Origin of the sequence: Leptolyngbya sp. BC1307 (assembly GCF_002286735.1) — a bacterium.
Taxonomy (GTDB): Bacteria; Cyanobacteriota; Cyanobacteriia; order Phormidesmidales; family Phormidesmidaceae; genus Phormidesmis.
Map to the genome: position 1 here is coordinate 1 of NZ_NRTA01000012.1, position 56,352 is coordinate 56,352.

At 53.7% G+C, this 56,352-nt stretch carries 54 protein-coding genes and 1 pseudogene (1 of these 55 only partly in view); 32 read left to right on the forward strand and 23 right to left on the reverse strand.

Annotated features, from left to right (window positions below):
• Positions 1–397: pseudogene (locus tag CKL79_RS08965) on the forward strand (hypothetical protein); the annotation flags it as partial.
• On the opposite strand, the gene CKL79_RS23815 reads toward CKL79_RS08965, so the two are convergent.
• Together CKL79_RS23815 and CKL79_RS08975 are read right to left on the reverse strand one after the other, a co-directional pair.
• Positions 398–793 (reverse strand): alpha-amylase family glycosyl hydrolase, encoded by a 396-nt coding sequence (locus CKL79_RS23815; protein WP_121969251.1) that lies wholly within the window; start codon positions 791–793, stop codon positions 398–400.
• Positions 794–1,042: 249 nt separating this feature from the next.
• Entirely contained in the window at positions 1,043–1,879 is an 837-nt protein-coding gene (locus CKL79_RS08975) for an SDR family oxidoreductase (protein ID WP_121969252.1), read from the reverse strand.
• 334 nt (positions 1,880–2,213) lie between these two features.
• Between CKL79_RS08975 and CKL79_RS08980 the strand changes: the two genes are divergently transcribed.
• The 8 genes from CKL79_RS08980 (at position 2,214) to CKL79_RS09015 (ending at position 11,231) form a co-directional block, all read left to right on the forward strand.
• On the forward strand, positions 2,214–4,076 hold the full coding sequence (locus CKL79_RS08980; RefSeq protein ID WP_121969253.1) for an NAD(P)H-quinone oxidoreductase subunit F: 1,863 nt from the start codon (positions 2,214–2,216) through the stop codon (positions 4,074–4,076).
• 44 nt (positions 4,077–4,120) lie between these two features.
• The gene (locus tag CKL79_RS08985; protein ID WP_121969254.1) at positions 4,121–5,638 is read left to right on the forward strand and encodes an NADH-quinone oxidoreductase subunit M; all 1,518 of its coding nucleotides are present in this window, start codon (positions 4,121–4,123) and stop codon (positions 5,636–5,638) included.
• Positions 5,638–6,930: a CO2 hydration protein gene (locus CKL79_RS08990; protein WP_121969255.1), complete on the forward strand. Its 1,293-nt coding sequence runs from the start codon at positions 5,638–5,640 to the stop codon at positions 6,928–6,930. The genes CKL79_RS08985 and CKL79_RS08990 overlap by 1 nt, the downstream gene beginning before the upstream one ends.
• Positions 6,931–7,048: 118 nt before the next feature.
• Positions 7,049–7,450, forward strand: a complete 402-nt coding sequence (locus CKL79_RS08995) for a fasciclin domain-containing protein (RefSeq protein WP_121969256.1) — start codon at positions 7,049–7,051, stop codon at positions 7,448–7,450.
• Between the two features lie 180 nt (positions 7,451–7,630).
• Complete coding sequence (locus tag CKL79_RS09000) at positions 7,631–8,872, forward strand: M20 family metallopeptidase (protein WP_121969257.1); 1,242 nt, start codon at positions 7,631–7,633, stop codon at positions 8,870–8,872.
• A 245-nt stretch (positions 8,873–9,117) separates the two neighbouring features.
• A complete protein-coding gene (locus CKL79_RS09005; RefSeq protein ID WP_121969258.1) occupies positions 9,118–9,543 on the forward strand; it encodes a hypothetical protein in 426 nt (141 codons plus the stop codon).
• A 112-nt stretch (positions 9,544–9,655) separates the two neighbouring features.
• A complete protein-coding gene (locus tag CKL79_RS09010) occupies positions 9,656–10,168 on the forward strand; it encodes a hypothetical protein (RefSeq protein WP_121969259.1) in 513 nt (170 codons plus the stop codon).
• Positions 10,169–10,331: 163 nt separating this feature from the next.
• The gene (locus CKL79_RS09015; protein WP_170944013.1) at positions 10,332–11,231 is read left to right on the forward strand and encodes an alpha/beta hydrolase; all 900 of its coding nucleotides are present in this window, start codon (positions 10,332–10,334) and stop codon (positions 11,229–11,231) included.
• A gap of 75 nt (positions 11,232–11,306) precedes the next feature.
• Here CKL79_RS09015 and CKL79_RS09020 read toward each other — a convergent pair whose 3' ends face one another.
• The 4 genes from CKL79_RS09020 to CKL79_RS09035 form a co-directional block, all read right to left on the reverse strand.
• Positions 11,307–11,534, reverse strand: a complete 228-nt coding sequence (locus CKL79_RS09020) for a ferredoxin family protein (protein ID WP_121969261.1) — start codon at positions 11,532–11,534, stop codon at positions 11,307–11,309.
• A gap of 35 nt (positions 11,535–11,569) precedes the next feature.
• Entirely contained in the window at positions 11,570–12,826 is a 1,257-nt protein-coding gene (locus tag CKL79_RS09025) for an ATP phosphoribosyltransferase regulatory subunit (protein WP_121969262.1), read from the reverse strand.
• Complete coding sequence (locus tag CKL79_RS09030) at positions 12,827–13,711, reverse strand: J domain-containing protein (protein WP_121969354.1); 885 nt, start codon at positions 13,709–13,711, stop codon at positions 12,827–12,829.
• Positions 13,712–13,779: 68 nt separating this feature from the next.
• Positions 13,780–14,574 carry a Crp/Fnr family transcriptional regulator gene (locus CKL79_RS09035; protein ID WP_121969263.1) on the reverse strand — a complete coding sequence of 265 codons (795 nt, stop codon included), beginning with the start codon at positions 14,572–14,574 and terminating at the stop codon, positions 13,780–13,782.
• A 188-nt stretch (positions 14,575–14,762) separates the two neighbouring features.
• Between CKL79_RS09035 and CKL79_RS09040 the strand changes: the two genes are divergently transcribed.
• Positions 14,763–16,664: an SLC13 family permease gene (locus tag CKL79_RS09040; RefSeq protein WP_121969264.1), complete on the forward strand. Its 1,902-nt coding sequence runs from the start codon at positions 14,763–14,765 to the stop codon at positions 16,662–16,664.
• 43 nt (positions 16,665–16,707) lie between these two features.
• Here CKL79_RS09040 and CKL79_RS09045 read toward each other — a convergent pair whose 3' ends face one another.
• Both CKL79_RS09045 and CKL79_RS09050 read right to left on the reverse strand, forming a co-directional pair.
• Positions 16,708–18,801 carry a hypothetical protein gene (locus CKL79_RS09045; protein WP_121969265.1) on the reverse strand — a complete coding sequence of 698 codons (2,094 nt, stop codon included), beginning with the start codon at positions 18,799–18,801 and terminating at the stop codon, positions 16,708–16,710.
• A gap of 156 nt (positions 18,802–18,957) precedes the next feature.
• Positions 18,958–19,128 carry a ssl1498 family light-harvesting-like protein gene (locus tag CKL79_RS09050; protein ID WP_121969266.1) on the reverse strand — a complete coding sequence of 57 codons (171 nt, stop codon included), beginning with the start codon at positions 19,126–19,128 and terminating at the stop codon, positions 18,958–18,960.
• Positions 19,129–19,279: 151 nt separating this feature from the next.
• Between CKL79_RS09050 and CKL79_RS09055 the strand changes: the two genes are divergently transcribed.
• The 4 genes from CKL79_RS09055 to CKL79_RS09075 all read left to right on the forward strand — a co-directional run bounded on the left by CKL79_RS09055 (position 19,280) and on the right by CKL79_RS09075 (position 24,299).
• A complete protein-coding gene (locus CKL79_RS09055; protein ID WP_121969267.1) occupies positions 19,280–19,609 on the forward strand; it encodes a hypothetical protein in 330 nt (109 codons plus the stop codon).
• Positions 19,610–19,642: 33 nt separating this feature from the next.
• On the forward strand, positions 19,643–23,119 hold the full coding sequence (locus CKL79_RS09060) for a tetratricopeptide repeat protein (RefSeq protein WP_121969268.1): 3,477 nt from the start codon (positions 19,643–19,645) through the stop codon (positions 23,117–23,119).
• A 496-nt stretch (positions 23,120–23,615) separates the two neighbouring features.
• Complete coding sequence (locus CKL79_RS09070; RefSeq protein WP_121969269.1) at positions 23,616–23,879, forward strand: prevent-host-death protein; 264 nt, start codon at positions 23,616–23,618, stop codon at positions 23,877–23,879.
• Between the two features lie 138 nt (positions 23,880–24,017).
• Entirely contained in the window at positions 24,018–24,299 is a 282-nt protein-coding gene (locus tag CKL79_RS09075) for a type II toxin-antitoxin system RelE/ParE family toxin (RefSeq protein ID WP_240518759.1), read from the forward strand.
• 62 nt (positions 24,300–24,361) lie between these two features.
• Here the strand turns inward: CKL79_RS09075 and CKL79_RS23820 are convergent, their stop codons facing one another.
• The 4 genes from CKL79_RS23820 to CKL79_RS09090 form a co-directional block, all read right to left on the reverse strand.
• Complete coding sequence (locus tag CKL79_RS23820) at positions 24,362–24,712, reverse strand: hypothetical protein (protein WP_240518760.1); 351 nt, start codon at positions 24,710–24,712, stop codon at positions 24,362–24,364.
• A 27-nt stretch (positions 24,713–24,739) separates the two neighbouring features.
• A complete protein-coding gene (locus CKL79_RS23825; RefSeq protein WP_240518761.1) occupies positions 24,740–25,015 on the reverse strand; it encodes a nucleotidyltransferase family protein in 276 nt (91 codons plus the stop codon).
• Between the two features lie 75 nt (positions 25,016–25,090).
• Positions 25,091–27,097 carry a glycine oxidase ThiO gene (thiO, locus tag CKL79_RS24365; RefSeq protein ID WP_121969270.1) on the reverse strand — a complete coding sequence of 669 codons (2,007 nt, stop codon included), beginning with the start codon at positions 27,095–27,097 and terminating at the stop codon, positions 25,091–25,093.
• An 85-nt stretch (positions 27,098–27,182) separates the two neighbouring features.
• The gene (locus CKL79_RS09090) at positions 27,183–27,653 is read right to left on the reverse strand and encodes a hypothetical protein (protein WP_121969271.1); all 471 of its coding nucleotides are present in this window, start codon (positions 27,651–27,653) and stop codon (positions 27,183–27,185) included.
• Positions 27,654–27,931: 278 nt separating this feature from the next.
• On the opposite strand from CKL79_RS09090, the gene pgeF reads away from it, so the two are divergent.
• Positions 27,932–28,705, forward strand: coding sequence for a peptidoglycan editing factor PgeF (gene pgeF / locus CKL79_RS09095; RefSeq protein WP_121969272.1), 774 nt, complete (start codon positions 27,932–27,934; stop codon positions 28,703–28,705).
• A 45-nt stretch (positions 28,706–28,750) separates the two neighbouring features.
• Here pgeF and CKL79_RS09100 read toward each other — a convergent pair whose 3' ends face one another.
• The 5 genes from CKL79_RS09100 to CKL79_RS09120 all read right to left on the reverse strand — a co-directional run bounded on the left by CKL79_RS09100 (position 28,751) and on the right by CKL79_RS09120 (position 32,932).
• On the reverse strand, positions 28,751–29,611 hold the full coding sequence (locus CKL79_RS09100) for a TPM domain-containing protein (protein WP_121969355.1): 861 nt from the start codon (positions 29,609–29,611) through the stop codon (positions 28,751–28,753).
• 113 nt (positions 29,612–29,724) lie between these two features.
• Positions 29,725–30,333 (reverse strand): DUF948 domain-containing protein, encoded by a 609-nt coding sequence (locus tag CKL79_RS09105; RefSeq protein WP_121969273.1) that lies wholly within the window; start codon positions 30,331–30,333, stop codon positions 29,725–29,727.
• 39 nt (positions 30,334–30,372) lie between these two features.
• Entirely contained in the window at positions 30,373–30,717 is a 345-nt protein-coding gene (locus tag CKL79_RS09110; RefSeq protein ID WP_121969274.1) for a YtxH domain-containing protein, read from the reverse strand.
• 96 nt (positions 30,718–30,813) lie between these two features.
• Positions 30,814–31,125: a hypothetical protein gene (locus CKL79_RS09115; protein WP_121969275.1), complete on the reverse strand. Its 312-nt coding sequence runs from the start codon at positions 31,123–31,125 to the stop codon at positions 30,814–30,816.
• An 85-nt stretch (positions 31,126–31,210) separates the two neighbouring features.
• Positions 31,211–32,932 (reverse strand): hypothetical protein, encoded by a 1,722-nt coding sequence (locus tag CKL79_RS09120; RefSeq protein WP_121969276.1) that lies wholly within the window; start codon positions 32,930–32,932, stop codon positions 31,211–31,213.
• A 406-nt stretch (positions 32,933–33,338) separates the two neighbouring features.
• Between CKL79_RS09120 and CKL79_RS09125 the strand changes: the two genes are divergently transcribed.
• The 4 genes from CKL79_RS09125 (at position 33,339) to CKL79_RS09140 (ending at position 35,141) form a co-directional block, all read left to right on the forward strand.
• The gene (locus CKL79_RS09125; protein WP_121969356.1) at positions 33,339–33,656 is read left to right on the forward strand and encodes an iron-sulfur cluster assembly accessory protein; all 318 of its coding nucleotides are present in this window, start codon (positions 33,339–33,341) and stop codon (positions 33,654–33,656) included.
• Between the two features lie 55 nt (positions 33,657–33,711).
• A complete protein-coding gene (locus tag CKL79_RS09130; protein WP_121969277.1) occupies positions 33,712–34,131 on the forward strand; it encodes a tetratricopeptide repeat protein in 420 nt (139 codons plus the stop codon).
• Between the two features lie 357 nt (positions 34,132–34,488).
• Positions 34,489–34,683: a hypothetical protein gene (locus CKL79_RS09135; RefSeq protein WP_121969278.1), complete on the forward strand. Its 195-nt coding sequence runs from the start codon at positions 34,489–34,491 to the stop codon at positions 34,681–34,683.
• 212 nt (positions 34,684–34,895) lie between these two features.
• A complete protein-coding gene (locus tag CKL79_RS09140) occupies positions 34,896–35,141 on the forward strand; it encodes a hypothetical protein (RefSeq protein WP_121969279.1) in 246 nt (81 codons plus the stop codon).
• Positions 35,142–35,165: 24 nt separating this feature from the next.
• Here the strand turns inward: CKL79_RS09140 and CKL79_RS09145 are convergent, their stop codons facing one another.
• A complete protein-coding gene (locus CKL79_RS09145) occupies positions 35,166–36,497 on the reverse strand; it encodes a gluconeogenesis factor YvcK family protein (protein WP_121969280.1) in 1,332 nt (443 codons plus the stop codon).
• Positions 36,498–36,883: 386 nt separating this feature from the next.
• Between CKL79_RS09145 and CKL79_RS09150 the strand changes: the two genes are divergently transcribed.
• Together CKL79_RS09150 and CKL79_RS09155 are read left to right on the forward strand one after the other, a co-directional pair.
• On the forward strand, positions 36,884–37,702 hold the full coding sequence (locus CKL79_RS09150; RefSeq protein ID WP_121969281.1) for an ATP-binding cassette domain-containing protein: 819 nt from the start codon (positions 36,884–36,886) through the stop codon (positions 37,700–37,702).
• Positions 37,703–37,758: 56 nt separating this feature from the next.
• Complete coding sequence (locus CKL79_RS09155; RefSeq protein ID WP_121969282.1) at positions 37,759–39,123, forward strand: MlaD family protein; 1,365 nt, start codon at positions 37,759–37,761, stop codon at positions 39,121–39,123.
• Between the two features lie 52 nt (positions 39,124–39,175).
• Here the strand turns inward: CKL79_RS09155 and CKL79_RS09160 are convergent, their stop codons facing one another.
• Entirely contained in the window at positions 39,176–39,811 is a 636-nt protein-coding gene (locus CKL79_RS09160) for a hypothetical protein (RefSeq protein WP_121969283.1), read from the reverse strand.
• Between the two features lie 384 nt (positions 39,812–40,195).
• Here CKL79_RS09160 and CKL79_RS09165 point away from each other — a divergent pair, with 384 nt between their 5' ends.
• A complete protein-coding gene (locus CKL79_RS09165) occupies positions 40,196–41,140 on the forward strand; it encodes an ABC transporter ATP-binding protein (RefSeq protein WP_346427057.1) in 945 nt (314 codons plus the stop codon).
• Positions 41,133–41,906: an ABC transporter permease gene (locus tag CKL79_RS09170; RefSeq protein WP_121969284.1), complete on the forward strand. Its 774-nt coding sequence runs from the start codon at positions 41,133–41,135 to the stop codon at positions 41,904–41,906. The genes CKL79_RS09165 and CKL79_RS09170 overlap by 8 nt, the downstream gene beginning before the upstream one ends.
• Before the next feature lie 19 nt (positions 41,907–41,925).
• Here CKL79_RS09170 and CKL79_RS09175 read toward each other — a convergent pair whose 3' ends face one another.
• Both CKL79_RS09175 and CKL79_RS09180 read right to left on the reverse strand, forming a co-directional pair.
• The gene (locus CKL79_RS09175) at positions 41,926–42,588 is read right to left on the reverse strand and encodes a Uma2 family endonuclease (protein ID WP_121969285.1); all 663 of its coding nucleotides are present in this window, start codon (positions 42,586–42,588) and stop codon (positions 41,926–41,928) included.
• Between the two features lie 77 nt (positions 42,589–42,665).
• On the reverse strand, positions 42,666–43,961 hold the full coding sequence (locus CKL79_RS09180; RefSeq protein ID WP_121969286.1) for a sugar ABC transporter substrate-binding protein: 1,296 nt from the start codon (positions 43,959–43,961) through the stop codon (positions 42,666–42,668).
• Between the two features lie 391 nt (positions 43,962–44,352).
• Here CKL79_RS09180 and pilM point away from each other — a divergent pair, with 391 nt between their 5' ends.
• The 9 genes from pilM to CKL79_RS09225 all read left to right on the forward strand — a co-directional run bounded on the left by pilM (position 44,353) and on the right by CKL79_RS09225 (position 53,199).
• Entirely contained in the window at positions 44,353–45,444 is a 1,092-nt protein-coding gene (gene pilM / locus CKL79_RS09185) for a type IV pilus assembly protein PilM (protein WP_121969358.1), read from the forward strand.
• A gap of 11 nt (positions 45,445–45,455) precedes the next feature.
• A complete protein-coding gene (locus tag CKL79_RS09190; RefSeq protein WP_121969287.1) occupies positions 45,456–46,250 on the forward strand; it encodes a PilN domain-containing protein in 795 nt (264 codons plus the stop codon).
• On the forward strand, positions 46,250–47,098 hold the full coding sequence (locus CKL79_RS09195) for a hypothetical protein (protein WP_121969288.1): 849 nt from the start codon (positions 46,250–46,252) through the stop codon (positions 47,096–47,098). The genes CKL79_RS09190 and CKL79_RS09195 overlap by 1 nt, the downstream gene beginning before the upstream one ends.
• Before the next feature lie 109 nt (positions 47,099–47,207).
• The gene (locus CKL79_RS09200; RefSeq protein ID WP_240518763.1) at positions 47,208–49,367 is read left to right on the forward strand and encodes an AMIN domain-containing protein; all 2,160 of its coding nucleotides are present in this window, start codon (positions 47,208–47,210) and stop codon (positions 49,365–49,367) included.
• 398 nt (positions 49,368–49,765) lie between these two features.
• Entirely contained in the window at positions 49,766–50,047 is a 282-nt protein-coding gene (locus CKL79_RS09205; protein WP_121969289.1) for an HU family DNA-binding protein, read from the forward strand.
• A 26-nt stretch (positions 50,048–50,073) separates the two neighbouring features.
• The gene (gene cobD, locus CKL79_RS09210; protein ID WP_121969290.1) at positions 50,074–51,186 is read left to right on the forward strand and encodes a threonine-phosphate decarboxylase CobD; all 1,113 of its coding nucleotides are present in this window, start codon (positions 50,074–50,076) and stop codon (positions 51,184–51,186) included.
• Positions 51,176–52,501: an FAD-dependent oxidoreductase gene (locus CKL79_RS09215; RefSeq protein ID WP_170944014.1), complete on the forward strand. Its 1,326-nt coding sequence runs from the start codon at positions 51,176–51,178 to the stop codon at positions 52,499–52,501. Before cobD ends, CKL79_RS09215 begins: the two co-directional genes overlap by 11 nt.
• 99 nt (positions 52,502–52,600) lie before the next feature.
• Positions 52,601–52,978 carry a GIY-YIG nuclease family protein gene (locus CKL79_RS09220; RefSeq protein ID WP_121969292.1) on the forward strand — a complete coding sequence of 126 codons (378 nt, stop codon included), beginning with the start codon at positions 52,601–52,603 and terminating at the stop codon, positions 52,976–52,978.
• A gap of 5 nt (positions 52,979–52,983) precedes the next feature.
• Entirely contained in the window at positions 52,984–53,199 is a 216-nt protein-coding gene (locus CKL79_RS09225; RefSeq protein WP_121969293.1) for a hypothetical protein, read from the forward strand.
• Positions 53,200–53,252: 53 nt separating this feature from the next.
• Here CKL79_RS09225 and CKL79_RS09230 read toward each other — a convergent pair whose 3' ends face one another.
• Together CKL79_RS09230 and CKL79_RS09235 are read right to left on the reverse strand one after the other, a co-directional pair.
• Positions 53,253–53,489, reverse strand: a complete 237-nt coding sequence (locus tag CKL79_RS09230) for a hypothetical protein (RefSeq protein ID WP_121969294.1) — start codon at positions 53,487–53,489, stop codon at positions 53,253–53,255.
• Between the two features lie 64 nt (positions 53,490–53,553).
• On the reverse strand, positions 53,554–56,352 hold the 3' portion of the coding sequence (locus tag CKL79_RS09235; RefSeq protein ID WP_121969295.1) for a chemotaxis protein CheB. Its footprint extends 1,416 nt past the window's final position; the window shows 2,799 of its 4,215 coding nt (coding positions 1,417–4,215); its start codon lies off the right edge, out of view — the gene reads right to left on this strand; its stop codon occupies positions 53,554–53,556.

The window sequence follows — 56,352 nt, forward strand, 5'->3', positions numbered from 1 at the left end:
GCGATCGCTTTTACCAATCGCAATAATCCCCTTAATCCAATCGTTGGGTACGAAGTTGGTTTCGTTCTTATGGGGGTGTTGTGGCTGGCACACTGAATTTATCTTTAGAGAGGCTAAACAGTTCACGGGCCTCACCGATTGTCAGGCACGCAGCGAACAGAAGCTTGACTTTCATTCCAACGCTGCTTTGACCGCGTTGAACTTGGCTAAATGGGAGGCTTACCAGCAGCGGAATACCGACGAGCCTTTTGTCTTTTCAATGGCCTCGTATAAACGCCGAAAACTCAATCACCATCTACTGGAGCGGTTTATTCACAACTTAGCCCTGGACGAGACTTTGATTAAATCCCACCCCAACTACCAGAGCCTTTGTGACTACGGTAGTCTAGTCTCTTAGTTATGTCCGGAGTATTGAAAACCAGGGGTGGCGGTTAGAAGTGTGGCTCCACACCTGATCAATCATCACTTTGAGCCCGACGGAGTAGGCCACTGCGAGCAGCTGATCAAAGACTTCAATATCGCCAAACGTCGGATCGATTCGGCGCATATCGGTGATGCCATAACCCAGATCGTTCATTGGCGACTCAAAGATCGGGCAGAGCCAGATCGCATCAACGCCTAAGGCAACCAGGTAGTCTAGCTTTTCTACAACGCCTGCGAGGTCTTCTGTCCCATCGCCGTCGGTATCGAGAAAGCTGAGCGGATTGATCTGATAGATGACGGCATTTTGCCACCAGGCTCCCTCGTGCTCTACCTCATTGGCGTCTTTCCAGGTCCAGTCCCAGTGGTTGATTGAGGAGTTTCCTCACCAGTTAGTGTTAATGACATTCATGGGGTGCTGAGGCTTTTGACCAATTAAGTCGAAAGAAAATACTGCTTAAGAATTTGTTAATGTACAACCTAGAGCGTATCCATTACCGATGACTTCCCTCTGCGGTAATACAACAAATTAATCACAATGTAATGTTGCAATATTAAGTTTGGCAACGCTTAAAAGCTTTTCCAGCAGGCTTTTTTAGGTTCGCCTGCTCATTCCGCCTGCTCATTTCGTCTGTTCAAGGGATGGCCAGAACGTAGGATGAACAAACTGATAGCCGGTGCTTTTGAGCTTGGTATTAGAGACACGGACGTTATGGGTGCGTCGGCTGGGCTGGCTTTCATCCCATTGGACGGGGGCGAGATTTTGGCGATCGCACACCCTCCCAATCAATTCTCTCACCGTCAGAATTTCATCCTGAACGAGATTGTAAATGCCCGCTAGCCGCTGCTGGCACGCCCAGTCAATTGCCCCGACGATATCTTCTATGTGAATCCAGTTGCTGTACTCTGCGCCTTTACCAGGCCGAGTGGTGCCCGCAGCGCGCCCGTAAATGCTCTCGACGGTTCGCCCTGGGCCATAGATGCCGCCTAGCCGCAAAACGCAGATCTGTCGCTGGGGGCTGGCGGATGCCAACAGCGTTTGCTCAGTTGCTGCCAGAATTTCTCCCTTTTCAGTGCTGGGCGCTGGCGGCATCATTTCGGTGACCCAAACGCCGTGATGCTGGCCATAGACGGCATAGCTGCTGGTGTAAATCAGCTGTCGAATGTCTGTTTCAGGTAGAACATTAGCCAGCGTTTGAGCCGTGTTTAGATAGGTCTCTACGTAGCTAGCGCCTCGTTTTGGCCCGACGCACAGCAGCGCTACCTGACAATCTGAGAGCGCTGCCCGCAGCTGGGCGGCATCTGTGCCAGTGAGGACTTTTACCTGATTTGCGACAGCCGAGAGTTCTGAAAGGCGATCGCTGCGAGTCGTGGTCGCTAGTACATCTACTCCCTGATCTTGCCAGCGTCGGGCCACTGCGGTGCCCACATACCCACAGCCAATAATGGCGGCTTTCATCCTGTGCCTTCCTCAGATTTCTTGATCGTTTTAGCAGAATACGAGGACCGGTGTCTTCTGTAGACCCCTTCTGATCTGAAGGTGAACCCCGACAGCGGATGATAAGCAGCCTGTAGCAAAGTATTAAGATTTTTCAATGATTAACGTTGCCTAGATAGATAAAGAGGATGGTATATTTTATGTATTGAGTAACTCCCTAGTTCTCATATTTTTCCATAGTCTTTCATCTATTTCTGCGATAGCGCAATCAGTGGTCTAAAATTCGCAGTCGGTGATTCAATCCGGCATCGCGGCAAGGCTAGTGGCGATTTACCCTCTTATCTTGTTCACTTCCATGATTAACGCCAATGTTATTGCCCAAACAAGCTGGCTAATTCCCTGCTATCCCCTGCTGGGGGCGATCGTCTCGGTTTTTTGGTCACCGGCGCTGATCCGTCGCACTGGTCCCCGCCCGGTGGGGTATATCAACCTGGTGACAACGATTTTTGCTCTGGTTCACAGTGGTTTGGCTCTGGCAGAGGTGTGGCATCAGCCTGCTCAGTATCTATCGCTGTCGTGGTTGCAAGTCGCCGATCTCAATCTGACTTTACCGCTGGAGCTGTCCGCGCTGACGTTAGGGGCAACAGTCGTCATTGTGATCCTCAATCTGCTGGTGCAGGTCTACGCGGTGGGCTACCTGCAAATGGACTGGGGCTGGGGCCGCATGTACGCGCTGCTGGCTCTATTTGAGGCGGGTATGACGGCGCTGGTGCTGTGCGATTCGCTGTTCTTTAGCTATATTTTGCTGGAGATTTTAACGTTGGGAACTTACCTGATCGTCGGCTTTTGGTTTAACCAGTCGCTGGTGGTGACGGGGGCGCGAGATGCCTTTTTGACTAAGCGCGTGGGCGATCTGATTTTGCTGATGGGGGTGCTGGCGCTCTATCCGCTGGCAGGCACCTGGAACTTTAGCGAACTGGCGCAGTGGGCGCAGGCGAATCCTTCTATCGGGCAGACGCAGACGCTGACGTTGGCGCTGATTGGCACGGCGCTGGTGGCTGGCCCGGTGAGTAAGTGCGCTCAGTTTCCGCTGCATCTGTGGCTAGATGAGGCGATGGAAGGCCCGCTGCCCACTACTATTTTGCGTAATTCGGTGGTGGTTGCCACTGGGGCCTGGGTGCTGGTGAAGTTGGAGCCGGTAATTGCGCTGTCGCCCTGGGCTACAGGGTTAGCGATCGCCATTGGCACTGTTTCTGCCCTCGGTGGCACGATGATTGCCGCTGCTCAAATCGATGCTAAACGGGTGCTCTCATATTTGGCCACTGCCTATATGGGGCTGATATTTATCGCGATTGGCACGGGGCATGCAACAGCGGCCCTGCTGTTGGTCTTTACCCACGCGGCGGCGACGGCTGTGCTCCTGATGAGCACTGGCTCCGTGATTCTGAGCGTCATTACGCAAGATATTACTCAGATGGGCGGGCTCTGGAGCCGTCGCCCGATCACGGGGCTATCATTTTTGGCGGGCATTGTAGGGCTGATAGCACTGCCGCCTTTTGGTGGGTTTTGGTCGCTGATGGCTGTGCTAGAAGGGCTGCGGGCAGATGGCCGGTGGGGGTTAGTGCTGGTGGTACTGGTCGCGAATGGGGTGGCAGGCTTTGCCCTGGTGCGAATGTTTGGCCTGATGTTTGCGGGCGATCGCACTGCCATGACCGCCCGCGCACCCGAGCCGATCTGGTTGATGGTGCTGCCGATGACGGTGATGGCTGGGTTAACTCTGCATCTGCCGCTGGTGATTAAAAATCTGTCACTGTTTCCCAGTGATCTAACCTTGCACTGGTCGCTGGGCTGGACGCTGTTTTTATCGAGCGTGGGGGGCATGGCGATCGCCAGTTTCTTCTATATATTCAATCGGGTTAAAAGCCCGGCTGAGCTACTGCCACCCGTGCTCAATCGACTGCTGGCCTATGACTTTTATACGCCTAAGGTGTATGAGATGACGGCGATCGCCGCAGTCGATCTCATCTCTCAGCTCACCGATTGGCTAGATCGCTACGTTGTTGATGGATTAGTTAACTTTGTTGGACTGTCGTCACTGTTTAGCGGTGAAGCGCTGAAGTATGCAAACAGCGGTCGGATGCAAGCATACGCGCTAACGATCGCGTTTTTTGTTGCGGCCATCAGCATCTACCTGGCTTTGATCTCTCTACCTGCCTGATGCCGGACTGTTCGTGTTGCAAACTCTTCCCTCCATTAAAAAACATGCTAAGCCCTCTCATTTGGCTACCGACCATCGGCGGTCTGCTGCTTGCCTTCCTCCCTTTCAAGCTCACCGCCCAGCAGTCTCGAATCTCAGCCCTGACAGTGTCTGGCCTTGCGCTGCTGTGGACGATTTTGCTATTTACCCAGTTCGATCTGAGCGCTGCTGGCTTTCAGATGCGAGAGTTTATGCCGTGGCTACCGATGCTGGGGCTAAACTACGATCTCGGCCTGGATGGGCTCTCGCTGATGATGGTGGCACTCAACAGTCTGCTCACCTGGATCGCAATTTACGGCAGCCGGGAGACTATGGAGCGTCCTCGATTTTTCTACGCGCTTATGCTCTTAGTCAGCGGCGGTGTAGCAGGCGCTTTTTTGGCCCAAAACCTGCTGCTGTTCTTTCTGCTGTTTGAGATTGAGCTGGTGCCGCTCTATTTTCTCATCTCTATTTGGGGAGGCGATAAGCGTGACTATGCGGCGACTAAGTTTTTGCTCTACACGGCGATCGCAGGCGCGTTTATTCTGGCCAGCTTTTTAGGGGCTGTCTGGCTAGGCGGCAGTGCTGACTTTTCTTACGATCAGGTGCTGCAAATTGAGCTGCCTCAGTCTACTCAAATTGTCTTGCTAGGGCTGATGCTGGTTGGCTTTGGCATTAAAATTCCGCTGGTGCCGTTTCACACCTGGCTACCGGATACCTATGTGGCGGCGTCTCCTTCAGTGGCGATTATGCTGGGTGGCGTTTTGGCCAAGCTGGGCACCTATGGCATCTTTCGCTTTGGGTTGGGGCTATTTCCTGATGCCTGGGCAGCGCTATCGCCTTTTCTCGCAGTGTGGGCGGCGGTGAGTGTGCTGTACGGGTCGGTGACGGCGATCGCGCAAAAAGACATCAAGCGCATGGTGGCCTACAGCTCTATCGGCCACATGGGCTACGTCATGCTCGGCGGCGCGGCCTTTACCGAACTCAGCTTGGTTGGGGCCATCTCTCAAATGGTCTCTCACGGCCTAATTTTGGCGCTGCTGTTCCATCTTGTCGGCGTTGTTGAAGACAAAGTAGGCACTCGCCAACTCGATCAGCTCAATGGCCTGATGAATCCGCTGCGGGGTCTGCCTGTCGTCAGTGCCCTGTTAGTGCTCAGTGGCATGGCCAGCGCGGGCATTCCGGGGCTAGTCGGCTTCATCACAGAGTTTCTGGTCTTTCAGGGCAGCTACAGCGTCTTCCCGGTGCAGACTCTCCTCTGCGTGGTGGGTACAGGGTTGACGGCTGTGTACTTTGTCATCTTGATCAACCGCACCTGCTTTGGTCGGCTGGACAATCAAAAAGCCCACTACGGCAAGGTCAGCCTTACTGAACAAGTACCGGCACTGATTTTGGCAACGCTGGTTGTTGTGCTGGGCCTTCAGCCTAACTGGTTAGTCCATTGGAGTGCTGCTAGCTCTAAAACATTAGTCGCCGCAGTGCCCATCCCAGAAACTCGCATTGCGCTTCAATCTGAACCTGCTGTCTTCTCACCGAAACTATAATGACTACTGCTACTCTCACTGCCACCTTGCCGCCGTCTACTCACGAATTCTCTGAAGTCATTCACCGATTGGAAGCCGGGGGCTCGATGCTGCCCGACACGCCCGACAACCTTAAACAGATCATCGGCATTTACAAAGCCTACGCCGTGCCGATGGACTTTTACTGGCGAGATTTGCTCTACATTGCTGAGCAGGTCTTTCTCAACCCACTGCCCGCCTTCAAATACTTCATCTCCGAAGAATATCTAGACCGACCCAACGCCTATGCAGGCGATACCGCCGACTTACGGATCTGGCGCGGCGAAGCGGATGCCCACCCAGAGCTGAGAGCCTTTATGGAAAAAGGCGAGGTCAACCGCAAGCTGCCCAAGCTGCTGCACCATCTCTGGCACGACCGGGTCAATATGGAATTTGCCGAAGCCTGCATGGAAGCAATGCTGTGGCACGAAGATATCAACCCTGGCTTTAATGCTTATCTAGATAGTGAAGAGTATAAGCAGAATAGCGATCGCGCCATTCGCGCCTACTTCAAAGGCAACCCGGCTATGCTCGGCCTTTACAAACTCTTTCCTGAGATGTTTCTAGAGCAGGTAAAAAAACTCTCTTACTACGCCAACTTAGGTTTGTTTTGGGAGGTGATGGCCCCGGTCTTCTTCGAGATGAGCGATCTGTACGACGAAGGCAAAATGACCACCGTACCTGAAGCGATGGAGTTTTTGGTCAATGGCATCTTTGCGGTAGCGGGTCGCCCGATCTATCACCATGTTTATATCGATGGTGAATGCTACGAGATTATTCCTAAGTCTCAAGCGTTTACCTGGCTGTACGAAGCCGCTCTGCCCTATGTCGAAGCGGTCTTTTATCGCACGGCTCCTTTTAGAGGTACCAAGTCTTACAACGCGCAGGCCGGACAGATTCCTGCCGATCAAAAAGACTTTCACTACGGCATTCTGTATGCCGATGTCTTTCCGGTGGGCAGTGCGGGCATTCCGCCGACGCTGCTGATGCAAGATATGCTGCACTTTTTACCGGACTATCTGGTGGAAGAGTATCAAAAACACGGACGCGGCGAAGACGATATGCTGATTCAGCTCGGAATCACCTTCCAGCGATCTATGTACAATGTCACTTCAGCGGTGATTCAGGCCCTACGGACAGCGCTGCTCTATCCGTTAGATGACCCTAATCCTGAGCATTTAAAGGCTAACCGTCAGTTTTTTGAGCAACAGATTGATCGGTTCAAGCGTCCGGAAGCGAGATTGCGGGATGTGCAGGATCAGAGTTATCGGTAGGGCAGGAGACAGGAGACAGGAGACAGTTAATTCTGACTACTGACTACTGAATTCTGCGAAACTCTCCCACTTCGAGTTATCCCTTTAATTGTTCACGGATTTTCCCCAAGGAATTGCAATGCCAAGTATTGTAGAGATTGCTGTTGAAACGGAAGGATTTTCCACGCTGGTTGCAGCCGTTCAAGCAGCGGGGCTAGTCGATGTGCTGGCGACGGGTGGACCCTTCACCGTGTTTGCGCCGACCGATGACGCTTTTGCAAAATTGCCGCCCGGCACGGTGCAAACGCTGGTAGACAATCCACCGCAGCTAGCGCGCATTTTGAAGTATCACGTTGTTGCTGGTTCCTGGCGGAAAGCCGATTTGTCTTCAACTGATACCCTGACATCGCTCGAAAGTTCACCGATTCCTATTCGCACTGAGCCGAACTTTGAGGTTAAAAATTCAACGGTCGTGGCAGCAGATATTGAAGCTGACAACGGCGTTATTCATGTGATTGATAATGTGATTTTGATGGGTTAGCTGGGTTAGCTGGCGAGCATTTGACGGTCGTTGGCGTTCAGGTGGTGAGGTTCAGCAGTAATCGTATCTATATCTGGGGGGTGTTGTCATCGCGATCGCACAGCGCAGCAATTATCGTCGATGCTATAAAGCCTTAAGATGTAAAACCTTAAGACAAATACTGCTCCTCCTGCGCTTTCCATGCTCTCCACCATTCAAAAGATCGCGACTAAGCTCTCACCCCGCATTATCGAAATTCGCCGCCACGTTCACTCCCATCCCGAACTGAGCGGCCAAGAATATCAGACGGCTGCTTACATTTCGGGCGTGCTCTCTTCCTGCGGCTTTCATGTGCAGGAGATGGTCGGCAAGACGGGCGTTGTCGCTGAGCTAAAAGGCGAGACGCCGCCCAATCAGGACGTGCTAGCCATTCGCGCTGACATGGACGCGCTGCCGATTGTTGAAAAAACGGATCTGCCGTTCGTCTCTAAGAGTCCGGGGATTATGCATGCCTGTGGCCACGATGCGCACACGGCTGTTGGCCTCGGAACGGCGATGGTTTTAGCTGAGCTGGTCAATTCCAGCGAGCAGCTTTTTCCTAGCACGACTCGCTTTCTTTTTCAGCCCGCTGAAGAAACCTCTCAGGGGGCGAAGTGGATGATTGAAGACGGCGTTATGCAAGATGTTGCGGCTATTTTTGGCCTGCACGTATTTCCTAGCATTCCTGCTGGCGTGATTGGGCTGCGTCAGGGCGCGCTCACGGCTGCTGCCGATGATCTAGAAATTGTGATTTCGGGTGAATCTGGTCATGGTGCGCGCCCTCACGAAGCCATTGACGCTATTTGGATTGCGGCGCAGGTGATCACGCAGCTCCAGCAGTCAATTAGCCGGACGATTAACCCGCTGCACCCGGCTGTGATTACGATTGGTCAGATCTCGGGTGGTCGCGCGCCCAATGTGATTGCCGATCAGGTGCGTCTGACGGGGACAGTGCGATCGCTCCATGCCGACACCCACGCCCTGCTCCCAGAATGGATAGAGCGGATTGCAACCGACGTTTGTCACCTGCATGGCGCGACCTGCACCGTCAACTATCGCCGTCGCTGTACCTCTGTGCTCAATGATCCTGATTTGACTCAGCTAGTGGCTGACTGTGCCAGTGAGGCGTTGGGCAGCGATCGCATTCAGTGGATCGCCGATGCCTCTATGGGCGCAGAAGATTTTGCTAACTACACCAGCCTCACCCGAGGGACGATGTTTCGCCTGGGCGTCGGCTTTGCAGGTCGCCACAACTATTCGCTACATCACTCGCAGTTTGAAATTGATGAGACGGCTCTGATATCTGGCGTGGTTACTATGGCGTATAGCGCTTATCGGTATTGGCAGTCTGGGAATGGGGAAACGGGGAACGGGGAAACGGGGAATGACCGGCTAGACCGCTGATTTTTAGATTCTGTTTTTAGAGAAAGGTTTCTTGCTTAAGCTTTGCCTTTTTTCAGTGATTGCTCTGATATTGCTCTGGGCAGAGGATATTTGAGAATCTATCTAAAGAAACTGATTGCTACTGATATTTACTCTTTTAGAAGTGTTAGGTAAGCTACGGAATTTCGTAGTATGCAGTTTGATAGCGCTCGATAGATGGAGCGCTGTGCTCTTCTTGTCGTCCAGCTAAGGAACATAGCAATACCATGACGTTCTTTCAACGCAGCCGTCGCTGGCTCACAGCCCTAGCGCTAGTACTGCTGCTCACTGTTACTACCGGCTGTGCTACGGCTACTCGTGAAGCTCCCACGGGAACTAATATCGGCTACGAGCAGCTACAGCGAGGCAACTCTACCGCTGGGCAAACCTATGGTGACTGGGTTGTCAGTGCAGCTCAAGGGCTGATCTCCGATGCCTACGTGCGCGATAACGACAAACTTGGCGTTGTTATCAGCGACTCGGTGCGGCCTAGCGAAGTGAAAGATCTTTCTCGATCTCTGCTTCAAGGCTTTCGCCAAAGCTTTCCTGATAAAGATTTGAAAGTACTGGTGTATGCCCCTGATAAGGAGCTGATTCTACAAGCTAACTACGACTCGCAAACCCGGCAAGTCGAGTACGAACAGCCCGCATAACGGTTTGGTCAAGCCGGAGATGTCCAGACTGTTACCAGAACTTTAGGCAGTCTACGGTTCGCTTTGCTGGCACCATACCTACCAAACACTCATCAATTTGGAGTTTGCTCTCATGTCTACAAGTGACAAATACAAGCGCGAGATCATGAAAGATCTCGCAGGCGGCAATAAAGAAGTCCTCAACGATAATGAAGCTTTAGGCGAAAAGTATCAGAGCTTCGATGACTTTGCTGATCGCTCTTCTCGCGATGAGCGGCACGGTTTGCTCAAGCGGTCTTTCCATCCGGAGCGGGTGCCCGCGAGTCAGATGGACCCTGAGCTGAAGCAGGCGATCGCAAAAATCAAGCCAAACGAGCGCGATGATGTCGCTCGCGATTTCTTTAAGCATCTCAAAGAGCGAGGATTGAGCGATCGCGATCTAGAAAAGCAGCTGGGCCTTTCGACTCACAACCCCAAGAAAATGAATGCGGATGACGTGGGCAAGCTAGCGTCTTTTGCCTATACCGCTCACCCTGATGTCTTTCAAGATGTGCTAGCTGATCAGCCCGCTATTTTGAAGTTTTTGAGCAATCCGCTGGTAGGCGCGGCGATTGGGGCGATCGCGGCCAAGTGGCTTCATCGCTAATGCAATTGGTTATTCTAAGGGCCTGAGCGCCTAGCTTAAGACCAATTTGAAGGGGTGCCTACGGGCACCTTTTTGCGTCAGGGCTGAGGGTAAACTGAACCTCAGTCCTGATTCATCGTCTACTCAGTTCATGTTCACTCTTCATCTGTTTTCTCTGATCGCTATGGCTAGCTCCGCCGATAAAGCTATGAGCCCGCTACTGTTTGCCGGCAGCCTGACTGCTATTGCCTATGCTGGCACCTGCCTTGCTCTCTATCACGCTCAGGCAAAGTTGATATTCCGTCCTTTGCCGCATCTGATGAGTACCCCAGCTGATAGCGGCTTGCCCTACGAAGACGTTTGGATACCGGTGAGTCAGGAGACTGGCGCAGATCTAGAAGCGGGTACGCTGCACGGCTGGTGGTTGCCTAATCCGGGCAGTCGTCAGGTGCTGCTGCTTTGCCACGGCAACTATGGCAATATCAGCTATAACTTAGAGCGCATTCGCTTTTATTACAATCTGGGCTTTTCGGTATTTGCCTTTGACTATCGCGGCTATGGTCAAAGCACTGGCGTTGGCCCCACCGAGCAAACCACCTATGCCGATGCTGAGATGGCGTGGCAATGCCTGACAGCAGTGCGCCAGATTGCGCCAGAGCAAATCACCGTTTGCGGCCACTCAATGGGCGGGGCGATCGCCATTCACCTGGCAACCCAACAGCCCCGCATGGCCAATCTCATCGTCAAAAGCTCATTTACTGCCATGAAAGACGTGGTAAAGGGCAGAGCGATCTATCGCTTTTTTCCTATAGAGCAGTTGCTGACCCATCCTTTCGACTCTCTCAGTAAAGTCAGCCAGCTCAAAGTGCCCGTTCTCTACGTGCATGGCGATCAAGATCGAGATGTTCCGTCTTTCATGAGCGAGCATCTGTACAGGGCATCTCCTGATCCCAAAGAGATCTGGCTGGCAAAGGGTGCTAATCACAACAACATCGCCACCCTACTCGGAAACGCATATGGCGAAACGGTCAAAGCCTTCTGCTCAAACGCTTGGCTGCAATCAGCTCGGCAAAGCTTTGGTTAATTGAAAAACAGAGATCTCCGCTAGAAATCTCCGCCACGGGTCGTCGTTAGTTTTTTAAAACCTTGCCTAACCGTCCTACGTGGGCGTCTGCTGCAAATCTGGCTTTTCTTCCGGTAAAATTGCGCCTTCTACCGGGCAGACCTGTAGGCAGATGCCGCAGTCAATGCAGGTATCAAAATCAATCCAGTACCAGTCGGTGCCTTTTTTGTTTTTACCTGGCCCTTCGTGAATGCAGGCGACAGGGCAAGCATCGACGCAGTCGGCAACGCCTTCACACACGTTGGTCACAATGGAATGGGCCACAGGAGAGTCTCACTTTGAAAAGGGGCTTATCTAGCTTAGTTAACTATTTCGATTTCGGGCAAGCCCTGATCGGCAATCCAGGCGATGCGGCTGATGTTGCGTTTGCGGGCGATCGCTCTCACTTCCTCTACCGACTGCTCTAGGTCTAAGCTCATCTCTACCCGCACCGTGTTCTCTGACTGGCGGGCCTTTTGCGCATAGGCCATGGCTGCCACCGCCGCCGATTCGCTCTTCGGCACAATCAGCCAGTCCGTCGGGGGAAGTTCGCCCGGTAGCTGACCGCTCGGCACTAGCTCCTGATGCAGCCGCTCAATATTTAAGACAAAGCCAATGCCCGGAAAGCCGTGACTGCCCGCAGCGGCATCGTAGACCGCCAGTAAATTGTCGTAGCGACCGCCCTGCCCTAGTATCTGGCGGCTAGCACTCACCACCTCAAAAACGATGCCCGTATAGTAACCAAAGGGCCGAATGAGGCTGAGATCTAAGACAATTGGCGGCACCGCAATGCCCTGCTGACGCTCCTGCTCAAACAGCGCTGTCAGAGACTTGAGCTGATAGGCGATCACCTGCTGCTGCTCATCTAGATCAAACTCGCTTAGCTTCGCTAGCACAGTCTTAGGCTCGCCGCGTAAGTCCATCAGCTGCAGCGCCAGCGTCCGCAGTTCAGCAGGCAGCGTCATTTCTTCTAGCGCCACCCGGTCTAACGTCGCAATGTAGTGGCTTACCTGGTCGCGCATCGTCTCTGGAAAAGGCGACAGCAGCGAATAGGTCAGGGCCGCTTCGCCCAGCACGAGCGTCGCATCGGACAGATTTAGCGTGCTCAGACAGGCCGAGACCAGCAGCACGGCTTCTGCATCGGCTACCAGACCGCTGGCCCCGAGCAGCTCAATACCTGCCTGGTGATATTCCTGCTGGCCGCCCCGACTGCCCTGCGCCGAGCGCCGAAACACATTGGCATTGTAATAGAGCCGCTGCGGGTAAGTCACCGAAGCCAGCCGGGTCACCGCCGCTCGAGCAATCGAAGCGGTCAGCTCAGGGCGCAGACCTAGCCGCTGCTCGCCCACCTGCCCAATCTGTAGCTCGATCACCTCAGTTCGCTCAATGGCTCCGCCCGCCATCAGCGTATCCATCGTCTCTACCGTCGAGGTGATGATGCGATGGTAGCCCCACCGATGAAAGACCTGCTCCAAGCGGTCTTCAATCCAATGCTTTTGGACGACATCGAGCGGGAGTAAGTCGCGGCCACCGGTGGGGGGCTGGTATGTATTTCCTACTGGGTTTCCTGCGGGCATCTATGCTTTCTTTCCACCAAACAATCCGCTCAAAAGACCGCCGCCTTTGGCTTCCTTCGCAGCGCTTGCGACTTTGGCTGACTTGGCACCGAGCTGAGTTTGCACTGCTTTGGCCATGTCGTTGTCGGGGTCAAAGGTGAGGGCTTGCTTGGCGTGAATCTTAGCCAGGGTGGCTTGTCCGGCCTTGAGATAGAGGCTGGACAGGTAGCCGTGACAGAGGGCGCTTTGCGGGTGGGCGGCGATCGCTTCTCGCAGTTCTAAAATAGCGCGAGAGTAGTCCCGTTTATAGTCAAATTCTTTGGCGCGGCTCAAATAGCTTTCAATGATGACCTCGTGACGGGGGCGACGAGGGGTGTCTACGGGTTCAGCAGGAGCGGTGTCAGCGATCGCGCTGCGGGTGGTTTTTTCGCCTATATTCCCTTTGCGCGTCAGGTAGACTGCATTGAGTTCGCTGATTTCGCCAATGGCGGTTTCCACCTGAGCTAGATCGTCAAACTGAGTATCAGCAATTTTTTTGAGCGCCGCCGTATAGTCGGCTTCCAGATTGCCAGTGCCTAGCAGTCTTTTCGCGGCCTCGCACTTGGCTGTAAATAAAATCGGTCTGGCGATGAGCTGCTGCTGCTTCATTTTCAGCAAAATATAGTGCTCCGTCATCGATTTCTCCTGAGTCAGCGCCTCATAAGCTGGATTCACCCTTTTTGAGAGCAGCTCGCTCGCTCGCTGTCTCTGCGCCTCGGGCATCTCTCTCAGGCTGTCAGGATGGAGCCGTCGGGCGACCTTGAGATAGCGTTTGCGCACCTGCTTGGGGTCGGCTGCTAGAGAAAATCCGAGCACGGCATGATGGTCAGTCACGTCGAGTTTAAAGAGCCCTTCGGTGATGGTCATAGCTAGTTTGTAAAGGTGGGATAAAGGTCGCAGGCTCAGAATGCCCGCAATCATCCTTCATAAACGCTTCATCGCAGCGGCCACCACGACACCTTATCTCTAGTCGCCCCATAAACTGCCTTCATCCCTTCTGGATCGCAGACTTGAACAATATCTGTCGCTTCAGATTTGGCATGGCTTTTGAGCAGCCCTACTTTGACCATGCCCTTGAGCACCTGTTCGACTGTGCGGTGGTTGAGCTGCGCGGCTCTGGCGATGATGTCTATCGGTAGATCAAAGCTGAAGGTGCTGTCGTCTTCGGGCTGATTGCCCAGCGATCGCTCCTGATAAATCAGCGCTCTCAGTAGCGCTGCCACTGCCTGAGGCGGATAGGTACTGCAGTTGAGCAGGTGATATTGAAATTTTTCGCGCAGTTCAAATAGCAGGCTATAGCGAGACTGAAACTCTGAGCTGTTTTGATAGAGCGCTTGAACGTTAGCGCGGGGAATCTTGACAACGTCAGTCGTTTTATAAGCCTCTACCAGGCTAGGAAATCCGTGGTAAACCTGGCCGTAGCTAAAGTCCAGATTTAACATGCCAAAGCAGCCGCCCGGATAAGTCAGGGCAATCACCCGGTCTAGAGGGGCGCTGCGAGCGATCACCGGGCCGCCGCTGACAATGGCGTAGAGGTGATCGAGCGGAGCATCGGGCAGGTAAGCCGTGTAAACAGGCCGACTGGAGTAAAGCTTTTCGAGCGAGCAGTCTTCTAGAGTCAAGTATTGAGCTACCTGATCGGTATCGAGCCCCCGAAATAAAAAATTTGTCTGCGTCAGCTCTGTCATCCAATCGGGCGAGGAAGGAGCCTGCACGGTTTGTTTAGCCATCTCGACTTCTCCTGCAAGGCTTTCACTTTTCTATTCTGTCACGTAGCCCAGGGTGGGTAGATATAAACTGAAAATGAATTTGAAAACATTCTTGATTCGTATTCAGCTTACTGATGTAGAATTTTGAGCAGGCAAAACTTAGATTGCTGGGCACTTATTACCTGCCACTTAGCTTTTAGGAAATTCACATGCGTCTGGCTCTGTTTCATCGGCGATATCGGGTTCAGCGGTGGTTGGTTTTGGGCGCTCTGCTGGGAGCTGGTCTGGTTTTCAGCTTAGGTGCCGCCTTCTGGGGGGCTGGCAGTATTTTGGCTGGTTCGCTCTCCTGGCAGGGTTGGTTGGCGATCGCCGTCACCATTGCCGCTTTCTTAGGCAATGCACTAACAGCGCTACCGGCTGAAATTGTGTTTTTGGGAGCAGCGGCAGTTCTCTTTTTAAGCGGCGTTTTAGATGAAAAAGCGGCTCTCTCGGGTTTCAGCAACTCGGGCATGATCACCGTAGGCGTGCTCTACATGGTAGTAACCGGATTGCAGCAAACCGGAGCCTTACAGTGGGTGTCGCAACAGGTGTTAGGAATGCCCAAAACGCCTAGCAGAGCGCTGGTACGCCTAATGCTGCCGGTGATGGGTGCGAGCGCTTTTCTCAACAACACGCCGGTTGTCGCCATGTTTATTCCGGTGGTGAATGATTGGTGCCGCAAGCTGCGCTTTAGTCCGTCTAAGCTGATGATTCCGCTGAGCTATGCGGCGATTTTTGGTGGGCTGTGCTCGCTGATTGGCACGAGTACCAATCTGGTGGTCAACGGTTTGCTGATTGACGCTACAGGAGAAAGCGGTCTCAGGCTGTTTGATATTGCTTGGGTTGGACTGCCCTGCGGTCTGGTGGGCTTTTTGTTTTTGTTTTTTGCGCAGCGGTGGCTGTTGCCTGATCGTCAGGCAGTCCTCAGCGACACGGATGATCTGCGTGAGTACACCGTCGAGATGAGCGTCATCCCCGAGAGTCCGCTGGTGGGCAAAACGGTAGAAAAGGCGGGGCTGCGGCATCTGCCTGACCTGTATTTAGCTGAGGTTCGGCGGGGCCCACAGGTATTAGCAGCAGTCGGCCCGCAAGAGATTTTGCAGAGTGGTGATCAGCTGTTGTTTGTGGGGGTGGTCGATTCTATTCTGGACTTGCAGCGCATTCGCGGATTGCAGCCTGCGACCGATCAGGTGTTTAAGCTAGACAGCGATCGCACCGAGCGCAGTCTGATTGAGGCGGTGGTCTCTAATACCTGTCCGCTGGTGGGGCAGACCATTCGTGAAAGCAAGTTTCGCAGCCGGTATAACGCGGTGGTGGTGGCAGCGGCACGCAATGGCGATCGCCTCTTCGGAAAAATTGGTGATATTCGCCTTCAGGCGGGCGACACGCTGCTGTTAGAAGCTTCTCCCGCCTTTGTCGATGAGCGTCGGATCTCGCGTGACTTTTATCTGGTTAGCACCATTCCTAACTCGGAGCCGATTCGCCACGAGAAATCGCTGTGGGCATTTGGCCTGACGGTGATGATGGTGGTTCTAGCAGCGGTGGGTTGGCTGAGTATGCTGCAAGCGGCGGTGCTGGCAGCGGTGGGAATGCTGGTTTTGGGCTGCTGCTCTCCGGCCCAGGCGCTGCGAAGTATTGACTGGTCGGTGCTGCTGGTGATTGCAGCGGCACTGGCGCTGGGTGAGGCGCTGGGTTCTACCGGGGCGGCTGAGGCGATCGCCACTGGCTTCATCAGCTTAGCGGGCAATAATCCTTGGCTAGTCTTAGCGGCCATCTACGCTGTCACTACTATTCTCACTGAGATTATTACCAACAACGCGGCAGCAGCACTGATTTTCCCGATTGCGCTCTCTTTAGCAAATCAGCTCGGCGTCAGCTATCTGCCCTTTGTAATTGGCATTATGATTGCGGCTTCTGCCAGCTTTGCGACGCCCATCGGCTATCAGACAAACCTGATGGTCTGCGGGCCAGGCGGCTATAAATTCTCCGACTTTCTGCGAATCGGCGTGCCGCTTAATATTTTGTATGGTGTGGTGACCGTCGCCTTAACGCCCTTCATCTATCCTTTTTAGCGTCCTCTGCTCTGTTTACGAATCTGTTTACGAAGAAAGGGTTCTACAGAGCTTCAGCAGTCGCTGCTTCCACTGGCTGAGCCGCACTGACTAGCGAGAGCAGCGGCCCCATTTGTTCTTGTCCGGTCAGGGCGAGATCGCTGTGGCACAAAAATATGCGCGCTTGAGTTCGGCCGGCAAGGTCTCGCAAAGTGCGGCTGAGCTGAGCTTCGTTGGCTGCTTCAATTTCCGCTGGCGTAATGGGGCGACCGGGCCAGCTCTGCAAAAAGATGGGTGCGCCAAACAGTTCTCCGGCACTCATTCCCCACAGCGGTGAACCCGCATCTAGCCAAAACTGCCAGCGATGCGTAAGGCGCTGGACGCGGTACTGATAGATGGTTGAAAGCGTGACGCCCTGACGGTCAGGAGCCAGCGGCTTCACCGGATAGGGATTGGCAGAAACCGTGCCCTTTTGCAGAAGCTGGATAAAGCGACCGACTGCGCTCAGGGCTGTTTTCTCGGAAGGGCCATCGACCAGGCGCAACCGCTCTTCTACTTCCCAGAAGTGCTGGGCCGTTTCGGTCAGTTCGCGCAGGGTGGCGAGCTGATCGTAGGGCAGATGATTACCGCGCCACAAAAAGTCTTGAATGATGCGATCAATAGAGATGACGGGGTTGAAGGTGAGCCGCTGTTGGCGCAGCTGGTTTTGCGTATGAATCCATGCCAACAGGCGGCTGTAGGCAGCGGCGGCCCGGTGCCCTAGCTTATCCCAGCGGGCGAAGGTGTTGGCGGGCAGCAGGTGAGGATTTTCGACATCGGGGACGAAGCAGTGATCGGCGATCAGTTCGGCGCGGACGGGGTCGATGGCGACCAGATCAAACCAGGGGGGGGAGGCGCTGGTGCTGGGAGTAAGAGAGAGATTTTGGCTGAGGACGACGAGCATTTCGGCGATCGCATCCCGGTCTACTAGCCGTCCTAACCCCGGATAGATTAAAGCCAGCAGCGATAGCAGTGCTCGCACCATCGGCGAACTCACTAAGGGCCGCTGGTCGCTGAGCGATTCTAGGGCGATCCCTCGGCTGCTGAGAATTTCGATCAGGCTGTAGCGGCCAATGGCGTCTAGACCGGGGCCAATGACGGCAATTTCGCTGGGCTGGGCCTGGCCGCTTTCAATCGCTTGGGCGATCGCCTCAGCCGTCGTTCGCAGCATGTGCCCGCGTGAGGTTTCCTGAATGAGCGATACCTGCTCAGGGAGGTCGGGCATGGCCAGCGGATCTTCTACCCAGTGGGCAAAGCGATCGCCAAACCGGGCTAAAGAATCAGTGCGGGGCGATTCTAGCTCGATTACTTGACAGCGGTCAGCGAGCGGTAGCAGCGCCTCTGGGTCAGCGCCTAAGCCCAAACGCACTTTACCCTGAGGGCTATAGGTAAAGGCGCAGGGCCGCTCAGCGTCTAAAAAAACAGAGAATAGGGGGCGAGCGATCGCTGGATATTCATCCACATCGTCAGCCAGCAGACCGCTAAACCGGGACAGTAGCTGCGTTTGGTATTGCGGCGTGGGCAGCAGGTGCCGCCAGTACAGCGTACTCATCAGCCCGTAGGTCAGTAGCCCTCTTTGCAGGCACCAGTCTCGCCATTCGACCAGCGCTGCACCCACGGTTTGCCATACGGCAGAGGGCGCTATTAGGCCAGATATGCCCGTTTGCAGCCGGGCCGGAATCTCTTCAATTGGCACGCCTGCTTGGGCCGCAAGCTGTAAAAAGTCGAGGGTGCGGCGTACCGTGCGGCTCTCTCGCCAGCCTTCTACTTGTAGGGTGCCGTCGTCAAGTCGGGGCTGCCAGAGCTGAGTGGCCAGCACCTGCTCATTTTCGGGGCGGAGCTTGAGCGGAAACTGAGCCTGAAGGGTTAACTGCTGCACGAGCAGCGGCCAAAATAGAATAACTTCGTCTTGAATGAACCCAGCCGGGGTGGTAGTGAGAGTGGCCACGCGATCGCGCAAAGCTTCACCCAGCCGACTGGCCAACACCATGCGATTGTCCCCATTTGCCGCAAAGACAATCAGGGGCTGACGCTGCTCGGCTCCGGTAGTCTGAGCAAAGTCGATGAGCTGATGGGTTTTGCCGCTGCGAGTCGGGCCAGATATCCAGAGCGCGACCATAGAGAGTGCTAATACATCTGCACTTGTACTATACGCTGAGGTGACTTAGCCTGACCGCATCTCTACAGACGCAGCGAGCAAAAAAGCCCGCTGATGAGCGAGCTTTCAAGGAAAGATAAATTAGTAGCCAGTCTGAGGACTCTGGCCGAGAAGTGACTAGGAGACGGAAGCAGCGATCGCGAATAAGCCCACTACCAAGCTAGCGGCAACGCTTCCTAAAATAATATAGTTCCGCTTCTCATTGCCGCTCGGGGGCTCAGCTTCGTACATTTTGGGCTCAACCGCAAAATTGTTCAGCAAGCCGGTTTCGTCTTCGGTATAACGCATAGTAGTTATCACTCATTTAATGTGAAGTTATATTAACAAATTAACGGTTATTTTTCCAGTGCTTAGTCAATAAATCTGCCATAGGAAAGAAACAGTTCGCAAAAATCAGCACCTACTGCTCAAATTTCCGCTACAGCGGGTAACACAAACTATGAACGACCTCAAGATTGCTATTGAAGGAGCGGCTGCGCAGGAGGCAGCGATCGCTCTTTTTGAAATTGATGGGCTCACAGGCGAATATGAGCGCGACCCGGAGGCAACGCGCGATGGCGGGCTGACGGTGGTAGCGACTGTATTGGGTATTGTCGGCGGCACGATGGCGATAGCGGAGCAGATTCGGCAGTGGTATGTGGCCTACCGGGAGCGGCAGGGTGTGAAGAAGATTGAAAAGGTGCTGATTGTCACTCCGAAAGGGCGTTTTCTGCTTGAAGATGCCACTATTGAGGAAATTGCTAGGGCGCTAGAGCCGCTGGCGAAATAGCGTTTTTGAGTTTTGACTGCTCGCCCGGCTGCTATGCAAATTCTCCATATTGACCTGCGATCGCTCGATGTTGACTATGCCGATTTGCGCTACAGCGGCGAGAATCTGAATGCCTTTGCTGAGCGGTGGCTGCCCCTCGCAGAGATTCAAGACCTGATAGACCTGATGGAGCGCGACTATTACGTGGCGCTGCCGGAAGGCTCCGTGAAGACCGGGCGGCGACTGTACGAATGGCTGGATGGGAGCGATCGCTGGCTGTCTTCTTTACTCGGGTCAGGCTCGGCGGTGCTAGCCATAGCTACAGGTGAGCGGCTGGCGCATTTGCCCTGGGAGGTGATGCACGATGGGCAGGGCTTTTTGGTGGGGCGATCGCAGCCCGTTGTCCCCGTGCGGTGGCAGGGTGAGCGGCTGACCTGGCAGACGGCGGCAGTGCCAAATCGACCGCTGCAACTGCTGTTTATGGCGACTTCGCCTGTGGGGGTGAAGCCGGTTTTAGATTTTGAGGCGGAGGAGGGGCGCATTCTCACGGCGACGGCAAGGCAGCCTTTGACGCTGGCGGTGGAGGAGAGCGGCTGCTTGTCTGAGCTGGCGGAGCTGCTAACTTCCTATGGTCCTGACTATTTTGACGTGGTGCATTTGAGTGGTCATGCCTCGATTAGTGACAAGGGGCCGCGCTTTATTACGGAGACGGAGACGGGCGATCGCTACGATGCGAGCCCGCAGGATATTGCCAAAACGCTTCAGTTTCGCTTTCCGCCGTTGGTGTTTTTGTCGGGGTGCCATACGGGGCAGGCGGGGCGCAGAGGCGAGGTACCGAGTATGGCAGCGGCGGTGCTGGAAGCTGGGGCAGGCGCGGTGCTGGGCTGGGGGCGTCCGGTGCGAGATGTGGATGGCATTTTGGCGGCGGAGGCGCTGTATAAGGCTTTGGCGGGCGCGGGGAGTTTGCCGGAGGCGCTGGCAAAAACCTACCAGGCGATGATTGAGGCTGAGGCGCGAGATTGGCACTTGCTGCGGCTGTATGTGGCGGGGGCGATGCCGCGAAATTTGGTGACGCCGCTGAAGACGAAGGGGCGGCAGAGAGCACAAAAGCCTTCGATGGCGACGGACTTTTTGGATGCTGAGCAAAAGGTGAAGGTGCCCAAGCGGGAGAGCTTTGTAGGTAGGCGGAGACCGTTGCAGGCTTGTTTGCGGGCGCTGCGAGACCTAGAGAGTACGGGCGTGTTGATTCATGGCATGGGTGGGCTGGGTAAGAGCAGTTTGGCGGCTAGGTTGTGCGATCGCCTATCGGACTTTGAGCGGGTGGTGTGGTTTGGCCCGTTGGATGAGGCGGGGCTGGTGAATAAGCTGGCGGAGCGGGTGCGCGACCCGAACTTGCGTCAGCAGGTGCAAGATCACAGTCAGCCACTGAAGTATCGGCTGCGCGATTTGTTTGAGGCGGCAGAGCGGGACTTTTTGCTGGTGCTGGATGATTTTGAGGCGAACCTGGAGCCGGTGGGTCAGGGGTTTCGGCTGAAGGCGAGTAAGCCAGAGAGCCCGGCGCAGAATCCGGCGCGGGCCATGGAGGCGCTGATGTGGGCGCTTGAAGCGGCGGAGCGGGGGCACCGGGTGGTGATTACCTGCCGGTATGATTTTGAGTTTGATGGGCTGAGGCGGGTTTATAAGCAGCCTTTGGAGGGGCTAGCGGGTGCGGACTTGCGTAAAAAGCGTCAACAGCTTGCGGCGTTCAGGGATAAGTCTGCGATTGAGAAGCCGCTACAGGAGCGGGCGCTGCGGTTAGCGGATGGGAATCCGAGACTGTTGGAGTGGTTAGATAAGATACTGTGCAATCCGGCGGAGTTGGGAGCGGGCAGCGTAGTGGCAGTGTTGGATGAGCTGGAGCGTAAGCCGAAGGAATTGCGGGAGCGAGTGCTGGCGGCGGTGCTAGTGCAACAGATGGATGAGTCGATGCGGAAGATGTTGGCGCGGGCGAGGGTGTACGAGCTGCCAGTGCCTAGAGAAGCAATTGCTGTCGTTTGCGAGGGGATTTTACAAGTAGAAAATCTTATAAATCAAGCCATAGCCATTGGGCTATTAGAGAAAGGCTGGAACGAAGAACTACGAGTGCCGAGAATCTTACCTCTCGAATTGATTTATGAAGAAAATTTATTAGGAAAAGCCGCAAGAAAACTTGCGCAAACGTGGTCAGGCGATGCCGTTGATGGAGAAGCTAAAGTTCTTGAGATTCACAGAATAGCTATGAAAGGGAAAGAGCATGAGCTATCTGTATCAACTGCGGTAGTGTTATCACAAAGATGGCTGATGAGAGGGCAAGCTCGTGAGACTATTTCAATGTGTGAAAAGGCATTCTACATGACTGAGCATCCTCAGCTCCTGCTGAACATTGCAATTGCCAAAAGCACTTTGGGATTAAAAGAAGAATCGCTTAGTCTTTATAAAAGAACATCAGAGATGCTAAAGACTTCGGAAATTTGCAAGGAAGGAACAGAGTCATATCTATATATTCAGCTCGAAATAAATAATAGACTATCTGATCTATACGATCAGCAAGGACAGACAGAACAGGCACTGGCTGGCTATCTAAAGAGCCTAGTAATTTCAGGAAGATTAAGGAATAAAGAAGCAAAAGCAGGTGCATATAGAAAGGTTGCTGGTGCATATGCAGATATAGGCAAACTAGATAAAGCAATTACGTCTTATAAAAAAGCTCTCTGGCTCGTAGAAAATAATGAAAACTCGGTTATGAGAGGAAGTATCCTTCACGATATAGCAAGGGTATACTTTCTCGTAGGCGACATTAACTTGGCGATGGATTTTTTCAATTTGGCATTAGCCCACTTTAAAAAAGTTGGTGACTTGTCAGGATTTCATCTCGCGCTGCATGAACTTGGAAGAGTCTTTATTCAGCAAGAAAAATACGGCGAAGTTTTACCCCTACTGGAAAAATGTCTCAATTTCTTTGAATCTGCTGGGGACGTCAGAGCAGAAGCGAAGTCATTGCACGAAATCGGACATGTTCTCTTGAAGCAAGGCAAAGCTAAGAAAGCAATCGTATATTTAAAGAAGGCTTTGAAGATTGAGACTCAGCAAGGGGATCTCTGTGACCAAGTAATCACCTTTAACACCTTGGCTGGTGCCTATCTAGAATTAAAATTCGTGAAAAAGAGCTCTAAATATGTAAAAAAATCGTTGCACCTTATCGAGAGATTTCCAGGAGGTTTTTCTGCAAAAGCAGATACGTTCGGTATGTGGGGAGCTATTCAACTACTGAATGGTTCTGGAAGAGATGCAATCGACGCTTTTCGAGCTTCACGTGAATACTTTTTGAAAGCAGGCAATAGCATTGGCGCAGCCCTAGCTGCTGGTGCTATAGGCAATATACTATATGAGCACTTTAAAGAATCAGAAGGTGCTCTAGAGCACCTAGAGGAATGCCTCAGAACATTAGACGAGCTAGATTCGCCCAAGAAGGAAGCAATCAAAGAAAGAATTCTGTTCATAAGAAGCCAATGAAGATAGAAAAGGGCTGTCTTGAGCTGTTTGATAACCTACTTAGCAGTCAACCGAGGCGATATATCTGACACAAGAACACCTCGCTATATGGCTATATGGCATCTGCTGGCGGTTTCATGTTCAATAAAGGCTCGGAAATCGGCTCTAGCATTAGCTGAATGGCATCTTTTAGATTAGTGATCGTCTTTTCTTTGTCCTCTCCAAAAGAAGACACATAGTTTAACTCTGGGCAAGTCGCCGAATACGCCTACGCCTCATCATCCCACTCTAAAATTGCTCGAACCGCCATCTAGCAGCCTCTGCAAAAGAACGAACGCAATATTTATTAGTATACTATGACCAACAATCGGCAAATTAGTCTACCGATGCGAATACTGCCACTACCTAGCAATTTTGAGTACGGCCCTACTGACCACCAGCAGTTCCCCTACCTGCAAAGCGATAGAATAGAATCTGATAGAAACGCTTGACTAACTTTTTAGCTAGACGGTAAGCCGTGTTCAATCAGCTCACAATTTCTCAAGCACAGGCACAGCTACCAAAGCTCTCTAAAACGCTCAAAAACCAGCCTGCCATCATTACAGAGGAAGGTTCTCCTGCGATGATCGTGTTTGGTATTGACGATTTTTTGTCGTATTTTGAAACGGCTGAAATTGTGGCAGATACCGAGTTTTTAGAGCATCTGCAAGCAGGTATTCAACAAGCAGACAAAGAAGAATACTTCGACTTAGCAGACGTAGAAGCCGAGCTAGCACTTTAGTATCGCAACAAGCGGAGCCTACTCGCATAGAAGGAAACGCCTACGTTTGTTGCGAGTCACTTTGATCTTTGTTTTACAAGGATTTCAGTCAATGTTAATAGTGAAAGCAAAGTGACCAAAGCTATAGATGCCCAATAAATGACTTACAGAGTTGTATTAACGGCTGAAGCAAAGCAACTGCTTGCCAAAGTAAAAGATCGCAGAGAGCAGGAGCTGCTAATTGCCAGACTCAAACGGTTATCTGAAAGTCCTGAGCAGCAGGGAAAACCACTCAAAGCCGACCTAGCAGACTATCGCAGTATTCGAGCGGTTGGGCAGCGATACCGAATTGTTTACCATATCAAGGAGGAGGCTGTATTGGTATTGTGGTGGCTTTGGGGAGAAGGAAAGAAGGTGACCGTAAAGATGTGTATCAGCTAGCGCAAAAACTCGTACAAGCCCTTCAACTCGAACAGTTCTCCAGTGACGATGCTGAGGATTAGTTATCTCTCCTGCTGCAATCGAAACCGCTGAAACCGCTGCTCAATTTCACTGGCCGTGGTTTGTAGCTTCTGCAAGTCAGTCGGAATCACAAAGGGCGCGAGCACCTGAAGAATGTCAGAAAGCTCAACCGGTTCAGTGAGTAAAAGCTGAGTGATGTCGTTTTCGTAAATGCTGGCTTTACTAAACTGGTCCTGCCGATAGAGCGAAGGCAGGGCAAAAAAAATCAGCAGCAGCAGTCCCCGAACAGTGGCACAGCGAACCGTGCGATTCCCAAACGGCCTTTTGGTTACGTAGTCATCGCACACCATCCGAAACAACGAATTGCGAGTTAGCCAACAGTCAATTTGCAATCTGCCAAACCGACCCCGAGCAAAATCCTAATTCTCTTCTGAAACCGCAATTTCATGAATCGCCTTCAAATCAGCCCTATTCAAAATAAAATCAATATCCTGAGTATTGCGCCCGTCCACATAGCTCAACAGCGCAATTCCACCCACCAGCAAATAATCAATTTGCCGCTGCTCAAAAATGTCAAATAGCTGTTCGATAGCCTCAGGAAGCTGATTCACATCAGGCGGTTCGCTCCCCCAATTCTTCACGTCGAACAGTACCCCATCTCTAATAATGTCTCCGATGGCCGGGTTCATAATCATGGCTGGCCTCCAATCTATAGCATGAGTCACTTTTCCAAAGATTGAACTCGATTCAGCTCTGACCGCTTATTCTTCTCAGCTATTAACCGTACCCGTCGTCGGAGAGCTAGCGCTGGCAAAAGCTTTGACCGGAATGCGTCCGGCCCTGTAGGCGAGCCGTCCGGCTTGTGTAGCCATGCCCATAGCCTGACCCATCGCCACCGGGTCTCTGGCAAGCGCGATCGCACTATTAATCAGCAGCGCATCCGCTCCTAATTCCATTGAATAAGCCGCCTCGCTCGGCGTCCCAATCCCTGCATCGACTACCACCGGAATGCCAGCGTTTTCAATAATGATCTGAATGTTGGCAGCGTTGCGAATGCCCTGCCCCGAGCCAATCGGCGAACCGAGCGGCATCACCGTCGCACAGCCGACTTCTTCTAGGCGCTTAGCTAGCAGCGGATCGGCGTTGATATAGGGCAGCACCGCAAATCCTTCTTTAACGAGCTGCTCGGCGGCTTTGAGCGTATCTATCGGGTCGGGTAGCAGATACTTAGCGTCGGGGATCACTTCCAGCTTGACGAAGTTATTGTCCTCTTGGCCCAGCAGCTTGGCCATTTCCCTTCCCAGTCGGGCCACGCGAATGGCTTCTTCAGCATCGGTGCAGCCCGCCGTATTCGGCAGCATCCAAACCTTTTGCCAGTCAATCGCTTCAGCGAGTCCTTCATGACCGGGGGCGTTAGTCTGCACTCGACGAACGGCTACCGTGACAATTTCACTACCGCTAGCGGCGAAGCTACGGCGCATCGTGTCCAAATTGCTGAACTTGCCGGTGCCAGTCATCAGCCGGGAGCGAAAGGATTTACCGGCAATTGTCAAAATGTCTTGGTCAATCGACTTTTCGAGGATAGTGGGACGAGGCGTTTCGGTTAGCGGCATAGAAAGTTGGGGGCTGGAGAGCGGGTGGTTAGAAAGTGAAGCTGGATTAGCAGGCTGGGCAGGCTGGCGAAAGCGCTGATAGCTAAAGGCGGTGAGCAGGTCAGTCAGCGGCGCATCGAGCGTGCCTTGCAGATGCCCAGCGATTAATTTGGCAGTAATAGGAGCCAGCAAAATACCGTTGCGATAGTGACCGGTCGCCAGCGTCAGGTTTTCGCAGGGGCCAGCGCCTAAGATCGGCAGCTCGTCTGGAGTCGCGGGCCGAAAGCCCCACCAGCATTCTTCAATCGGGAAATTTTTTAGTTCGGGATAGAGGGCGATCGCCGCATTTAGCAACTGAGCTACCCCGGCTGGCGTATTATGCGGTGTAAAGCCAACCTCTTCAACGGTCGCTCCTAAAACAATGCGACCGTCGCGTCTGGGCACGATGTATATCTTTTCGCCATAGAGCACCCGCTGCAAAGGCTGGGTTTGGCCATAGCCAGGCGGCACCCGTACAGAGAGCATCTGCCCTTTGCGAGGCGTCACTGGGATGGGCAGCAGCTCACCTGACCAGGCACCTGTGGCTAATATGTAGTGCGCCGCCTGCTTTTCTCCGGCAGACGTGCGCAGCCCAACAACTCTTTGCTGCCGCTGCACAAAGCCTTCAACAGTGACCCCAGTTTGAATATCGACGCCCAAATCTCTCGCTGCTGACCTCAAAACCTGCATCAGGGCGCGATTGTCTACCTGAGCATCTTCTGGGTAAAAGCGACCGCCAGTGATCTCTGGGCTGAGACCGGTCTGATAGCTGTGCAGGGCGGCGGCGCTGAGGCCAGGCATAGCCCGATGAGAGCTGGCCCGATGAGAGCTGACCAGAGGGGCGTCTGATTGAAGCTGAGGCGCTAAAATGCCGCACGGCCAGTAGCCGCTATCAGCCCCCGTGCGATCCTCTAGCTTACTGACCCAGTCGGGATACAGCGCCAGGCTGCGCTGGCAGAGGTCTGCCATCGGACCAGGGGCAATCTGCTCGGCCCCAGGCGCTAGCATCCCGGCGGCGGCGTGGCCAGCGGCAGCTTCAAAGTCGCGGCTGAGAACGGTGACCTGAAGGCCCTGCTGCTGGAGTTCGAGTGCGATCGCCAGACCGATCACACCTCCCCCTACGACCAATGCGTCTGCTTGCCCCATAGCCGTACTGTTAGCTGAACTGTCAGAGTGAACGGTCAAATCAAAAGGTCAAATTAAACGATGAGCTGAACGGGTCGAAAGTCCCTCACCAAAGGGCAGGCACTGCAGGTGCAGGGGTCGGTGTTGGGGTGGTTGAGCCAGGATCATCGACGACCTCGGGCTGAGTCGGTTGAGGATTATTGATAGTGTCGCTACTTTGAGCGACGGGGAAGCTGTCATTGTTAGACGGACTCATCTCTACAGCTGAACCGGCCACCGCTGCATCTGGGTCGATGCTCTGCTGCCGCTGGATATAGGTGCCCGCTTCTTCTAACGGCAGCAGATCGACGTTTGAGTCGTCAGCTTGGCTAATAATCTGACCGTCTGCTGAGCGGTTGGATTGAGCGTCAGGTGAAAGAGCCCCGTTGGTGTTGTTCGCGTTGACTGCGACGATCCGGTCTTCTGCAGCGGTCTCTGACGTTGACTGAGTGAGCCAGTTCAGAGCGCGGTTGACGCCAAAAATAGCCAGCAAGAAAATACTCAGAACTGCGCCGCCAAGCGTGTACTTGTTAACCATGAACTTTGCCCTCACGTTGCCTTGCTTACGTTGCCCTTAAAAGCTGAAGTCGGTACTTTGTTGGCCCTGATTTTTGCAAATCGCTGCCCTGGTCTTTTCAGCCGAAAACCACCGAAAATTGAGAAATTGAGTTCATGCAAGAAATTCCATAGTAACGTCCTCAATCGCCTTTGCGTGACTGGCTAGGGCGCTTGTGCATCGGATATCACTGTTCGGCGTCTTTGCTCTGCGGTAAGCTCTTTAATCAAGCGTACCGCCAAGCGGTCGATTACTTAACTATGCAACTTTGGACCTGGCATACCTGGCAAGAGAGGTCTTTTCTCACCTGCAGTTTGCTGCCTCAGCCTCACGGATTTTTTACGCGCCACTTTTACCCGGCGGCTCCAGAAGCACTGGTAAAAGTAATCTCTCCCGCTATGCAGGTATACCGGGTGAAGCAGGTACACAGTGGCGATGTGCTCACCCCTACCGAAATTGAAGCGAGTCCGAAACTGCTACCGCTAGCAGACGGCATTATTACCGAGCGGCCTGAGCAGGCGGTATGGGCTTGCTCGGCTGACTGTACTCCGGCTCTAGTAAGCGATGTCATCACAGGCCAGGTAGCAGCAGTCCATGCTGGCTGGCGCGGCACAGCCCAAAAAATTTTGCCAGCGGCGGTGGCGCGGTTTCAGGCTCAAGGCAGCCAGCTTGAAAATCTGCGGTTTGTGCTTGGGCCAGCCATTGACGGTAGCGTTTATCAGGTAGGTCGTGATGTTGCTGCTGAAGTGGTTCTCAGTATTGAAGCAGGGATCTCCTCAGAGCCTTTGACGGGCGATGCTCTGATCGAGGCGGTGAGGGCGATCAAAAATCCGCCGCTGCTCAGCGATCCCCAGCCCGACCGACTGCGTTTGGATGTGAGACGAGTCAATCAGATTCAGCTTGAGCAGATGGGAATTGAGCCTGAGCAGATAGCGATCGCTCCTTACTGCACCTATCAAGATCCGGCTAACTTCTTTTCCTACCGCCGCACGCATGAGAAAAAAGTGCAGTGGTCAGGCATCGTCAGCCGCTAATTCTGAGTCGCTGCCCAAGCAGTCCGGTTGCCCAAGCCCAATCCTCTAAGCCTGATCGTCTACTGGCGGCTGGCCAAAGACCGGCGTCAAAAAAGCCACCAGCGCGCCGATTAAGAAGCCCGACACGTTGCGAATAACCGGCAGTAGCTCAGGCGTGCGAGTCACTACTGGCCCCAGGCCAAAGGCGAAAAACAAGATCCCCCACAGCGGCGAAAACAGCAGCGCCCACTGCCAGGCGATCCCCTGTCCGGCTTTGCGTGGCTGCGCGGCGAATCCACAGATCACCCCGCCCAAAATAGAGGTAATCAGCGTCAAAATCCACTGCTCGCGGGGCAATCCAGGCACCACCACGCAGCCCCCCCGGTTGAGACAGGTCTCAAGCGCGCTAATCGCCCCCAGCACCGCCCCGTCTTCACCGTTGTCTCGGACAAAAAACTGGTTGCCAAAGCGCGTCTGCAGCTCAATCCAAAACGTTCGCGGCAGCAGCGGAAAAAGCTGGTCTCCCACGCTGAAGTTGAGCAGGTTGCCTCCCCGAGGATCGGCTACTAGCATGATGCTTTTATCGTCGAGTCCCCAAAAGCCCTTTACCGCGCGTCCAGGCGTTTGATCAAACTGAGTGAGTACCCGCAGCTTCCAGCCAGTTTCTGCTTCAAAGACAGATAGGTGCTCGTTGAGATAGTCTTCTTGGGCCTCGTTCAAAATGCGAGCTAGGTCGATTACTACAGTCGGCTCATCGGGTAGTAGCTCAGGATTGTTAAACGCCAGCGCAGGTGCAGTGGGTGACCAGGCCAACACCGCCAGGCAGCACACCACAGCGCACCTGATTGCCCAGTTGAAGAGCTGGGCAATAGCTTTTTGCTCCGCCGGATTTTTTGCTCGGTGGGTAGCTTGCCCAGGCACAGTCATGAAGCGCGTTTTCATTAGTTAAAGCCGAAGGCAATGACGCCTCTGTTTACAGTTGTTTACCTAATTTTAAGATAACAGAAGCAAAGGAGAAAGCCCTCGCCGCCAGGCAGGATTTAGTCAAACCTGGGACTATGGTCCGGATCGCTCAGCTGCTCAGTGTTTGGCGGCGTTAGCGCAGGTGGCTTTTGAACAGTGGGGTGGGCAGTCAGCGGCTCCGAAGAATAAGGCGCTGGCGCTGGCAAGCCAGCACTTATGGAGTCTGGCTTGCCAGGCTGCTGAGAAATTGAGTGATCCCCAGATTTATGAGAGTGAGTTTTGATGGGGGGGCGACGGGTGGGCGGACGGCGACGGCGACGAGGTGGGCCGGTCAGTACGCGCAGGGCAGCAGTAGCCCCTACCCAGAGGCTACGTGTGGTGACTTGGGCTTTTTGGGCCTGAGCTTTGGCCTCTAATAAACCCTGGTCGACTTGCTGTACGACGCTGCGGGCACTTTGCATGCTGCCGCTGACTTCGTCAGTCAGCCCAGAAATGTCTTTGCCAGTGAGGCGCAGATCTTGCAGCGTCGCCGGTAGCTCACGATTGAGGTTATCTAAGAGCTTTTCGGCACTTCTAGCCGCTCGGGCCAGCTCTTGCAGGGTCAAAATCGCTACGGTTAGCAGGGCCGTCAGGCTGATCGCCACCAGCAAAATAGAAAGACCGAGCCAGAAGAAAGGGTTGTTCACAGCGGCTGTGTATAGGCACTAGGTAAAGGCAAATGGCAGCTATGCGCCATGTGAATCTTTGGTGGGGGCAGTCGGAATAGGGTCGCTATAAGTTTGCTGTTCCCACTCGTGGCGGCTGGCGGCTTGCCCTGCGATCACCGCTTCCCGCAGACGCCCCAGGGTGTGCTCCCAGTTGCCCAGAGCGGTTTCTGAGAGCCGGTCAGCTTGGAAGTGAATGCTGGTGGCCAGATCTTCGGCTAGCTCAGGGAGAGCGTCGGCGGATTTTCTTAGAATGCGGCGAGTCTCTTGACCGGTACGCGGCGCGGCTAAGAGTCCGGCTACTGCGCCAAGGGCCGCGCCGATGATCACGCCGCCGATGAGTGCATCTGATTTGCTGTCTGCCATGGCTACTGTCCTGGAATGAGGGGCTGTCTGACTGTGTGCGCCTATGTGTATGCCTGTATTTTAGGCCGGCGGTCTTGAGCTGAGGGGGCTAATAATCTAGCGCCGGGCTGCCCGGTAAAGCAGCAGCAGACGCAGGAATTTGGCAAATTGTAAAACCTGGCGGGTTTGCCTTGAGCGCAGCTGCCATTGAGCTATCCCTAGCCGAGCTTCTGCTAGCTGAACCCGCTTGAGCGCGATCGCATACCCCAAGTCTCCTGTATATAGCGGGGCCGAGGCGGTGTGCCGCAGCCAGTTAGTCAGCTGAGTAAGCCAGCAGCGCCACCGCCACAGGCGATAGGTTAGCCATCCTGTCAGCACCGCCAGCAGGCAGTTGAGGCCGATAACGCTCAGCATAGAGCTTTCACTCATTTCAAGTCCACTTTACGCAATTATGTCAGGTACGCAATTATGTCAGGGCTCTGACTTTAGAAAGGCACTTCTTCAGGGCATTCCTTCACTCCCATTCCACCGCATAGCTCATAATCAGCGGCGCTAGCCCCAATTCCTCTGGTGGTTTTGCCTGCGCTTCAAAAAAAGCAATCACCTCTTTAGCCGTTGGTCTGCCGCGTTTGCTGCCGGTTGCACCCGTGGCAATGATACAGCCGCAGCAGCTATTGTTATCAGCGCTGTCTTGAGCCCACTTATCTAACGCTTGAATATCTAAAGGGTTGTCCATTTCGTATTCGTTAAAGAGATGTAGCTGTCCTTGCGCGGTTTGTAGCAGCCCGACTTGAAATACCTGAGCGCTGACCGGGTCGCTGCCTGGGTTAAAGCAGATGGCCTGAATGCCCCCTTCTTGCTGCAGTCGCTCAATCAGTATCTGAGCTTTGGGCCGGGTGGTTTGAATGGTGAGAACGGGCCATTCGGTCTGCGTATCGGGGATCTGTGCAGGGGGCTTGAGCAGGCGCTGATAGTAGATGCGATCGCTCTGCTTTAAAGGCGCAAGCTCTTCGTCTGTGTAGCTGCTCAGCATGATCAGCGATCCCTCTGGTACGCTGTCGTCTACTAGCGTGGTGAGGTCAGTCTCCTCAGGCGACGCGAGGGTTTCTTCCAAAAAAGCGGCTGAGACTTCGGGCATCGTCGAGATTTTGACGCTGAGAGTATCAGGAGCAGCTGCTAGCCCAGATGGTGGTGCCTCCTCCGCCTGAACTTTATCGGCTTTATCGGCCTTAGCACCCCGCTTGCGGCTTTTAGGTGAAAGGTTCGCTCTGGCGGGGTTGGCAATTCTAAAGCGGCTGGTAGTCGGCTTTAGGGCAAAATCTTCAGCGCCCAAGTCGTGCTTTTTAAAGAAGCGATGCAGCGCCTCGAAGACCACGACCAGGCTGGCAGCTTCTTCTTCGGCAAGCTGCGATCGCAGTCCTTCTAACGGATGCAGGCTGCCAAACTCGTACTCCACCGCGCGCGCTGACTGGGTTTGGCCCAGCGTTGGCAGCGGAATGACATCATTGACTGGGTTGAAGTTAATAAACAGGCAGTTTTGCTCTAAAAAAGCCTGCTGCATCCCGTCAGAAAAGTCTTCGCTGTTGAGCAGCTTATGGCGGAACTGCTGCAGCGAAGCCAGATCGCGATAGAACAGCAAGCCATATTCCATCCCCGCTAGCCCCAGCACCGATAGGTAAAGCGTTTCTATCTCCCAGCAATTGAGTTCAATCGCTAAAATCTCTTGCTCACTCAAGTAGTCCCAGGGGGCATCTTGCCAGAGCAGGGCGGCTTTCTCTAGCAGTACTTCCTCAAACGCCTTGGGCAGCTTTGTCCTGGGTATGTCTGGCGTCTGCAGCTTTTCAAAGACTTCGTCAATCACCGGCAGCGCTGGCATGTGCTCCACCGGAATATCTAAATCCTGGAGCGCTCCTCGCAAGAAAAACTGAATCTCGCGATCGCACACCACGACCTTACGGGGACGCGCCGGTTCGACGCCCCCCTGCGGCGCTTCAATCGCCTGCAGCAGCGCTCTGACAATGGCCTCGTGGCCGGTTTCTTTGGGCACTACGCTCAGTCCCCGCACCACACCTTGCAGGCTGTCTACCCAGATAATGCAGTCTCCTTGTGCCGCCTCTGCGCTGTCTGTCGGCGCGTAGCCCGCAGTCGACAGCGGACGGCGATCGCACTCCCAAACGCTAGTCAGCCGGGGCAGCTGATTCAGGCGACGACAGGTAAATGGACTCAGTTGATGCATTAAAAAAGGATGCTAAAAATTAATCGGTGGGCAGGCGCTCTCAGCGGGTTACGGACTTTAAAGTCTATCGATGACTCAAAACCTGCCCGGTAACCCTATCGAGTGATCTCAGGCGGTTTACGCCTGCTTGACACCCGCTTGACACCCTAGACTAGAAAGAATAGTTCTCTAGTCTTTAATTCTACCTAGTTAGCGGCACCTGAAGAGAGCCTAGCTGACTTTACCGCTTGATATCTGGTATCTTGCCTGCTACCGGCTGCAGACCGATGCGCCAAATTGATGAGTTAGACTATAGATACCTAATCAACCTACCTCAACCCTTATGATTCAAGCCAATTCTTCTCCCGCCGTTACCAACGAAGCGCCTCCTGCCTCGACGGCTACCAACGCTAGTCAGGGCATTCTCATGTCAGAGGCGGCTCTAGCTCATGTCAAAGCGCTGCGCGACAAGCAGGGCAACGATCTGTGTTTGCGTGTAGGCGTGCGTCAGGGCGGCTGCTCAGGCATGTCTTACATGATGGACTTTGAAGATATCGGCAATGTCGGTGAGCACGATGAAGTGTACGATTACGACGGCTTTAAAGTGGTCTGCGATCGCAAGAGCCTGCTCTATTTATATGGTCTCATGCTCGACTACAGCGACGCGCTGATTGGCGGTGGCTTTCAGTTTACTAACCCCAACGCCAGCCAAACCTGCGGCTGCGGCAAGTCATTTGGCACCTGATCTACTCACCTAATCCATTCACTTAATATTCAGCGACTGGTTTACTTTAGCCCCTATGCAAACGCTAGAAACTCGATTTGAAGAAGGCATTGCCCGCTACAAAGCAGGCGATTCTGCTGAGTCTTTGCTACCCACCTTCAAAGACATCTGCCAGCAAGCGCCCAAAAACAGCGCCGCTCAGACCTGCCTGGCCTGGCTCTATCTGCTGGCAGATAAGCCCAACGCTGCCTATAAAGCCGCTCAGCGGGCCGTTAAGCTCGCGCCCACAGACCCTCAGGCCCGGGTCAACCTGTCGATTGCCATGTTAGAGACCGGTAAAAGCGGCGTGCGTGCGCAGGTAGAGCAGGTGGGTCAGGTTTTATACGCCGTAGATGAACTTAAAGCTGAGATAGCAGAGAATCTTGAAGAAGGATTACGAAGAAAGCCAGACTGGAAGAGTTTGAAGCGCATTCAGGCATGGCTCTTTGAAAGCTGATATCCCTTAGCCCATAAGGCATTAGCCCAAAATCAGTTGGTTGAGACCGAGTTAGAGCCTTAGTCTAACTTAATGAACTAATGCAACAGATCTGAGACAAAGGCGACGGAAATCGGTGCTATTACCGATCTTCGTCGCCTTCTTTAATGGCTTTTGTAGTGCGGGTTTGAGTCACCTCAGGAGGCTGTTTTTCTTTTTCAAGAGAGTAGCCAATCGGCTGAAACAATAACTTAACGAGCGATCCCCGCTGCGACTGATAAGCTTGTGTAAAGAGTTCAATAAGCCTTACTTAAGTGTTCGGGTTTTTTAACTCCAGTATCTACCTGCTACTTACTTTATTTTTGGGAGTCACTCATTATGAATCGCCAATCTGTTGGAATCAAGCCAGAAACACGAAATCACAAGGGCTTCTTTATTCAAAACGCGGCCTATACTTTCGTTGAAATTGACAAGTCTGGCTGGGCTTTGATCTGCGTTGATGATGCCGTATGCCATTACGTTGACCCTGATAATCTGCTAGGCGCAGAAGTCCATTTGAATGAAGCTGTATAGGACTGCCCCTTAGTACAAAGGGTTTGTAATTTAATGATCATGCTCAGAAAGTGGCTGCTTCTCCGACGAAGCAGCCATCTTTTGTAAGTATTTAATTTGTGAGCATTTAAACTAATATCTGTGTAGTGCCGGTGTCTTGATTAACCTGGTTTGACGATCAGCATCGGGTCTCAAACAAGCGCCTTTTTCTTTGAAAAGATTTTGTTTTAACTATGAAAGATCGCCTGCTCGATGGATTAAACACAGCGCTGATGTTTAATCTATTTTTTGTTTTATTCTGCTTTGTCTGGTTTGCTGTCGCTTTAATCGGACGCTCTACCCACGTCGATTTGGGCTTTGACCTGTGGTACAGCCTGTGGGATCCGCTGATCATGCCAGCTATTGGTATTTTGATGGCCGGAGCCATCGTGAGCGGGGTCTCTAGCTGGGTAGGCAAAAAGTTCCTGAGAGATTCTTAGTGCGGCTATCTGAATGCCAAAGCGCTATTGCCAGCTGCCTCGGGTGCGCTCGTACCACTTCACCAGTACCCGTGCCAGTCGTTTGGGGTCGTGACGAACGGCGTGATTGGTTTCACTCATGACATTGGCAATGACAATGCGGCGGCCTGAATCGATCACGGTTTTACGATCTAGCGTCACTGGTGTGGAACCTTCTTTGCGATAGCGCTCAATGGCTGCTTCGGAAGGCAGCTTTTTTTGGACTAAAACCGCATTGAATAACGATCGTCCGCAGGCACGATCAATCGCCTGAATGTGATCAGATACCTGATAGCTCTGGGTTTCACCTGGCTCGGTCATAATGTTGCAGATATAGATGCAGGGAATGCGGCGGGCCGCGATCGCCTCTACTAGCTCTGGCACCAGCAGATTAGGAATGATGCTGGTGTACAGGCTGCCGGGGCCAATCACGATGTAGTCTGCGCCATTGATGGCTTCTACCGCCTGCGGCAGGGCGGGCGGCGCAGCGGGCAGACAGCCAATCTCGGTGATGCTGCCCCTGGCCTTAGTAATGTTTGATTCGCCTTCGATCCGGCGACCGTCGCTGAGAGTGGCCCACAGGCTGACATCGCTCAGCGTTGCGGGCAATACCCGCCCTCGAATGGCCAATACCTGAGAGCTAGCGGCGATCGCCTTCTCCCAATCGCCCGTAATTTCATTCATTGCCGATAAAAACAGATTGCCAAAGCTGTGGCCGCTGAGCCCACTGCTCCCCTCAAACCGATACTGAAAAAGCTCAGTTAGCAGTTTTTCCTCGTCGGCCAGGGCCGTCAGACAGTTGCGAATGTCACCGGGGGGAATGCCGCCCATCTCTCGCCGCAGTCGCCCGGATGAACCCCCATCGTCAGCGACCGTTACGATCGCCGTGATATTGGCGCTATAGTGCTTGAGCCCGCGCAGCAGCGTAGATAACCCAGTGCCGCCACCAATCACGACAATTCTGGGCCCCCGATGCAGGCGGCGATGGTTGGCAATGGCATCCCACAGATTGTCTTCGCCGTTGGCAGGCAGCAGCACTTCGGTAATCAATCCCAGCGTGCGGGTCTGCCCCCAAACAATCAGCAGTAGCCCGCCCAAGACTGCCAGCGGGCCGCTGACGTAGTTAGGCACTAGCTGAGTAATCCAGTTGAGCAAATTGCCGACAAACCGCACCGTATAAAAGACCGGCGTCAGCTTTAGCCAGACCATGGTGCCAATGCCAACGGCAAAAATGCCGACCGCACTCAAAAACATCCAGCGTTTGACAAACAGGCCGGGCCTTAGCCATCTCATCCAGCGTTTGGGTCTGGTGTATAACTTTTTGTAGTTTGGGCGCATGACGATAGCTAGCAGTGAGACCAGGCTGAAAAAAGCAGGATCCAGGCTCTGACGCAGGCGGGATCATGCCTTAGGGTTATACAGCAAAAGGGTTGGCAGTCGTTAGAGTTTACGGCAGGTAGCGAACCCTCAAGCGCTGCTGCTGTGGCCTCAGCCGCCGGTAGCTGCTCCCGATTGACAGCAGTTGACAGACATAAATTGATAGTATTGATAGAGATTAGAAAGATCATCAAGCCCTATCTGGCTGTATGGGCCATCGGCCTCTTCACTCGGGTTTGGGTGAGGGCGTCTCAACTCACGGGATTTTTAATATCTAAATCGCTCGACGGCGTTCAGTAGGATATAGATTAGGTGTTAGCCGACCTGGGTTCAATCGTTAGGTTCTCATGTTCTCATCTCACGCTGCCCCATTCGAGTCTCCCCGCGACAAAGTGCCTTTGATCGAGCTTCGGGGGATTTCTAAACAGTTTGGCAATACGCGCGTGCTAGACCGGATTGATTTTTCCCTGAATGCGGGCGAGGCGATCGCTATTATTGGGCCTTCAGGCACCGGCAAATCTACCATTCTGCGGATCATTGCTGGCCTGCTAGCCGCCGACGAGGGAGAGATTTGGGTAGGCGGTCAAAAGCGCCTTGGCCTGATCGAAGACGCGCCCGATCCCTTAGGAATTGGTATGGTCTTTCAGCAGGCTGCTCTATTTGATTCGCTGACAGTTGCCGAGAATGTGGGTTTTTTACTCTATCAGCACTCTCGCCTCTCTCGCCGCGAGATTAAAAGGCTGGTCTCCGAAGCGCTAGCCATGGTCGGGCTTCCAGATGTTTCTAATAGCTACCCGGCTGAGCTATCGGGCGGTATGCGCAAGCGGGTGAGCTTTGCGCGGGCAGTGATGTCTAATCCGCATAAGCCGACTGACCGGCCCAGCTTGCTGCTGTACGATGAGCCGACAGCGGGGCTCGACCCCATTGCCTCAACGGTGATTGAGGACTTGATTCGAGAAATTCACAGTGGTCAAGCCTGTAGCTCCTACTTGATCGTGACCCACCAGGAGAGCACCATTCGCCGTACGGCAGACTGGGTTGTCTTTCTCCACGCGGGGCGGGTGCAGTGGTTTGGCCGCGTTGATGAAATTGATTCAACTGACAACCCGTTTGTGCGTCAGTTTTTTAGCGCTCAAGTTGAAGGCCCCATTCATGTGGCAGGATAAAAAACCAGGTCAGGAAGCGCATCGGTCAACCAGGCCAATCAAACTTTAGGAAACTCATGCGGGCACGAACAATTCGGGAAGGTTCTGTGGGACTGCTGATCTTATTAGGGATCGGCTTGTTTGGCGGTTTGGTGCTCTGGCTGCGAGGCTTCAACCCTACCAATCGTCCTTACCGGCTACTGGCTGAGTTTGACAATGCGACCGGTGTCCAGCTAGGGACACCGGTGCTCTATCGAGGCGTGCCTGTGGGCCGAGTAGCCTCAATTGCGCCGCTCTCTAATGGCGTAGAGGTGGGCTTAGAAATCACCCAAAAGGATCTGCGAATGCCCAACGATGTGCGGGTCGAAACGGTGGAGTCAGGGCTGATTGGGGAGATGTCGATTGAGATTACGCCGTTGGTTCGGCTAGCGACCAGTGCGGCTGAGATTAGCCCAACCGCAGAGGACTGCAATAGCGAGGTGATTCTCTGTGCGGGCGATCGCCTCATGGGCATTACCGGGCCAAGCTATGAAGAGCTGCTGCGCTCGGCAACCGAGGTCGCCGACTTGCTAGCTGACCCTGAGCTGATTGCTCAGCTCAAAGCCACTTTAGAAAACATCTCGCAGACAACCAGCAATGCGGGCGAATTGGCTCAAGCCGCGACTGCGCTAACCCAGCAGGCCCAAGCTGAAATTGGCCCCCTTTCTGAGTCAGCCCAAGCGGCAGTCAATTCAGCGACGCGCACCGCTCGCCAGTTTGAGGGCACTGCGCAGCAGTTTTCGCTGACGGCTACAGATATCAACAGCCTGATTGGTGAAAATCGCGGCACGCTGGTAGATACGCTGGGCAATGTACAAGCTGCCAGTGTGCAATTGCGGACTGCCGCCGATACGCTCGGGCCGACTTTTCAGAACGGAGAGCTAGTCAGAAATCTGGAGGCTTTAGTCAGCAACGCGGCAGCGGCAACGACCGACTTGCAGGCGGTGACGGCTTCGCTCAATACGCCCGCTAACTTAGTGCTGCTTCAGCAGACGTTAGAGTCTGCCCGAGATGCGCTGGCCAGCGCCCAAAAAGTCATGGCCGATGTTGATGAAATTACCGGCGACCCGGCAGTTCGCGAGCAGCTGCGTAACTTAATCAATGGCTTAGGCGATCTGGTTTCATCCACGCAGTCTCTAGAGCAGCAGTCTGAAGTTGCCCGCGTGCTGGCCCCCTTTGGTCAAACGGCGGCTCAAACGGCAGACCAAACGGCGGCTAACCGCGAATCTCGCCCTGCCAGCTCGGGGCCGGTAGCTGACGTTGCCCGTACCAATTCTGATCAGCCTGCCAATCAGTTGGTGCTGGTCTTTGATGGAGAGCGCTACATTCTCAAGCAGCAGGTCGCTGAGGGGGTGCGTCCGGGCGTTGATAGTCGCCGAAATAAGGGAGTTGCCCGAGACTGATAATGAGACTGATAGTCTGGCTGGCCCTTTTCTGCACTAGCGCGGTTAGCCCTTAGCCATCGGCCTCAGCCGTGCGCATGTCCCACGGCACGATAGAGAAGAAAAACAGGGTCAGCCCCATGACCAATCCGCTGATCAAAAACTGTGAGCCTGGCTGTAGACAGAGCCAAACCATCGCCAAGCCATGAACCCCGCTAGCCGCGCTAAAGCAGTGCGATCGCATTCCCCAAGCCATCGCCCCATATCCTACAGCGCACAGGGCCAGCCACAGCACGCACAAATTCGCCAAGATCACCCCGACACCGCCAAAAATACCGCCAGCGGTGACGATCATGCCAGCCATCATCAGCACGGCCCAAAGACAAACGACCCATCGCAGCCTGGCTTCGCAAGCAATCAGCCAGGTGAGTCCGGCGGTGCCCGCAATGCCTGCGCCAGTCAAAGCCGCGTCGATGACGGCTTGGGTTGTCCAGCTCAGCTGTGAAAATTCGCCCAAGGAGAAAACTGCCAGTGCGATCGCTCCCCACAGGACAAAAGCTTGGTCAAGCTCGCTCAGGTGAAACCAGTGGCGCAGATGAGCAAACCGTCGCCTCAGCTCATGAGATCTCAATGGTCTTGTGAGATCTTGCAAACTGAGGGCTTCAGTATCAGATGACAGGGCTGAGGTGATCAGGTCAAAAGAAGTCATGCTGGCCGATGTTGCCTATTTACTACGCTGACCCGATTGATTAAGAATGCTTAACAGTCGGGTAGTTATAGAATTGTAACAGAATATTAAAAGAGTGTTATTTTCTATCATATATCTGGGAGCACTTATGCGCTTCGAATCTCTTCGTCAGCGCCCATGTCTCTGGTCCTTCTATCTGGTTCTTCTATCTGGCGCTAGAGACTATCCAGCCCGCCTACCAGCTCAGGCGCGTTACCATGGCTCTTGGCCCCTGTTTAATTTAAGATGACGCCTCCCGATATTTCTATTCCCTCATCTGCGACTGCTGCTGGAGGCGATCGCTCAGCCAATATGCCAAATCAGCGGCCAGTTCAGAACTTAGAGGCGTCTTCAGCAGCGACCAGCTTGCCAGCGCTCGATGCTCATCAATTAAGAAAGCGCTATGGCCGAGGGAAGCGACAATTTGAGGCAGTACGCGGTGTTTCGCTGACGATTTTGCCGGGGCAGGTACTGGCGTTCTTGGGGCCGAATGGCGCAGGTAAGACAACGACGATCAAAATGATTGCTGGCCTGATTCGCCCGGATGCGGGCTGGGTAAGGATTGCGGGCTGCGACCCGCACCGGCAGCCGCAGGCGCTGCGAGGTGTAGGCGCTGTATTAGAAGGCAATCGCAACCTGTACTGGCGGCTGACCCCTTTAGAGAACTTGGAGTACTTTGGCGTGCTGCGGCAGGTGCCTCGGCGAGCGGCCAGAGATCGCGGTCAGGCGCTGCTAAAGGAGTTTGGCCTGTGGGATAAGCGGCAGGTGCCGGTACAAAAGCTCTCTAGAGGAATGCAGCAAAAGCTGGCGATCGCCGTTGCCCTAATCCACCAGCCTAAGCTGCTGCTGCTCGACGAACCCACGCTAGGGCTAGACGTAGAAGCAGGAGAAACCGTAAAGGGTTTGGTGCGACAGGTGGCCGCTTCTGGCTGCGCGGTTTTGCTGACGACCCACCAGCTTAACGTGGCCGAAGAACTCTCTGACCGGGTGGCGGTGATTCGCCAGGGTGAGATTGTCGCCGAGCAGCAGACTCAGGATTTAATTCGGCAGTTTTCAAAGGCGATGACCTACCAAATTGAGTTTGAAGGAGAGTTAGCGGCGCGCCAAAAAGATGCCATTGTCCGGCTAGGTGCGACGGTGAGCGATCGCTACATTCACTATCACCCAAGTGACCAGCCGCCAGAGACGCTGCCATCCTCTGCCACGCTCTACAAAATTTTGAGCCTTCTAGACCCTCTGCCACTGGTAGAAGTGCGCCAGGATCGGGCTGATTTGACCGACGTATTTTTGCAGCTTGTGCGCAATGATTGATCTACTGATTGGCGAATTTAAGCGCACTTGGGTGCAGACGCTGCGGTATCCCACGGAGGTGGTCGGCGGCATTGTCATTCTGACGACGGTGTTTTACGGCATTTTCTTAAGCACTCAATATATGGCAGGGCCAGCCAGCACCTTTGGCGACCGGCTCGATGCGGTAGTCGTGGGCTATGTGATCTGGACGCTGGTGCTCTATATCGTCAATGACATTGCCAACAATCTGCAGCAGGAGGCGCAAACCGGCACGTTAGAGCAGGTGTTTCTCTCCCCATTTGGCGCTCCACGGGTCTTTCTGGCGCGGGCGATCGCCAGTCTGACGCTGCGACTATTGCTGATCTTGATCGTGCTGGCCATCATCATTGCGATGACGGGCAGCCAGCTCGCCTTTCCAGCGCTACTGCTGCTGCCGCTATCGACCCTGCTCTTAAGCGCTTACGGGCTGGCCTTCTTCATCGGCTCTTTTGCCCTGGTCTTTAAGAAAGTGCAGCAGCTTCTAGGTCTATTTCAGTTTGTGCTGCTATTTTTGCTCGCCGCCCCAACAGAAGACTGGAGCGGCCCGGCCCGGTGGGTGGCTCACCTGCTGCCGATTTTGCCGAGTACGGGTCTGCTGCGTGACCTGATGGCTAGAGAGCAGCCGCTGGATTGGGGAATGTGGGCGATCGCGCTGGCCAATGGCATCGTCTACTTCACGCTAGGCACGCTCGTCTTTCGCTGGGCCGAGCGGCAGGCTAAGCGCCAGGGCACGCTGGGCGGCTACTAAACTGCCCCCTCCGCTGCTATCAAACCTGTTGAATCCAGCTGCGCACCGCTCGAATCACCTGATTTTCACCCTGAGTCTGTCGCAGCGTCAAAAAATCATTGAGCCGGTCTGCGGTTAGCTGTGGCAAGGCGACACTTGTTTCGGTTTTCGCGTAATCATTTGCCTGCAGCTGATAGATTTCTAGTCCCTGTCGCTTGGTATATCGCCAGACTTCAGAGATTCCTAATGTCTGGTAAATCGCCATGCGCTGGTTTGAAGGGCTGGTAATATCCACTTCAATTACCAAATCGGGCGGTAAGTCTGGCGGAATCTCAGGATCTAGACCCTCTAATCTATAGGCATTTTGAATGTAAAAGCCGGTGTCTGGCTCAGCCCCTTTTTCCAAGTCATCGCGCTCTAGCGTAGTTGAGCCGACGTTGATTACTTCCAACCCTAGTTCTTCGGTTAGGGTCGCCACAATGCGAGCCAACAGCCGATTGACAATCTCATGAAATTTAGAAGGCACTTTTAGCGTGAGTACCCCTTGGTTGTAAGCAACCCGCGCTGCCCGATGGTCGCCCATATCAGCTAACACGGCTTGATAGGTCTGCCAGCTGATATGAGATAACACCACTGTTTGAGTGAGCTGACCGTCAAAATTATCCAGGTCAAGCTCGCTAGCTTGGGTAGATAGCATCACCATGACAAGCGCTTTTTATGAGGTGAGTTAATCCTAACGCTGATGAGCGATCGCTTTCCAGCAACATAGGACGACTCACCCTACCGATTATCCCATTCATCGGCGGCATCGGCGACGGCCTGGTCAACAGTTTTGTCGCCTAGCATGGCGGCTTGCAAATTGTCGTAGATAATCTTTTGTAGCTCTTTCACGTCTTCCATCGCCGGAATTAAAACGGCGGCATCGTCTAGCTGACTAGCGCTAACAGAGCGGGCGACTTCTACAGGCGTTGCGTCCGGCGGCACATCGGTAAAGTAGCTGTCTTCCATTGCCCCGACTGTAGAGGGTAGCACGTTAGCGGCTTTGGCAAAAGAAAGCTGATTGGCGTCGTTCGTCACGTAGGTAGCAAACTTCAGCGCCGCTGCTTCTACATCCGTTGCCTGTGGAATCACCAGATCCATCGCGGCGACGTTCTTTTTGCCGGTGCTGCCGCTAATTTGCGGCGCGCTCTTAGTGGCAGCGGCAATATCTGGGGCATTGGTGGCGATGGTATCGAGAAACTCTGCGCCCGATGCTAATATCGCCGTCTCACCCGACTGATAGAGCTGAATCGCCTGCTGGTGACCCTGCGTCAGCACTTCTTTAGGCAGCAGCTCCTGCTGATAGAGATCCGTCCAATACTGAAATACCTGCTTGCCTGCTGGCGTATTAAAAGCAGCGTTGCCTTCGTCATCTACCAGCGGCACCCCCATCTGAATAAACGACTGCAGCACATCAGCCGCGTCCTCTGGCACAAAGCTGATAAAGAAAGCGTATTTGCCCGTTTCTTCTTTAATCTGCTTCGCGACTGCCGCCAGTTCTTCAAAAGTGGCGGGCGGTTCAGCAATGCCTGCGGCCTGAAAGATATCTGTGTTGTACAGCGTCACTCGGGCGGTGAGATACCAGGGAAAGCCAAAGCTGTCGCCATTCAGCTGAGTGGCCTGCCAAACTTTGGGCAGGTAAACAGCCTGCTCCGCTTCTGAGAGTTTGTCATCTAATGTAAGCCAAGCGCCTTTAGCCGCTAGCTGAGAGGCAAAGTTGGGGTTGAGATTGACCACATCCGGCGCGTTGCCAGCCGAGACCGCCGCCAAAATTTTGGTCTCCATATCCGCCCAGGGCACATCGACCCACTTCACCGTGATGTCCGGATTTTCTGCCTCAAAGTCGGCAATCAGCTGGTTGAAATAGTCGTCAAACTTAGGCGAAAGCTGCATCGTCCAAAATTCGACTTCGGCTGTGCCTGCGCTCTCGCCTGTAGCCTCGTCGGAGGGAGCATTGCCGCAGCTAATCAGCCAGGTTGAGAGTAGCCCCACTAAGACCAGGGCCAAAAACCGTTTCCAATGGCGAATTAAAAACATGGCAAAAGCAAAAATAAATAGACGAAAGCTGACAGCGCAATCTGCTGTCTTGTGACTCTACAGCACAGGCCGTCGGTTTGGGCGAGCGGGGTAGACAGATTTTTGCTGTCTATCAAGGCTGTTTGTTGTATGGGGGCGATGGGCAAACTGCACTGTCAGCAGATTTCTAACAGCGTATTCCATCATTTTCCCTTTGGCTTCATCAACACTAGGCCCATTAGTAAAGAACCGGTATGCAGCGTTTGCACGCCTGTGTCACAGCACAACAAAGACTGTATTGCAAGCGTAAAAGTACTTAAGTCTTGATTTTGTGATTGTAATTTTAGTTTGAGATTTGGGCAATCTAGGGGCGAAATTCGGATCTATCATCACTCACCGGGCAAGCGCAGTCGTGAACAGACTCAAGTCTTTAATTTCTAGAAAATCGCCAGGGATTGGCATTGAGCTAACCTCGGAGCGCATTAATATTGCTCGCCTGAAAAAACAGGGGCAAAAACTCAAGCTGGAAACTTTGATAACCGCTGAAATTCCTGAGGGCGTTTTTGAAGAAGGGCAGATTATTGATAGCAGCACGATGGCTGAGATTATTCAGTCGACGCTGGCTGAAAACAAGATTAAGGTCAGTCGGGCGGCAACGGCTGTGCCGGGTCGGGCAGTGGCCCGGGTAATTCCGGTGCCAGCAGAGCTAGATGATAACGAGCTACGGGAGATGGTGCTCAACCAGGAAGCCAGCCTGTATCTGCCGTTTCCGCGTGACGAGGCGGATGTGGACTACCAAAAGCTGGGCTTCTTTGTCGATGAAGACGGCATTGAAAAGGTGCAGGTGCTGCTGGTTGCCGTCAAAAAAGAGATTACTAATACCTACGCTGAGACCTTTGCTCAAGCGGGCATCACTCTGAGCGTGCTGGAGACTAGCAGCTTTGCGCTAATTCGTACCATTCGCGAACAGCTGCGGCAGTTTACCTCGCAAGAGGCGGTGGCGATTGTCGATATCCAGTACGAGAGTACTGAAATTTCGATTGTGGTCGATGGCATTCCGCACTTTTCGCGCACCGTGCCGCTGGGTACCCGTCAAATTCAGAGTGCCTTGAGCCGGGCGATGAACCTACCGCCCTCCCGGAGCGCTGATTTGCTAGAGGGCATGTCTGTTCCGGCGGGGCCGCTGACTGGCAGTGCTAAATCGGGGATGAATCCTGGGGCGGCGGCAATGCTGCGGGTATTGAGTGAACTCTCTGATGAGCTGCGGCGGTCAATTGATTTTTATCTCAATCAGGGAGAAGACATGGAAGTGGTGCAGCTATTTCTGGCTGGGCCGGGCAGCATGATTGGCAACCTGGATGAGTTTTTTGCTCAGCGCTTGGGACTGGTGGCTGTGGTGATTGATCCTTTGGAGTCCCTAGCGATTGAGCTAGAGGAAGAGATGACACCCGCGCAGCGGTCAGGACTAGCCACGGTGCTCGGTTTAGGCCTGAGAGAAATTTAGAGGAGGTTGCCATGTACGGGATTGACATTAACTTTTTAAATGATCGGGCTGAGCGCTCAGCAGATGCGCTTGTCGCCGTTAACCGACCGGCGGTGAGCACGGCCGGGAAAATGCCTTTACTGATTGGGCTGGCCTGTGCGATCGCTGCCATTGCCGGTGTCGGCGGCTACTGGATAATTTTGCAAGGTCAGCAAAAAAATCTGATGGCTCAGCAAGCTCAGCTCGATGCCCAGCTCAGCGAACTGCAGCAAAAGCTAGCTCAAGTAGACACTGTACGACAGCAGACCGACGCGATTGAAACTGAAATTCAGGCCCTAGCCGGGGTCTTTGAGCGCATTAGGCCCTGGTCTGCCATCGTCCGTGACGTTCAGGGCCGGATTCCTAGCCGCGCCCAAATCTCTAGCCTGACTCAGACGGCGGCAGTTGAAGCGACTGCAGAGGTTGCCAGCGAAGCGACTGGAGCGGTGGCTAGCGGCAGTGAGTCGGCTGCTGGTGGCGTCGAGATTGCGGGCAACGCCTGCTCATTTAACGATGTCAATGACTTTTTGCTGACGCTGCAAAACTCACCTTTTTTAGAGTCTAGCTCTGTAAAAATTACCGATGCCACCCTTAGCGACCCCGTGCCCGGTCGCTGCCCTGGCGAGGCCGACAATGGCAAGCCGCTGTCGCTAGTGAGCTACACGCTGACTGGCGACATTAAGAGCATCCCGGCCACGGTGCTGCTCTATGAACTAAACCGCCAGCAAGAATCGACCGGACTGGCTGCGCGGATTCGTGCCCTTCAATCAACAGGAGCAATTGAGTAATGACTGCCTTTGGAGATTTTGTTCCCCCTAATGATGCCGATCTGATTGATGAACCGATTAACCCGGTGGTGTTTGGGATTGAGCTGTCGCCTCAGATTCTAGGTGTGCTGATTGCGCTGGTAGGGCTAGGCGGTGCGATCTATCTATTTGTCAAAGTGGTGCAGCCGGTCGCCGCCACAAACGCTACGCTGCGCGCCGATATCGCTACCAAAGAAGGTCAGCTAGTCTCTCAGTCTCAAGAGCTAGAAAATATTGCACAACTTGAGGCAGCGCTCGCCGCCGCGATGGATCGCCGCCGCCAGGTCTATTCGCTCTTTGCCAGTGAAGCGACGATGGACACGCTGCTGCTAGACATTAACCAGCGGATCGAAAGCAGCAATGCCTCTCTCAACGGGGTGCGCAATCAGGTGCGATCGCGAGGGATTCCGGCCCTCTTAGTAGAAGCCAAGTTAGAAACCTTTAAGCCAGGCGAGCAAGCTGTGATTACAGACGGTTCTCTCGGCGAAGCCGTCAACAACAAGCTCAAACGTGAAACTTACTCCGTGAGCTTTTCGGGTGACTACGCTCAGACCCAATCGATCTTGCGCAATCTGGAGCGTTTGGAGCCACTGCTGCTCATCCGTAACTTTAAAGTTACCAGCGGTGATCCGGTAGCCGAAACGGTGATTGGCGCTGGGGGGCAGGTGGTGGTGCAGCCTAAAGTGCCGCTAACGACCTCTTTTGAAGTCGATGCGCTGCTGCCGACTGCTGACGCCGATGTGCCCCCAGAGATTGCACCACCTGAGCCGGTTGAGCCGATTGATCCGGCGGCGACGGGCGAACCTGTCCCCCCGCCGGAAGGCGGCTAACAGCCTAACTTTTATCTGATTTGTCTGCGCTGCATTTTCGATCTGCTGCTGATTTATCGCTACCGATCCACCGCTACTGACCCACCGCTACTGACCCAAGGAGTGACCCGTGAAACGCCGTCTTAATTTTAAAAGTTTAATAGCTGGGAGTGCCGTTGCTGTACTGGCTGGCCCTTTGGCTGCTGTGCCTGCTAGTGCGGCGACTACCATCGAGGGCATTAGCCTACGCAAAACTCAGGCTGGCCTGGCGCTCACGCTAGAGACGACCGGGGATACGCCTCAGGTGATCACGGCTCGCTCTGGTAAAGTCTTGCAGGCTGATGTGGCCCACGCTCAGCTACAGCTACCTCAAGGCAAAAGCTTTACGCAAAAAAATCCGGCTCCTGGAATTGCCTCGGTGGAGTTAGTGGCTATTTCCCCCAACCATGTGCGGCTCACGGTCAATGGCTCAGAGCAAGCGCCCATCAGCGATATCAAAAAAACGGGCGATGAAAGTGTTTTGATCAACCTGGATGCGCGTCCGGGAGCAAAGGCCGTCCCTTCTGATCTGCCCGAGACGATCCGCTTGAGGCCAGAGGCAGTGGGTGCTGGTGACGCGGCTGCCCAAGCACCTGCCCGAACACCTGTGAGACTGGCTCAAGCTGGGCAAAGTGAAGAGATTCCAGACATTTTGGTCCCTAGCCCAAGCGTGGTGATTGATGGAGTCCCCGTCACGTCGCCTACGCTGAATGCTCCTCCCTTTCTGCCTAGAGCGATCGCGCCACCGGTCGGCGATATCTCTGTTTCTGACATCGATTCCAGCCTGGATACTGTCGATCTGGGTACGGCTGAGCGAGTTCCCCGGCTGGTCTTACGAGATGCGTCCGCTCGTGAAGTTCTATCTCTGTTAGCGCGGGCGGCGGGTCTGAACCTGGCCTTTACCAATGCTGATAATGGCGAGGCTACTGGCGAAGATGTCAAAGTCTCTATCGATATTGAAAACGAGCCGGTACAAAACGTTTTCAACTACGTGCTACAGATTTCTGGGCTGGAGGCCAACCGGGTGGGCCGGACGATTTTTGTCGGCCCTCGCCTGCCGAATAGCGCTCGCAATGTCTTAGTTCGCAGCGTGCGGCTCAATCAGGTAGATGTGGCTAGCGCCCTCAACTTCTTGGTGGCGATGGGCGCTGAGACGGCGGTTTCTAGAGAGCGCCTGGTAACTAGCGTCAACGCAGTGGCCGTTGGCGACGGTACCGATGTGAGCGAATCTCAAACGACCACTGAATCGAGGGTTGAAAACCAGCGAGCTGATTTTGAAGATTCTAACCCGCTGCTGAGAGGACTGCAGGTAATTGGCGACGAGCGCACTAACGCGCTGACGCTGATTGGCACCCCTCGTCAGATTGAGATTGCCACCTCTCAGCTGATTCAGCTCGATTTGCGTCGTCGTCAGGTTGCTGTGAACTTGCGAGTGATTGATGTCAATCTGAATGCGATTGATGCTTTTGGCACAAGTTTTTCCTTTGGGACAGGCGATACCAGTCTGATTCAAACGGGAGGTCTTGGCCTGGTTAACTTTGGCGGCAGTCCAGCTTCGACTGGGCTAGTCCCTACTCAGGTCGGTCGAGGCCTTGCGACTGTCTTCGGTTCTGTCCCTTTTAATGTCGCTTCTCAGTTTTTAGCGCAGTTGCAAGCGGTGATTACCAACGGTCAGGCTAAGATCGTAACTGACCCCACGCTGGTGGTTCAAGAAGGGCAGACCGCCGCTGTGCAGCTCACTCAAGAGGTTGTCACCAATATCACCATTGAGCGAGAAACTACCGAGACGGGTACTTTGCTGACAACCTCTTTCGAAAAAGAAGATGCCGGACTGAACCTGCAGGTGCAGATTGATCGAATCGACGACAATGGCTTTGTCAATTTGGCGGTTGCCCCTAGCATTTCAGCGCCTACTGACACCTTCCAGGTCGGCGATGCGGGAACTGCCATTCTCCTAGCCAAGCGTCAGCTTACCTCTGGTCAGATTCGCGTCAGAGACGGACAGACGCTGGTGCTCTCTGGAATCATTCAAGAATCAGATAGAACGACGACTTCTAAAGTGCCAATCTTGGGCGATATCCCGATACTCGGGGCGCTGTTTAGAAGCACGAACCGCACCAATGAACGGCGAGAGCTGATCGTCTTGCTGACTCCGCAGATTATCGATGACTCTGATTCGAGCGTTTATGGCTATAGCTATACGCCCGGTGAAGATGTCCAAGAGCTGCTAGAGGAGCGGCAAAATCGGTAAAGCTATGTGGTTTTCGATCCGCTACGGTGCTTGATCGGCTGACTATGAGGATTTTCTGGCTAGCCAGATGATTCCAGCAGGTACATAAAACGAAAGAAAACTAGCCGATGCTTCCAAATTCGCCAGGAAGCATCGGTTTTTTGTCAAGACAGAATCTTTAATTCTTTTCTAGAAAACTATGAACTTTATTAAAAATCCCTGCAATCCATATAAATTCAAGGTTTTATCTGTTCAGATTGACCGGGTACCCCTTAGAATGGGGCAGTAAAAATCATGAGGTTTCGGGGGTTTCAGCGATTGCTGATTTACTCTCCTCATCCAAACTTTAAATCTTGCCATCGGGCAATGTGTAGTCCACTTAGATCAAAGTAATCCAATCATCCGCCAAGGAGATCAGCATGAATAAAGGTGAACTCGTCGATACAGTTGCAGAAAAGTCTTCAGTGACAAAGAAGCAGGCTGATGCAGTCATTTCAGCGGCTGTAGAGTCCATTATGGAAGCCGTGTCTAAAGGTGAAAAGGTAACGCTAGTGGGCTTTGGGTCGTTTGAGCCGCGTGCCCGTAAAGAGCGCGAAGGCCGTAACCCCAAAACTGGCGACACCATGGTCATTCCCGCGACTACGGTGCCTGCTTTTTCTGCCGGTAAGCAGTTTAAGGAAATGGTGGCAGGTAAGAAGTAGAGTTTCTGTCTATACCTGATCGTTCTATGTCTAGACCAGTTCACGGGGGTAATTTGGCTTGGGCCGCTCGGCTCGCCCGCTGCGCTCCTGCTGAACTGCTAGATTTTTCCGCTAGTATTAGTCCGCTCGGGCCGCCTTGCTCTGTCAGTGAGGCGATCCGGGCGGCTTTTTCGTCTGTGGTGGCTTACCCTGATCCGGACTATGGTGAGCTGAGAGAAGCGATCGCCCATCACCACCAGCTCTCGCCAGACTGGGTATTGCCTGGCAACGGCGCGGCTGAACTGCTCACCTGGGCAGCCCGTGACTTAGCTGAGCTGCCGGGCGGCTGCCTGCGACTAACGCCAACTTTTAGTGACTATGATCGGGCGCTGCGAGCGTTTGGCTGTGAGCCGATTGACTTGCCCTTATTGGATTCCCTAGATCCGCAGCAGGGCTGGAATTTTGACAGTTGGGAAAAGTCGCTGCTACAAACCGATCTCAACCGATATGGGCTGCTGCTGAATAATCCTCACAATCCGACCGGCGCACTCTTTGCGAAATCAAGACTGCGGCCTTTGCTGCCTAAGTTTGGTCTGGTCGTTGTCGATGAAGCGTTTATGGATTTTTTGCCGCCAGCGCGATCGCAGAGTGTGATTGACTGGGTGAGCGAACTGCCTAATCTGGTGGTGATTCGCTCGCTGACCAAGTTTTACAGTATGCCGGGGGTGCGGTTGGGGTATGTGATCGCCCGTCCTGAAACCCTTCAGCGCTGGCAAACCTGGCGTGACCCCTGGGCGGTCAACGTGCTGGCAGCAGCGGCGGGCGTAGCGGCTATCCAAGACACCGATTTTCAGCAGCGCACCTGGGACTGGCTGACGGCGGCCAATACTCAGCTCTATGAAGGGCTCACTCAACTGCCGGGGCTGAGTCCGCTGCCGGGCTGTGTGAATTTTTTGCTGGTTGCCTGTGAGGGGTCGGCGACGGCGCTACAAACTGAGCTGCTTCAACGTCATCAGATTTATATTCGTGACTGTATGAGTTTTGCGGAGCTGGGCGATCGCTATTTCCGCATCGCCGTTAAAACCACAGATGACAACCAGCGACTGCTTGATGCGCTAGCCAATGTGCTGCCCGATTTGGAAGTCGCCCATGCCTACTGACTACGATTTGGTCATTTTAGGCGGCACGGCTGAAGGCCGAACAGCGGCGCTGACGGCGGCAGGCTATGGCGCTCGGGTCGCGCTAGTAGAGCCCTCCGACCTGTTTGCTCAAAGGCAGCAAGAACGCTTTTTGCTCCAGGGTTTGCAGCAGCTAGGAGAAAGCTCACAGCGACAGGCTGTTAGCGCGTATTTTGGTCAGTCTGGTGGCCCTGCCGCTGACCTGACCTGGGAGGCGCTGTGGGAATGGAGTGCGATCGCAGCTCAAACTCAGTCGGCAGCGCGATCGCCAGCCGTTATGAGTGCTAGCGGTGTAGATGTAGTTTTGGAGAAGTACCAGCGGCTGTCGCGGCGGCTAGTGGTAACAACGGCCCACAGGCGACTGAGCACGCGGGCTATTTTGATCGCTGCTGGAACGATGCCCGTGGCGCTGGAGGCTCTGTTTAGGCTGCGTGCGCTGCCTGAAACCGTGAAAATTGTCGGGGGCTCTCCTCAAGCGATTTTATGGGCGGAGGCTTTTTGTCGGTTGGGTACTCGGGTGACGCTGGTCGCTGAGCAGTTTATGCCGGGTATGGATAGCGATATTCGGCGGTTAGTGCGATCGCAGCTCATTGCATCGGGTGTGGTGCTTTCTCAACTTGATCGCCATCAGACACCTCCTGACTGCACGCTAGTTCTAGAGCCCGCCCCAGCAGCAATTGTGTTGCCGAGTTTTGTTTATGGTCGGCCTAGAGTGCGCTCCTTAAAGGTCAACCGCCAATTGCAGACGGCTCACCCTCGCGTGTTTGCCTGTGGCCCCATTTTGGGCGGCGTGATGGATGCGGCGATCGCGGAGTATGAGGCAAAAGTAGCGGTGCGCAATGCGCTATTTGTGCCCAACTGCCGGGTTGACTATGGGGCGATCGCTCAAGGGCATCACCGATTTGCCAGCGCCGGTCTTACCCAGTCCCAAGCAGAGCAGCGCTACGGCGGCGCGACTCAAATATGGACGGCCAGCAGCGCCAACAGTGCCGATTTGAGTCAGCTTGATCCTCGTCCTCTCTATTGCAAGCTAGTCTGCGACAACCAACGGCTGTTAGGCATTCATCTTCTCGGTTCTGGGGCCAATGAGCTAATCTATCCGCTAGCCTCCCTGATCGGCGAATCTGTCAGCGCGTTAACCGATGCCAACCGCTTTCCTTTCTCTCCTCAAACCGCTCAAAATCTGGCAGGTCTGGTTCGCTCAGCGGCTAGCCAGTCACAACAATCTCGCTGGCAGATTGGGCACTGGCGGAGAGACTGGGCCGAGAACTGGTTTAACTGGCGGCGTAGTCGTTAGCCTGCCCTCTGATTTGATACCAGATCACAACGTCGGAGAACTGGGCTTTGCCTCTTCTTTGTGAGAGCATAACCTAGCGTAGTCAGCTTTTCTGTATTTATGCCAGCAAACGATTCTGAGCTAAAAGCTCAGGCACAGAAGATTTTAGACGAAATTGCTTTTACGCCTTTTGAAGTCGGTCTGCCGCTTGATCGCAAGTTTGGAAATGTTCCTATGCGTCCTGGTATCTATGCCATTAGGCACAGAACTGATGGATTGCTTTACATCGGAAAAACTAAGAATCTGCGAAGCCGTTTCAGCGGTGGGCACAAAGCTTTTCTATGGGCGTGGTTAGACAAATACCATGACAGCGACATTCGGATCGCATTGCAGCCTCTTCCTTACTGGCAAAGTCCCGCGCTATTATTGGAGCTAGAAGCCATTATCTTAAGAGCAACTGAGCCTCCTTACAACGTTCAAATTCCACCTGAAAGGTAAATGCTATGCAAACTAAGCTTCAGGAGCAGTTGGCTCCCGCTGATGCCGAAGTTATTTTGAACTGTTTGCCAAAAAGAATTCGAGAGGCTTTGATTGCTCGTGCTATTGAAATTGAGTATCCTGTTGAAGCTGTGGTCGAAATGGCGATCGCTAGCTTTTTAGATACAGAAGCGCTGGGCTTTGCTGACTGCAAACCAGGACGTGGACAGTCTACAACGTAGAAAAGTTCTCCGCTAAGTTTTATGAGTGACTTACAGATCGAAGCGAGCGTTCGCTACCTCTCATTGAGCAAAAGCAAGGTGGCCTCAACGCCAAGCAGCAAATTGTCGAGGCTTAGCAGCAAATGTTTGAGCGATCGCAATAAACCATCAAGTCTTAGCAGCAGATGTTTGAGCGATCGCAATAAACCATCAAGGCTTAGCAGCAAATCATTGAGCGATCGCAATAAACTATCAAGTCTTAGCAGCAACTGTTTGAGCGATCGCCCCAACCCATCAAAGCCAAGCAACAAACACCCGTGTCATAGCAGCAAATGTTTGAGCGATCGCCCTACTACGCTAAGCCTTAACGCTGTATTAGGTATTGCTCTGATTAAGAGACCTATACTGCTCAATCAAATTCTTGAGCTGATCGAGATTCACAGGCTTAGTAAAGTGCTCATCAAACCCGGCGGCGCTGGCTTTGACTTTATCTTCTGGCTGGCCGTAGCCGCTATTGGCAATCAAATAAACAGCGTCCAGTGCCGGATCTGAGCGAATGGCGCGGGCGAGGGCATAGCCATCCATCGCAGCGGTCAGGCCAATGTCGCTGATGATGACATCTGGCTGAAGCTGCCTGGCCAATGATAGTCCTTGCTCACCATTGTTTGCTATATCTATCTGGTAGCCCAAATCTTCTAGAAAAAGCTGTAGAAGAAAGGCCGAATCTTCGTTGTCTTCAACGATTAAGATATGTTGGGACCCGCTTGCTGCCACAGATGAAGCGCAAACAGCATCTGACGGAGGAGGCAAAACCTCGGTGGCTCCTATCAACTGGGGTAGCCTGATCATGACAGCAGTGCCTTGCCCTATCCCTGCACTCTCTGCCCAAATTTGCCCCTCATGAAACTCGATAATGCCCTTCGCTAAGGGTAATCCTAAGCCCAATCCACCGCTGCGAGCCAAACTGCGATCTTCCTGGCTAAACGCTGTGAAAATGCGAGTGAGCGCTTCTACTTCCATGCCAATGCCCGTATCAGTAGTTCGGGTGGTGATATGCTCTGACTCCACTTGGGTAGAGATCTCAATATGTCCATCGAGATCCGAGAACTTGATCGCATTTTGTAAGACATTGGTGAAAGCCTGCATCAGGCGAGCCGTGTCTCCATTGACCCAAATAACGGCCTCAGGCAGCACAGCATTGAGCGTAAGCCTTTTCTCTGATACAGCGCTCTCAGCATCTGTAACTAGATCTCGGAGCAGCTGCGTCAGATCCATTTGCTGCCGGTGTAGCTGAATCTTTTGGTAGGCAACTCGCGAAACATCAAGCAAGTCATCTACCAGGCGAGTGAGCTGGGTGAGCTGGCGACTGGCGACGGCATGAAGCTGCCCGGCGCGCTGGTGAAGCTGCTCATGCGATTCATCGCGAGAGGCTGTCTCTGTAAAATCTGCTTCTTCCAGGGTTTGCATCAGCGTAATGCTGTTGCTAATCGCGTTGAGCGGGTTGCGCAGTTCATGCCCTAAGGCCGCCAAGAAGTCGTCCTTACGGCGGTCAGCGGCTTTTAGCTCCGCTTCATTTTGCTTGCGCTCAGTAATGTCTTCAATTGCCAGCAAAATCATGTCGGCGTTGTCTTCTCGTTGCAGCCTGCAAGCATTTAGCAGCAGTGTTTTTTGCCCAATTTGCTCGAAATTATGCTCCACATCCAGATCCTGAATCGGACGATGATTGATCAGCATTTCTTCGAGAGCTAATCGCAGTGCGGGAACATTCCACTGCCCGTTGCCGAGTTCAAACAAAGAGACCTGCTCGGTGGCTGAAGCGGACACCTGAAACGTTTTGTAGAAGGCTCGATTGGCGGTGTTGACTTGCAAATCGGCATCGAGCGCCACCAGCGGGATTTGCACGGTTTCGACGATCGCTTCGGCATAGTTGCGGGCAGCTTCTAAGGTAGCAGAATGGCGTTTGAGCGCGTCAATGTCCATAAATACCAGCGTCACGCCGTCGATTTGGTTTTCCGTGGTGCGATAGGGACGAATGCGGAGGCTGTACCAATGACCCTCTTGGGTTTGAAGCTCCTGTTCTTGGGTGTTGAGGGTTTCCAGCACCTCTAAAATCATCGGTTCTAGCTGGGAAACATCGAAGTTGGCGTGGAGGTCGCTAAACGGTCGCCCGACATCGGTCGGAATAAAATTGAATAGGCGCTGGGCGGTGGGGGTAAAGCGGCGAATCCTTAAGTCGTTGGTCAGCATGACAATCGGCACACTGATGCTGGCAACAAAGTTGTTCAGGTCGCTGTTGTCACGGTTTTGTTGCAGGTTGCGGCTGCGAAGTTCGTCGTTGGTAGTCGAGAGTTCTTCATTGGTGGCTTGAATCTCTTCCTTTGCCGTTTGCAGTTCTTCGTTGGTGCTTTGCAGTTCCTCGTTGCTAGATAGGATTTCTTCGTTGGCCACCCGCAGGCTTTGGTTCAGTTGGTTTTGCTCCTGAATCACCGCTTGCAGGTGAGCTTGCGCCGAGAGTTCTCGTTGGGTTGCGGCGGCCAGTGATTCCCGCAACTGCATATTTTCCCGCTCTAGATCGGCTGGCTCTTGGCTGGAGATCGAGGCAGGGCTGAGGGCAGGGGCGGTGGGTGAAACGGTTTCCAACACGACCAGAAAATAGAGCGCGTCCGTCGTGGTTGGACGAAACGGCATCACTTCTAGATTGAGCCAGTGCGGTTGCTCCCCCGCTTCTAGCTGAATCTGTTCTTGGCGCACGACCGCGTTTTCGGTCTGGGCCTGATACAGGGCAGTGCGAAGGACAATCGCTAAGCTTTCCCGTGCCATCAGCAGCAGGTTTAGCTCGGTGGTTCCCGGTATCAATTCCATATAGGGGTTGAGATCGCCGCGCATTTGCAAAATCTGCATCTGGTCATCCACCACGACGGATAGCGGCGCGTAGCGGTTTGAGATCAGTTGGCTCACTTCTTGCGCTAGATCAACCGGACTGACGAAGCTTTCAGAGATGCGTTGCGGACTGTTAGCGCTGGAGGCAGGTTGAGTCGTCGTAAACGAAAATAAGGGACGAGTCGAGGTCAATTTGCGGGCATAGAGCTTGCAGGATTCATCCACAGTCGCAAACAAATCTGAGGCGTTTTTGACGGTTTCAGACGTGCCCAGCAGCAGCAAGCCGGTTAAGTT

Excerpts from the sequence above, each read along its gene's own strand:
- CKL79_RS08975 (WP_121969252.1), bottom strand. The coding sequence starts at position 1,879 with ATGAAAGCCGCCATTATTGGCTGTGGGTATGTGGGCACCGCAGTGGCC.
- CKL79_RS08980 (WP_121969253.1), top strand. The coding sequence starts at position 2,214 with ATGATTAACGCCAATGTTATTGCCCAAACAAGCTGGCTAATTCCCTGC.
- CKL79_RS08985 (WP_121969254.1), top strand. The coding sequence starts at position 4,121 with ATGCTAAGCCCTCTCATTTGGCTACCGACCATCGGCGGTCTGCTGCTT.
- CKL79_RS08990 (WP_121969255.1), top strand. The coding sequence starts at position 5,638 with ATGACTACTGCTACTCTCACTGCCACCTTGCCGCCGTCTACTCACGAA.
- CKL79_RS08995 (WP_121969256.1), top strand. The coding sequence starts at position 7,049 with ATGCCAAGTATTGTAGAGATTGCTGTTGAAACGGAAGGATTTTCCACG.
- CKL79_RS09000 (WP_121969257.1), top strand. The coding sequence starts at position 7,631 with ATGCTCTCCACCATTCAAAAGATCGCGACTAAGCTCTCACCCCGCATT.
- CKL79_RS09005 (WP_121969258.1), top strand. The coding sequence starts at position 9,118 with ATGACGTTCTTTCAACGCAGCCGTCGCTGGCTCACAGCCCTAGCGCTA.
- CKL79_RS09010 (WP_121969259.1), top strand. The coding sequence starts at position 9,656 with ATGTCTACAAGTGACAAATACAAGCGCGAGATCATGAAAGATCTCGCA.
- CKL79_RS09015 (WP_170944013.1), top strand. The coding sequence starts at position 10,332 with ATGGCTAGCTCCGCCGATAAAGCTATGAGCCCGCTACTGTTTGCCGGC.
- CKL79_RS09025 (WP_121969262.1), bottom strand. The coding sequence starts at position 12,826 with ATGCCCGCAGGAAACCCAGTAGGAAATACATACCAGCCCCCCACCGGT.
- CKL79_RS09030 (WP_121969354.1), bottom strand. The coding sequence starts at position 13,711 with ATGACCATCACCGAAGGGCTCTTTAAACTCGACGTGACTGACCATCAT.
- CKL79_RS09035 (WP_121969263.1), bottom strand. The coding sequence starts at position 14,574 with ATGGCTAAACAAACCGTGCAGGCTCCTTCCTCGCCCGATTGGATGACA.
- CKL79_RS09040 (WP_121969264.1), top strand. The coding sequence starts at position 14,763 with ATGCGTCTGGCTCTGTTTCATCGGCGATATCGGGTTCAGCGGTGGTTG.
- CKL79_RS09045 (WP_121969265.1), bottom strand. The coding sequence starts at position 18,801 with ATGGTCGCGCTCTGGATATCTGGCCCGACTCGCAGCGGCAAAACCCAT.
- CKL79_RS09050 (WP_121969266.1), bottom strand. The coding sequence starts at position 19,128 with ATGCGTTATACCGAAGACGAAACCGGCTTGCTGAACAATTTTGCGGTT.
- CKL79_RS09055 (WP_121969267.1), top strand. The coding sequence starts at position 19,280 with ATGAACGACCTCAAGATTGCTATTGAAGGAGCGGCTGCGCAGGAGGCA.
- CKL79_RS09060 (WP_121969268.1), top strand. The coding sequence starts at position 19,643 with ATGCAAATTCTCCATATTGACCTGCGATCGCTCGATGTTGACTATGCC.
- CKL79_RS09075 (WP_240518759.1), top strand. The coding sequence starts at position 24,018 with ATGACTTACAGAGTTGTATTAACGGCTGAAGCAAAGCAACTGCTTGCC.
- CKL79_RS23825 (WP_240518761.1), bottom strand. The coding sequence starts at position 25,015 with ATGATTATGAACCCGGCCATCGGAGACATTATTAGAGATGGGGTACTG.
- thiO (WP_121969270.1), bottom strand. The coding sequence starts at position 27,097 with ATGGGGCAAGCAGACGCATTGGTCGTAGGGGGAGGTGTGATCGGTCTG.
- CKL79_RS09090 (WP_121969271.1), bottom strand. The coding sequence starts at position 27,653 with ATGGTTAACAAGTACACGCTTGGCGGCGCAGTTCTGAGTATTTTCTTG.
- pgeF (WP_121969272.1), top strand. The coding sequence starts at position 27,932 with ATGCAACTTTGGACCTGGCATACCTGGCAAGAGAGGTCTTTTCTCACC.
- CKL79_RS09100 (WP_121969355.1), bottom strand. The coding sequence starts at position 29,611 with ATGACTGTGCCTGGGCAAGCTACCCACCGAGCAAAAAATCCGGCGGAG.
- CKL79_RS09110 (WP_121969274.1), bottom strand. The coding sequence starts at position 30,717 with ATGGCAGACAGCAAATCAGATGCACTCATCGGCGGCGTGATCATCGGC.
- CKL79_RS09115 (WP_121969275.1), bottom strand. The coding sequence starts at position 31,125 with ATGAGTGAAAGCTCTATGCTGAGCGTTATCGGCCTCAACTGCCTGCTG.
- CKL79_RS09120 (WP_121969276.1), bottom strand. The coding sequence starts at position 32,932 with ATGCATCAACTGAGTCCATTTACCTGTCGTCGCCTGAATCAGCTGCCC.
- CKL79_RS09125 (WP_121969356.1), top strand. The coding sequence starts at position 33,339 with ATGTCAGAGGCGGCTCTAGCTCATGTCAAAGCGCTGCGCGACAAGCAG.
- CKL79_RS09130 (WP_121969277.1), top strand. The coding sequence starts at position 33,712 with ATGCAAACGCTAGAAACTCGATTTGAAGAAGGCATTGCCCGCTACAAA.
- CKL79_RS09135 (WP_121969278.1), top strand. The coding sequence starts at position 34,489 with ATGAATCGCCAATCTGTTGGAATCAAGCCAGAAACACGAAATCACAAG.
- CKL79_RS09140 (WP_121969279.1), top strand. The coding sequence starts at position 34,896 with ATGAAAGATCGCCTGCTCGATGGATTAAACACAGCGCTGATGTTTAAT.
- CKL79_RS09145 (WP_121969280.1), bottom strand. The coding sequence starts at position 36,497 with ATGCGCCCAAACTACAAAAAGTTATACACCAGACCCAAACGCTGGATG.
- CKL79_RS09150 (WP_121969281.1), top strand. The coding sequence starts at position 36,884 with ATGTTCTCATCTCACGCTGCCCCATTCGAGTCTCCCCGCGACAAAGTG.
- CKL79_RS09155 (WP_121969282.1), top strand. The coding sequence starts at position 37,759 with ATGCGGGCACGAACAATTCGGGAAGGTTCTGTGGGACTGCTGATCTTA.
- CKL79_RS09160 (WP_121969283.1), bottom strand. The coding sequence starts at position 39,811 with ATGACTTCTTTTGACCTGATCACCTCAGCCCTGTCATCTGATACTGAA.
- CKL79_RS09170 (WP_121969284.1), top strand. The coding sequence starts at position 41,133 with ATGATTGATCTACTGATTGGCGAATTTAAGCGCACTTGGGTGCAGACG.
- CKL79_RS09175 (WP_121969285.1), bottom strand. The coding sequence starts at position 42,588 with ATGGTGATGCTATCTACCCAAGCTAGCGAGCTTGACCTGGATAATTTT.
- CKL79_RS09180 (WP_121969286.1), bottom strand. The coding sequence starts at position 43,961 with ATGTTTTTAATTCGCCATTGGAAACGGTTTTTGGCCCTGGTCTTAGTG.
- CKL79_RS09190 (WP_121969287.1), top strand. The coding sequence starts at position 45,456 with ATGTACGGGATTGACATTAACTTTTTAAATGATCGGGCTGAGCGCTCA.
- CKL79_RS09195 (WP_121969288.1), top strand. The coding sequence starts at position 46,250 with ATGACTGCCTTTGGAGATTTTGTTCCCCCTAATGATGCCGATCTGATT.
- CKL79_RS09205 (WP_121969289.1), top strand. The coding sequence starts at position 49,766 with ATGAATAAAGGTGAACTCGTCGATACAGTTGCAGAAAAGTCTTCAGTG.
- cobD (WP_121969290.1), top strand. The coding sequence starts at position 50,074 with ATGTCTAGACCAGTTCACGGGGGTAATTTGGCTTGGGCCGCTCGGCTC.
- CKL79_RS09215 (WP_170944014.1), top strand. The coding sequence starts at position 51,176 with ATGCCTACTGACTACGATTTGGTCATTTTAGGCGGCACGGCTGAAGGC.
- CKL79_RS09220 (WP_121969292.1), top strand. The coding sequence starts at position 52,601 with ATGCCAGCAAACGATTCTGAGCTAAAAGCTCAGGCACAGAAGATTTTA.
- CKL79_RS09225 (WP_121969293.1), top strand. The coding sequence starts at position 52,984 with ATGCAAACTAAGCTTCAGGAGCAGTTGGCTCCCGCTGATGCCGAAGTT.